Annotated in this window: 42 protein-coding genes and 1 pseudogene; 22 read left to right on the top strand and 21 right to left on the bottom strand. The window is 57.8% G+C overall.

Annotation, left to right across the window (positions count from 1 at the left end):
* Positions 1 to 911, bottom strand: a 911-nt coding sequence (locus VGM48_RS21570; protein WP_331582514.1) for a hydroxypyruvate isomerase family protein, incomplete at its 3' end; no start/stop codon positions are given.
* A 53-nt stretch (positions 912 to 964) separates the two neighbouring features.
* Between VGM48_RS21570 and VGM48_RS21565 the strand changes: the two genes are divergently transcribed.
* Positions 965 to 1,717 (top strand): RNAse Z, encoded by a 753-nt coding sequence (locus VGM48_RS21565; RefSeq protein WP_331582513.1) that lies wholly within the window; start codon positions 965 to 967, stop codon positions 1,715 to 1,717.
* Here the strand turns inward: VGM48_RS21565 and VGM48_RS21560 are convergent.
* Complete coding sequence (locus VGM48_RS21560; protein WP_331582512.1) at positions 1,714 to 2,151, bottom strand: hypothetical protein; 438 nt, start codon at positions 2,149 to 2,151, stop codon at positions 1,714 to 1,716. The two genes, VGM48_RS21565 and VGM48_RS21560, sit on opposite strands and share 4 nt — an antisense overlap.
* Positions 2,152 to 2,227: 76 nt before the next feature.
* Here VGM48_RS21560 and msrB point away from each other — a divergent pair, with 76 nt between their 5' ends.
* The 3 genes from msrB to VGM48_RS21545 all read left to right on the top strand — a co-directional run bounded on the left by msrB (position 2,228) and on the right by VGM48_RS21545 (position 6,668).
* The gene (msrB, locus tag VGM48_RS21555) at positions 2,228 to 2,734 is read left to right on the top strand and encodes a peptide-methionine (R)-S-oxide reductase MsrB (protein WP_331582511.1); all 507 of its coding nucleotides are present in this window, start codon (positions 2,228 to 2,230) and stop codon (positions 2,732 to 2,734) included.
* 156 nt (positions 2,735 to 2,890) lie between these two features.
* Complete coding sequence (locus VGM48_RS21550) at positions 2,891 to 5,281, top strand: ABC transporter permease (RefSeq protein ID WP_331582510.1); 2,391 nt, start codon at positions 2,891 to 2,893, stop codon at positions 5,279 to 5,281.
* A gap of 40 nt (positions 5,282 to 5,321) precedes the next feature.
* Entirely contained in the window at positions 5,322 to 6,668 is a 1,347-nt protein-coding gene (locus VGM48_RS21545; RefSeq protein WP_331582508.1) for a D-arabinono-1,4-lactone oxidase, read from the top strand.
* Positions 6,669 to 6,721: 53 nt separating this feature from the next.
* Here the strand turns inward: VGM48_RS21545 and VGM48_RS21540 are convergent, their stop codons facing one another.
* The 3 genes from VGM48_RS21540 to VGM48_RS21530 form a co-directional block, all read right to left on the bottom strand.
* Complete coding sequence (locus VGM48_RS21540) at positions 6,722 to 7,981, bottom strand: RNA polymerase sigma factor (RefSeq protein ID WP_331582506.1); 1,260 nt, start codon at positions 7,979 to 7,981, stop codon at positions 6,722 to 6,724.
* 10 nt (positions 7,982 to 7,991) lie between these two features.
* Positions 7,992 to 8,327, bottom strand: coding sequence for a YciI family protein (locus tag VGM48_RS21535; protein WP_331582505.1), 336 nt, complete (start codon positions 8,325 to 8,327; stop codon positions 7,992 to 7,994).
* Positions 8,328 to 8,403: 76 nt separating this feature from the next.
* Entirely contained in the window at positions 8,404 to 8,799 is a 396-nt protein-coding gene (locus VGM48_RS21530) for a helix-turn-helix domain-containing protein (RefSeq protein WP_331582504.1), read from the bottom strand.
* 92 nt (positions 8,800 to 8,891) lie between these two features.
* On the opposite strand from VGM48_RS21530, the gene VGM48_RS21525 reads away from it, so the two are divergent.
* On the top strand, positions 8,892 to 9,494 hold the full coding sequence (locus tag VGM48_RS21525; protein ID WP_331582503.1) for an FMN-dependent NADH-azoreductase: 603 nt from the start codon (positions 8,892 to 8,894) through the stop codon (positions 9,492 to 9,494).
* Here VGM48_RS21525 and VGM48_RS21520 read toward each other — a convergent pair.
* Positions 9,491 to 10,855, bottom strand: a complete 1,365-nt coding sequence (locus VGM48_RS21520) for a cobyrinate a,c-diamide synthase (RefSeq protein ID WP_331582502.1) — start codon at positions 10,853 to 10,855, stop codon at positions 9,491 to 9,493. The two genes, VGM48_RS21525 and VGM48_RS21520, sit on opposite strands and share 4 nt — an antisense overlap.
* A 49-nt stretch (positions 10,856 to 10,904) precedes the next feature.
* On the opposite strand from VGM48_RS21520, the gene VGM48_RS21515 reads away from it, so the two are divergent.
* From VGM48_RS21515 to VGM48_RS21490, 6 genes are all read left to right on the top strand, one after another.
* Complete coding sequence (locus tag VGM48_RS21515; protein ID WP_331582501.1) at positions 10,905 to 11,777, top strand: hypothetical protein; 873 nt, start codon at positions 10,905 to 10,907, stop codon at positions 11,775 to 11,777.
* A gap of 9 nt (positions 11,778 to 11,786) precedes the next feature.
* The gene (locus VGM48_RS21510) at positions 11,787 to 13,301 is read left to right on the top strand and encodes a cobyric acid synthase (protein WP_331582499.1); all 1,515 of its coding nucleotides are present in this window, start codon (positions 11,787 to 11,789) and stop codon (positions 13,299 to 13,301) included.
* On the top strand, positions 13,298 to 14,365 hold the full coding sequence (locus VGM48_RS21505) for a pyridoxal phosphate-dependent aminotransferase (protein WP_331582498.1): 1,068 nt from the start codon (positions 13,298 to 13,300) through the stop codon (positions 14,363 to 14,365). Before VGM48_RS21510 ends, VGM48_RS21505 begins: the two co-directional genes overlap by 4 nt.
* Positions 14,344 to 15,267 carry an adenosylcobinamide-phosphate synthase CbiB gene (cbiB, locus tag VGM48_RS21500; protein ID WP_331582496.1) on the top strand — a complete coding sequence of 308 codons (924 nt, stop codon included), beginning with the start codon at positions 14,344 to 14,346 and terminating at the stop codon, positions 15,265 to 15,267. The genes VGM48_RS21505 and cbiB overlap by 22 nt, the downstream gene beginning before the upstream one ends.
* A complete protein-coding gene (locus tag VGM48_RS21495) occupies positions 15,264 to 15,842 on the top strand; it encodes a cob(I)yrinic acid a,c-diamide adenosyltransferase (RefSeq protein ID WP_331582494.1) in 579 nt (192 codons plus the stop codon). Before cbiB ends, VGM48_RS21495 begins: the two co-directional genes overlap by 4 nt.
* 135 nt (positions 15,843 to 15,977) lie before the next feature.
* Positions 15,978 to 16,376 (top strand): hypothetical protein, encoded by a 399-nt coding sequence (locus VGM48_RS21490; RefSeq protein ID WP_331582493.1) that lies wholly within the window; start codon positions 15,978 to 15,980, stop codon positions 16,374 to 16,376.
* A 64-nt stretch (positions 16,377 to 16,440) separates the two neighbouring features.
* On the opposite strand, the gene VGM48_RS21485 is transcribed toward VGM48_RS21490, so the two are convergent.
* From VGM48_RS21485 to VGM48_RS21460, 6 genes are all read right to left on the bottom strand, one after another.
* Positions 16,441 to 17,163: a VIT1/CCC1 transporter family protein gene (locus VGM48_RS21485; RefSeq protein WP_331582492.1), complete on the bottom strand. Its 723-nt coding sequence runs from the start codon at positions 17,161 to 17,163 to the stop codon at positions 16,441 to 16,443.
* Positions 17,164 to 17,198: 35 nt separating this feature from the next.
* The gene (gene rocD / locus VGM48_RS21480; protein WP_331582491.1) at positions 17,199 to 18,440 is read right to left on the bottom strand and encodes an ornithine--oxo-acid transaminase; all 1,242 of its coding nucleotides are present in this window, start codon (positions 18,438 to 18,440) and stop codon (positions 17,199 to 17,201) included.
* 106 nt (positions 18,441 to 18,546) lie between these two features.
* Positions 18,547 to 19,347 (bottom strand): 4-(cytidine 5'-diphospho)-2-C-methyl-D-erythritol kinase, encoded by an 801-nt coding sequence (gene ispE / locus VGM48_RS21475; RefSeq protein WP_331582490.1) that lies wholly within the window; start codon positions 19,345 to 19,347, stop codon positions 18,547 to 18,549.
* Positions 19,348 to 19,962 carry a bifunctional nuclease family protein gene (locus tag VGM48_RS21470; RefSeq protein WP_331582489.1) on the bottom strand — a complete coding sequence of 205 codons (615 nt, stop codon included), beginning with the start codon at positions 19,960 to 19,962 and terminating at the stop codon, positions 19,348 to 19,350.
* Between the two features lie 134 nt (positions 19,963 to 20,096).
* Positions 20,097 to 21,056: an electron transfer flavoprotein subunit alpha/FixB family protein gene (locus VGM48_RS21465; RefSeq protein WP_331582488.1), complete on the bottom strand. Its 960-nt coding sequence runs from the start codon at positions 21,054 to 21,056 to the stop codon at positions 20,097 to 20,099.
* 24 nt (positions 21,057 to 21,080) lie between these two features.
* Positions 21,081 to 21,824 carry an electron transfer flavoprotein subunit beta/FixA family protein gene (locus VGM48_RS21460; RefSeq protein ID WP_331582487.1) on the bottom strand — a complete coding sequence of 248 codons (744 nt, stop codon included), beginning with the start codon at positions 21,822 to 21,824 and terminating at the stop codon, positions 21,081 to 21,083.
* A 34-nt stretch (positions 21,825 to 21,858) separates the two neighbouring features.
* On the opposite strand from VGM48_RS21460, the gene VGM48_RS21455 reads away from it, so the two are divergent.
* Complete coding sequence (locus VGM48_RS21455; RefSeq protein WP_331582486.1) at positions 21,859 to 22,167, top strand: hypothetical protein; 309 nt, start codon at positions 21,859 to 21,861, stop codon at positions 22,165 to 22,167.
* A gap of 10 nt (positions 22,168 to 22,177) precedes the next feature.
* Entirely contained in the window at positions 22,178 to 23,575 is a 1,398-nt protein-coding gene (gene tilS, locus VGM48_RS21450) for a tRNA lysidine(34) synthetase TilS (protein ID WP_331582485.1), read from the top strand.
* Here tilS and VGM48_RS21445 read toward each other — a convergent pair.
* The 3 genes from VGM48_RS21445 to VGM48_RS21435 form a co-directional block, all read right to left on the bottom strand.
* Complete coding sequence (locus VGM48_RS21445; protein ID WP_331582484.1) at positions 23,547 to 24,161, bottom strand: rhomboid family intramembrane serine protease; 615 nt, start codon at positions 24,159 to 24,161, stop codon at positions 23,547 to 23,549. The two genes, tilS and VGM48_RS21445, sit on opposite strands and share 29 nt — an antisense overlap.
* Positions 24,162 to 24,240: 79 nt before the next feature.
* Positions 24,241 to 24,714, bottom strand: coding sequence for a 23S rRNA (pseudouridine(1915)-N(3))-methyltransferase RlmH (locus VGM48_RS21440; RefSeq protein WP_331582483.1), 474 nt, complete (start codon positions 24,712 to 24,714; stop codon positions 24,241 to 24,243).
* A 66-nt stretch (positions 24,715 to 24,780) separates the two neighbouring features.
* A complete protein-coding gene (locus VGM48_RS21435; protein ID WP_331582482.1) occupies positions 24,781 to 26,202 on the bottom strand; it encodes a HAMP domain-containing sensor histidine kinase in 1,422 nt (473 codons plus the stop codon).
* A 224-nt stretch (positions 26,203 to 26,426) separates the two neighbouring features.
* Here VGM48_RS21435 and VGM48_RS21430 point away from each other — a divergent pair, with 224 nt between their 5' ends.
* Positions 26,427 to 27,707: a chloride channel protein gene (locus VGM48_RS21430; RefSeq protein WP_331582481.1), complete on the top strand. Its 1,281-nt coding sequence runs from the start codon at positions 26,427 to 26,429 to the stop codon at positions 27,705 to 27,707.
* On the opposite strand, the gene VGM48_RS21425 is transcribed toward VGM48_RS21430, so the two are convergent.
* Positions 27,697 to 28,464, bottom strand: coding sequence for a phosphosulfolactate synthase (locus VGM48_RS21425; protein WP_331582480.1), 768 nt, complete (start codon positions 28,462 to 28,464; stop codon positions 27,697 to 27,699). The two genes, VGM48_RS21430 and VGM48_RS21425, sit on opposite strands and share 11 nt — an antisense overlap.
* Before the next feature lie 93 nt (positions 28,465 to 28,557).
* Here VGM48_RS21425 and VGM48_RS21420 point away from each other — a divergent pair, with 93 nt between their 5' ends.
* The 4 genes from VGM48_RS21420 to VGM48_RS21405 all read left to right on the top strand — a co-directional run bounded on the left by VGM48_RS21420 (position 28,558) and on the right by VGM48_RS21405 (position 34,230).
* Positions 28,558 to 28,845: a metalloregulator ArsR/SmtB family transcription factor gene (locus VGM48_RS21420; protein ID WP_331582479.1), complete on the top strand. Its 288-nt coding sequence runs from the start codon at positions 28,558 to 28,560 to the stop codon at positions 28,843 to 28,845.
* Positions 28,846 to 28,937: 92 nt separating this feature from the next.
* A complete protein-coding gene (locus VGM48_RS21415; RefSeq protein ID WP_331582478.1) occupies positions 28,938 to 29,078 on the top strand; it encodes a hypothetical protein in 141 nt (46 codons plus the stop codon).
* Between the two features lie 45 nt (positions 29,079 to 29,123).
* Complete coding sequence (locus VGM48_RS21410) at positions 29,124 to 31,643, top strand: phosphocholine-specific phospholipase C (RefSeq protein WP_331582477.1); 2,520 nt, start codon at positions 29,124 to 29,126, stop codon at positions 31,641 to 31,643.
* A gap of 130 nt (positions 31,644 to 31,773) precedes the next feature.
* Positions 31,774 to 34,230 carry an ABC transporter permease gene (locus VGM48_RS21405; protein WP_331582476.1) on the top strand — a complete coding sequence of 819 codons (2,457 nt, stop codon included), beginning with the start codon at positions 31,774 to 31,776 and terminating at the stop codon, positions 34,228 to 34,230.
* A 19-nt stretch (positions 34,231 to 34,249) separates the two neighbouring features.
* Here VGM48_RS21405 and VGM48_RS21400 read toward each other — a convergent pair whose 3' ends face one another.
* The 4 genes from VGM48_RS21400 to VGM48_RS21385 are packed head-to-tail and all read right to left on the bottom strand — an operon-like array spanning position 34,250 to position 37,281.
* Positions 34,250 to 34,816 (bottom strand): hypothetical protein, encoded by a 567-nt coding sequence (locus VGM48_RS21400; protein WP_331582475.1) that lies wholly within the window; start codon positions 34,814 to 34,816, stop codon positions 34,250 to 34,252.
* A gap of 46 nt (positions 34,817 to 34,862) precedes the next feature.
* Positions 34,863 to 35,600, bottom strand: coding sequence for an MlaD family protein (locus VGM48_RS21395; protein WP_331582474.1), 738 nt, complete (start codon positions 35,598 to 35,600; stop codon positions 34,863 to 34,865).
* Between the two features lie 10 nt (positions 35,601 to 35,610).
* Complete coding sequence (locus tag VGM48_RS21390) at positions 35,611 to 36,465, bottom strand: ABC transporter ATP-binding protein (protein WP_331582473.1); 855 nt, start codon at positions 36,463 to 36,465, stop codon at positions 35,611 to 35,613.
* A gap of 9 nt (positions 36,466 to 36,474) precedes the next feature.
* Entirely contained in the window at positions 36,475 to 37,281 is an 807-nt protein-coding gene (locus tag VGM48_RS21385; protein WP_331582472.1) for an ABC transporter permease, read from the bottom strand.
* A 119-nt stretch (positions 37,282 to 37,400) separates the two neighbouring features.
* Between VGM48_RS21385 and VGM48_RS21380 the strand changes: the two genes are divergently transcribed.
* From VGM48_RS21380 to VGM48_RS21365, 4 genes are read left to right on the top strand one after another with little or no spacing between them, the layout of a single operon-like run.
* On the top strand, positions 37,401 to 38,540 hold the full coding sequence (locus VGM48_RS21380) for a hybrid sensor histidine kinase/response regulator (protein ID WP_331582471.1): 1,140 nt from the start codon (positions 37,401 to 37,403) through the stop codon (positions 38,538 to 38,540).
* A gap of 5 nt (positions 38,541 to 38,545) precedes the next feature.
* Entirely contained in the window at positions 38,546 to 42,202 is a 3,657-nt protein-coding gene (locus VGM48_RS21375; protein WP_331582470.1) for a response regulator, read from the top strand.
* Positions 42,203 to 42,205: 3 nt separating this feature from the next.
* A complete protein-coding gene (locus VGM48_RS21370; RefSeq protein WP_331582469.1) occupies positions 42,206 to 43,036 on the top strand; it encodes a protein-glutamate O-methyltransferase CheR in 831 nt (276 codons plus the stop codon).
* Positions 43,023 to 43,589, top strand: a complete 567-nt coding sequence (locus VGM48_RS21365) for a chemotaxis protein CheB (protein WP_331582468.1) — start codon at positions 43,023 to 43,025, stop codon at positions 43,587 to 43,589. The genes VGM48_RS21370 and VGM48_RS21365 overlap by 14 nt, the downstream gene beginning before the upstream one ends.
* Here the strand turns inward: VGM48_RS21365 and VGM48_RS21360 are convergent.
* Positions 43,586 to 44,076: pseudogene (locus VGM48_RS21360) on the bottom strand (hypothetical protein); the annotation flags it as partial. The gene VGM48_RS21365 and the pseudogene VGM48_RS21360 overlap by 4 nt on opposite strands.

The raw sequence follows: 44,076 nt of genomic DNA, 5'->3' as shown, positions 1-44,076 counted from the left end.
GCGAAGCTATCACTTTCCCGATAGGCCTTTATCAACGCGGTCTCTCCCTCCTTACCGGGCAGTGAGAGGCCGTGTTCCATTCCGAGGATGCCCTTGTATCCTTTGTTATAGAGGTGTTTGAAGATGCCCTTATAATCCATCTCGCCGGTAGTGGGTTCGTTGCGGCCCGGGACGTTGCCGATCTGGAAATAGGCGATCTCGTTCCAGGTGAGATCGATATTGTGGATGATATTGCCTTCGTTGCGCTGCATGTGGTACATATCGAACAGGATCTTGCAGACAGGACTGTTGACCGCTTTGCAGATGGCATAGGTCTGATCGGAGTTGCGCAGGAAGAGATCGGGTGTATCGCTCAGCGGTTCGAGCACCATGACGATGCCGTGGGGTTCGAGGATCCCGGCGCCTTTGCGGAGGGCTTCGATGACATGGCCGGTCTGGATACCGATCGGCAGATGCCGCTCGAAATCGCCCGGCACCACGGTCGTGAGTTTTCCATTGCAGCGCTTCGAGACGTCGATCGCCTGGCGGCAGCCTTTCAGAAAGATCTCCAGGAATTCCGGTTTCCCCGTCGCGAGCGAGTTGGCCCCATTACCGCCTTTATCCAGCACGAACACGCCCATCGACATCCCCAGCTTTGCCAGGGCGTCGCCGATCTTCTGTTGTTCTTCGGGCGGGCGTCTCATCATTCCATTGTCTTCGATGGAGCGGAACCCCTGATCGTAGGCAAATTTGATCTGATCAATAAAATCGTTGCCCGCGCTGTTTTTGAACATCCCGTCGTGGATGCCGTAGTTCAGGCGGAACGGCGCACCGGCCATACCCGCAGATGCTACACTCGCGGATGCCGCGCCCGCGGTCAGCAGGGAAGCGCCGGCCAAAACCGAGTGCTGGATAAAGTTCTTTCTTTTCATGGTGTTGTTATTTTGTGCCGTGAAGATAAGGATTCGGGCTTGTATCTTTGCAGATGCAACCGACGATCACGGGCTATTCGACGGCCCTTCATCTCACCGGCTTGCTGCAGCTGAACCAGTTGAATGCGCGGCCGGGGTTTCCCGTCATGCACTATCCAAAGGATTCCGGTTCTTTTCCCGTGCTGCAGGAATTCTCGCGGCGGTTCGACCCGCAGGTGGAACGCACGGTCTGGACACCCGTTACGGAAGGGGATGAGATCGCCATCGCGAAGGACCTGCTCGTGTTGCCGATCCGCAACGGGCATGTGCCGGTGGAGCGGCATATCATCCGCAGCCTGGGCTATCTCGTGGTGCAGACGAGGAAGAAGCTCAAATCCGAATATACCCATCTTTCCGGGGAAGAGCTGCGGCAGCTCGGCGAGCGCATCGGCCGGGAAAATCTGTCGATGGAGTTGCGTGACAACCTCCTGGCTTATTCGGACGATACCCCGGTCGAGGATGGGGCGAAATGGGATCATACGCGGGTGCTGATCCATGAGGCGACGTTCCTGGGGAATGGCGAGGACATCAAGCCGCGCGCCTATGGGAACAAACATAGTACGCTGGAGGAGGTGATGGAGATGGTGAGTTCGCTGCATCTTGGCCAGCTGATACTCGGGCATTTCTCTTCGCGGTATTCGCCCGAAGAGATCGATAAGGCTATTCGCCTGCTCTGCGAGAAATATGCCATCGGCTTCCCGGTATACCGCGTGCTGCCGGGGGAGACGGTGTTTGATATCCTGGGCGGGCAGGCGTTGAATCGCTAGGGTTGCGCCGCGGCTTTCAGCGCCCGGCGGAAGCGATAGAAGGCTCGGATGAGGCAGACTGCATAGGGAAGCATCAGACAGAGGACGGTGATGAGAACATCATAGCCGGTGGAAGCGAAATACCTGGTGAAGAAGGACAACCATGCCGCCGGAAGAAGGAACCAGGTGAGGGCACTGAGGAAGGGCCTGTTCCTGACCGCCGGGAACCTGTTGAAAAAGATCATTGCGGAGAGAAGGGCGAGGATGAGGCTGCTGATGATGGGCGTGAGAATTACCCGGAGATCTTCCGCATAATCGGTAAGTCCCTGGCCTTCGAACTTCGAGCCCGGCCCCCAGAGGCGATCATATACGAGGGCGAAGAGGACGGCCAGCAGGCTGATCCCTGCGGGTAGAAGGGTTATGCGGCGATAATATTTAAGGAGGGGCGGGCGCATGGGGCGGGGTGTACCTGTAAAATAAGGATTTTTCGGAAGAGGTGCGTACCTTTGTGAGACTTTAAAAACACAGATCATGCTTAACTGGAATGATGTACTCAATTTTGCCACGAAGGGCAACCTGGCGCCGGACCGGCGGGTTGAAAAGACAGATGCGGAGTGGAAAGCGTTGCTGACGCCGGAGCAATTTCGCATCATGCGGAGAAAAGGGACAGAGGCCCGTTTTGCGGGCGAGTTGTGCAGCCGTTATGACCCGGGTAAATATATCTGCGGATCTTGCGGCACGGAGCTGTTCGATTCCACCATCAAGTTCGACTCGAAGACGGGCTGGCCGAGCTTTACGCAGCCGATCAAAGACAATGTGATCAGTTATCATAAGGACGTCTCTTTTGGGATGACACGGGTCGAGGTGGATTGCAGCGTTTGCGATGCCCATCTCGGGCATGTCTTTCCGGACGGGCCACCGCCGAGCGGGCTGCGGTTTTGCATCAACTCGGAGTCGCTGAAGCTCGAGATGGCGGGTCAGGCCGAAGGCCAGGCTGCGGGCCGGGCCGGGGGCCATGCGGCGGACAACGAGGGTTAGGTCCGCGGCCAGACCGCCGCAGATGCGGGTGCGGCCTCGCGGAATTTTCGGACAGGCGTTGTATCGAAAACGGACAGGGATAGTGGCTGAATCGCCTTTAACCCATTGACTTCGAATAGACCAGCAAATTGGCGCTTTTTTGGTGGCGGGAGAATCATGATAACCAACTACTTCAAAACTGCCTGGCGTAGCCTGCTGTTCAATAAGGGGATGACGGCCCTGAACATCGTCGGACTGGCGGTAGGGATGACCGCCGCGGTGCTGATCTTTTTGTGGGTGGACAACGAACTGAGTTTCGACCGGTATCAGCCCGGCAGCGACCGGACGTACAGTATGATCACGCGCCTGCCGACCAAGAACTCGGAATGGGAAGGGGCGCCGATGTTGCTGGCGGATGCGGTGAAGAAGGAAGTCCCGGGAGTGGAGAAGGTGACCCGGCTTATCACGGATAACCAGCCGGTCTTCAGGATCGGGGAGGAAATACAGTATCAGAAGAAATGCGCCTATGTCGATCCTAACTGGTTCGACGTTTTTTCCTATTCATTTATCGCCGGGAATGCGGGTTCGTTTGGAAACGATCCCTACAGTCTCGTGCTGACGGCTTCGGCGGCGAAGCGATATTTTGGCAACGCGGAAGCCGTTGGGCAGACGATCCGGGTGGATAGTCTGTTCTATACCGTGAGGGGCATTGTCCCGGATGCCCCCGCCAACTCCAGCTTTCAATATGAGGCGTATATGCCGATCGCGGGTCTGCTGACCAATCCCCAATGGCAGGAGAACGGCGAGAACTGGGGGAATTCCGACTATCGCACCTTTGTATGGCTGGCGCCGGGGATGCGTGCGGATGCGGCAGAACGGCAGCTGTCGGCTGTGCTGCGCCGGTATTCGCATAGCGAGGACGCGAGCTTTTCCATCGGCCTCGAAAGTCTGGCCGATCTTCATTTTGACAATAGTCATTCCGACTCCATTTTTGACCATGGGAACCGCCCGGTAGTGCTGCTTTTCAGCCTGCTCGGCCTGGTGATCCTGGCGGTCGCCTGCATCAACTATGTAAATCTCACCACGGCAAAGGCGAGCCTGCGGTCGAAGGAGGTCAGCATCCGCAAGATCGTGGGCGCCGAACGCCGGCAGCTCTTCTTTCAATTCGTGACGGAGTCGTTTCTCATCAGCGGTTTTTCGCTGGCGGTGACGATGTTGCTGGTTTGGGTGGCCTTACCGGGGTTTGCCGGGCTGACGGGTAAGGACCTCAGCGGCGCATTCGAATCCGCGGCGATGGGGAAGGTGCTTGGCGGCACGCTAGCCGTCGCTTTTGTGCTAAACAGCGTTTACCCGGCCCTGTTGCTCTCCTCTTTCCGGCCGCTGAATGTCTTCCGCGGCATCACGGTGTTGAAGGTGAAGGACAGTTACCTCCGCAAGGGCCTCGTCGTTGTCCAGTTTGGCGTGTCGATACTGTTAATGACCAGTACGGTGGTCATCTACCGGCAGCTGCGGTTTATCCAGAAGACCGGCCCCGGCTATGACCGGGAACAACTGATGATGGTGATGTTACCGCGGAATGTCCAGCCCGATGTCTCGCCGGAGGATGCGCAGAACCATCTCCGGGTGATGAAGCAGCAACTGCTCAGCCATAGCGGGATCGAACAGGTTTCGCTGGTGAGCCAGCCGATCGCGCATATCGGGAGCGTCAACAACGGCGCCGACTGGGAAGGGCGGGATACCAGCGTGACCAAAAAGGTGGCGCAGCTGTCAGCCGATGCCGATCTGCAAAAGACCCTCCACCTGGAACTGACCGCGGGCCGCTGGTTCCGCAGCGGCGACAGGGCCGACGAACAAAACTATATCCTCAACGAAACGGCGGTGCGCGAACTGAATATCCGTCAGCCCGTGATCGGCGCGTATTTCCGGCTGCACGGCAGCCCGGGAAAGGTCGTCGGCGTGGTAAAGGATTTTCATTTTAAGAGCCTTCATGAGAAGACGGGACCGCTCGTCATTTTCAACAACCCGTCCTGGGGACATTTCTTCCTGATCCGCACGGCGCCGCAGGGTGCGGATGCCGCCGTGGCGGCCGTGAAGGCCATCTGGAAACAGGCGGAGCCGGGGCTGCCGCTGGAATATGAGTTTGTGAACCAACAGTTCAACAACCTCTACCGGGGCGACGCCATCGCCTCCGCGCTCATTCTGATCTTTGCGGTAATCGCCGTGTTCATTTCATCGCTTGGACTTTTTGGGCTCGCGGCATTTGCGGCGGAGCGGCGGACACGGGAGATCGGCATCCGGAAGATATTGGGGGCGACGACGGCGAGCATCGGCAGGTTGTTGTCAGGGGAGTTTGTGAAGTTGGTGGTCGTCGCTATTGTCATCGCCACACCGCTGGCCTGGTGGGCGATGAATGGCTGGCTCCAGAATTTTGCATATCGCGTGGGGCTTTCCTGGTGGATGTTCGTCCTGCCGGGCGCGTTTGCGCTGACCCTGGCGATGGGCATCACGGGCTGGCAGGCGGTGCGGGCTTCCTGGAAGAACCCGGTGAAGAGCCTTCGGGTAGAGTAAGCGGAAAATTGGCTAACTTGGTTGCCTAATTGGGCGTCGTATGAAAAAGCGAACCTTCTTAAAACTGTCTTCCGTTATGATGGCCGGATCCGCATTATCTCCGTTGATCGACTGGGCGCAGGGTGACAAGATCACCAACTGGGCCGGAAATCTCACTTATAACACACACGCCCTCCACAAGGCGGCTTCCATCGAGGAGGCCCGGGGGTGGATCAAGAGTCAGTCGCGCTTCAAAGTACTGGGAACGCGGCATTGCTTCAATGATATCGCTGACTCCAAAGATCAGTTCCTGTTGCTGGGCGACCTCAACAAGGTGCTGGCGCTTGACAAGGTCAACCATACGGTGACGGTTGATTCAGGGATCCGGTATGGGGAGCTGGCCGTTTTTCTGAACGACAACGGCTTTGCTTTACACAACCTTGCCTCGCTGCCGCATATCTCCGTGGCCGGCGGGGTGGCCACGGCAACGCATGGATCGGGTGTCCACAACGGCAACTTGTCCAGCGCCGTGACGGGGATGCAACTGCTGACAGCCGCCGGCGAAACAGTGACGCTGTCGCGGCACCAGCATGCGGACCAGTTTGCAGGGGCGGTGGTGCATTTGGGCGGCATCGGCGTGGTGACGAAGGTGACCCTGGCGATCCAGCCGACCTACCAGGTTCGGCAATATGTCTACGAGAACCTGCCGATGGCGCAGCTGGAGCATCATTTCGACGAGATCATGTCGGCCGGCTACAGTGTGAGCCTGTTCACGGACTGGCGTAACCGAAATATCAACGAGGTTTGGATCAAGAGCCGGGTGGGCGAGGGGGAGCTTTTCGGCACAAAGGCGGCGTTCTTTGGCGCCCGGGCGGCCACCCGCGACCTGCATCCCATCCGGGACCTCGCGGCGGAGAACTGTACGCCGCAGATGGGTGTGCCGGGACCCTGGCACGAGCGGTTACCGCATTTTAAAATGGGTTTTACGCCGAGCAGCGGGCGCGAACTGCAGTCGGAGTTCTTTGTTCCCCGCGACCATAGCTATGCCGCGCTGATGGCGGTGGAGAAATTGCACGAGCAGATCTCGCCGCACCTGCTGATCACCGAGGTCCGCTGTATCGCGGCAGATGATCTGTGGATGAGTCCCTGCGGGCACCAGAACAGTACGGCCATCCATTTCACCTGGAAGCCGGATTGGGAGGCGGTGCGCAAGCTGCTGCCGCAGATCGAACAGGCGCTGGCGCCCTTTCATGCCAAGCCGCATTGGGGGAAGCTGTTTATGATGCCGCATGCGCGGCTTGCGGAGCTATATCCGCGGATGCGCGAGTTTCAGCAGTTGCTGCGGCATTACGATCCGGGCGGGAAGTTTCGGAATGCGTTTTTGAACAGGAATATTTTTGGGGTTTAACGGGACATACCCGCGCGGGCACCCGGACAGGCTCCGGCCAGGCATCCGGACCCTCACCGGGACATCTTCCGATCGATGACCTCCCGGATAGCGGCCGACCGGGTCAGCGCCTTTGCCTGGAGGAAGAAGTCGATGGACGCTTCTTTCTGTCCGGCCAGAAAATAGAATTCCCCGAGAGAGGCATAGAGGAGATAATAATTTTCCAACGCTTTATGGGTTTCGAGCTGGTGCAGCAGCGCGATCGCTGCCTGCGGGCCATCCTTTTTGCCGGTGGCGATGGCGAGGTTGAGCTGGATCACCGAGGAGGGCTTTAGCTTTTCCAGCGCGGTGTAGTATTCGTGGATGCGATGCCAGTTGGTGGAGGCGAAGTCGGGAGCCATGCAGTGTTCCGCGGCGATGGCCGCTTCGAGATGATAGGCCGTTGCGGTGGCGCCGGCGGCCGAACGGGAGAGGAAGTGCATGCCCTGCCGGATGAGTTCGGCATCCCAGCGGCTGCGATCCTGTTCTTCGAGGATGACGAGTCCGTCGTTGTCATCGGTGCGGGCATCCAGCCGGGCAGAGTGAAAGCAAAGCAGGGCGATAAGGGCATAGAGCGGCGGGTATTCGTTTGTTGGTGCCCGTTGGGTGAGCAGCATGGCGAGCCGCAGCGCCTCGAGACAAAGGTCCTTTCGGATGGCGGCATTGTCGCCGGCGGAGTTATAGCCCTCGTTGAACAGCAGATAGATCACCAGCAGGACGACATCCAGCCGGGGCCGGAGTTGACTCCCGGCAGGCACGGAGAAATCGATGCCGTCGTTACGGATCTTTTCCTTGGCGCGGTAGAGGCGTTTGTGGATATTGGACTCGGTGGTGAGCAACGCGGCGGCGATCTCGGCGATGCTGAAGCCGCAGAGGGTCTTCAGGGTCAGGGCGACCTGGGCCTCGGCGGGAAGATCGGGATGACAGCAGGTGAAGATCATGCGCAGCTGGCTGTCGGTGATCTCCGCGTCGAGAAAGACCTGATCCATCGTGTAGGCGGCCGTGTACTCGGACTTCAGCAGGGCGTCCATGTCGCCGGCGAAATTGCGGTAGAATTTTTCGCGGCGCACGGTGTTGATGGCTTTTCGTTTGGCGACGGTCATCAGCCAGGCGGCCGGGTTTTCGGGGATCCGGCCGAGTGCCCAGTCTTTCATCGCCTGGTGGAGGGTGTCCTGCATGACGTCTTCGGCGAGTTCGAGATTGTGAAGGCCGAAGAGCCGGGTGAGAATGGCAACCATCCTTCCCGCTTCGTGGCGAAAAAGATGGTCGACCAGTTGATGGATCTTCTTTTCCATGGCGCCGCTATTAGACCATGGGTTTCAGTTTGCGCACTTCGAGCTGGTAGAGATCGAGGAGCGGACATTTCTTTGTGAATTCGGTGGCCTGGGCCAGATCGGCGGCGTTGATGATGATATAGCCGGAGATCATTTCCTTGGACTCCATGAAGGGACCGTCGGTAAGTACCTCGGTCTTGCTTTTCAGCAACCGGCCTTCGGAGCCATCGAGCGGGGCGCCGGCGACGAACCCGCCGTTGAGGACGTGCTGGACCCAGTCGTTGAACAGGGCCAGGCTTTTCTGGGACTCTTCGGGAGATTGGGGCATTTGGTAGCAGCCTTTTACGATGATGAGAAACTGATCCATAAAAATTGTTTTTTGATGAAGAATGTACTCTCGTCAAACGGGCCGAAGAAATCAGGACAGGCGGTGGTGAAATTATTTATTCTGCGTGGGCCGGTTGGCTCTTGGCGGCCTTTAAGGACGCTTTCAGCCGTTGCCGGTGGGCAAACCCCCAGTCCCGGAGTTCGATCAGCACTTTCTGGAGCGAACTGCTATACCCCGTAAGGCTGTACTCCACCGTCACCGGCGTTGTCGGGTGGACGGTACGGCTCACAAATTCATTCAGCTCCAGTTCTTTCAGTTCCTTAGACAGGACCTTCGGGGTAATGTCTTCCAATGCACGTTGCAATTCGCGAAAACGTTGCGGTCCGCTGGCGAGGGTCATCAGGATCGGCAGCTTCCATTTCCCGCCGATGACATAAAGGGCGTCGCGGATCGCGCCGGCCGCGGCTGAACAGGTCTCCTGCGTGTGGACGCCTTCGGTATGAATTTCCATACAATTGATTTTGAAGTAGATATCCTGTAGGATACTAGTATCCTTTGGGATACTGCTATCTTTTCGATAGCAAAGGTAAATAGCTTTGCGGGATGAAAAAAATCTTACACATTGTATCGAGCCCCCGGGGCGGGGCGTCATACAGCATCCAGTTGGGCGAGGCGATCATCGCAAAGTTGCTGGCGGCTCATCCCGGCAGTACGGTAAAGACCGTGAACCTGGTCAACATCCATTGGCCGCATTTGGAGGAAGCGCATCTGGCCTCGTTTTATACCCCGTTGGATAAATATACCGAGCAGGACCGGGCGGCCGTCCGGCATTCCGACGAGGCGATCCGGGACATCCAGGACGCGGATATCCTGGTCATCGGCGCGCCGATGTACAATTTCAATATTCATTCCTCGCTGAAGGCGTGGATCGATCATATCGTGCGCGGCGGGAAGACGTTTAGCGTGACGGACACCGGGGCGGTGGGCCTTGTGAAAGGGAAGAAGGTGTATATCGCGTTCTCTTCGGGCTATGTGTATTCGGAAGGACCGATGAAGCCGATGGACTATATGGAGCCTTATCTGCGGACGATCCTTGGATTCATCGGCCTGAAAGATATTACCGTGTTCCGTGTCGAGGGGACGTCGATCCCCGATCTGAAGGATGGCGCGATGGACAGGGCGGTGGCGAATATCCATCTGAACTAGCGCGCCAGCCAGGCTTCGAGCGGGCCGGCGGATTCCCCCCAATAGAAATGCATATAGCTTGCGAAGAGGTTTGGCCCATGGAAGACCGGTGCGGCGACTTCTTGTCCGCGGGCGTTGCGGACGATGCCGTTTGCGGCGGCGGGTGGTTGGACGATGCCCTTCACGCCGGCGGGAGCCAGGTTGATGCCGTTTGCGGCGGCGGGAGTCTGGACGAATTGCGAGTAGTGGAATTCGTGGCCTTTGAGCGATTGGCCGTCGAGGGTGAGGGTGCGATACCCGAGGGCCAGCTTTTTCTCCTGTATCGTGGTGGCGATATTGAGGATGCCGGCCATCGGCCAGGGCTTGCCGGTTTCATCGGTGATGCTGTGGCCGAGGACCATCATGCCACCGCATTCGGCGAGGATCCGGCCTTTTGAGGCGAACGATCGGATATCCGCCAGTAGCGTTTTGTTGCCGGCGAGTTGTTCGAGGTAGAGTTCGGGATAGCCGCCGGGCAGATAGAGGAGATCGGCGGGTGGGAGATGCGGCTCGCTTAGCGGGCTGAAAAATTGGATCCGGCCATAGGCTTCGAGACGGCGGAGGTTCTCGGGATAGAGGAAGTGAAAGGCGGCGTCGCGGGCGACGAGGATGGTTTTGCTGCGCTGGGGTGCGGTGGCGGGGCGCGGCGCCCGGGAGAATGCAATTCGCGGAGCCCGGGTGGCCGCAAGGATCGCGTCGAGGTCGAGGTGTTTTTCGATATGGCGGGCGGCGGCGGCGATAGCTTCGCCGGCGTCGGCGGTGTCGAGACCCAAATGACGGGACGGGATACGCAGCGCTTTTTCGTTCGGCAGATGGCCGAGGGCCGTTACTCCGACATCTTCGCAGGCCTCCTGCAGCAGCCGGTAATGCGTGGCGGTATCGACGAAATTGAAGATGACCCCCGCGATGGTCAACGCGGGATCAAAGGTTTTCAATCCATGGAGAAGGGCAGCGGCGGAATAAGCCATGGCTTTTGCGTTGAGGACGAGTATCACAGGAAGTTGCAGCAGGACGGCCAGATCGGCGCTGCTGCCTTCTCTTTTTTGGGCCCCGTCGAAAAGTCCCATGACGCCCTCCGTGATGGCGACGTCGGCGTCGGCGGTATAGCGTTGATAGAGGTCCTTTATATGATCCGGACTCATCATATAGGCGTCGAGGTTGATGCTTTGGCGGCGCGCGGCGGTGCTGTGGTGGATGGGGTCGATGAAATCGGGGCCGCATTTGAAGGGCTGGGTTCGCAGTCCGCGGCCCTGCAGGGCGCGTAGGAGGCCCAGGGTGAGGGTGGTTTTTCCCGCGCCGCTGTGCGGCGCGGCGATCAGGAATTGAGAAATGGAGGTTTCCATGACGGAAAGATAGGCATTACTGTAAAACAACTATTTTTACGGTCTGTCAATGAATAACTCCGTCAAAATATACTCCCGGATCGGGGAGCTGATCCAGGGATCTTTGTCCGATGGCCGGGCATTTATGGTAAGCGGGTTCTCTTCCGCGCTGTGGTATTCGGAAGCGTGGGTGGAAGAAGATATCGGGGAAGCGGCAGCGGCGTTGCCGCCGAAGGCCCGCCGGGCGCTGACACTTATGTTAGACCGGGCGGGCGTGGGCTTGCAGGGCAACCGGGTCTGCCTGCGTGGCAATATCCCGCCGGGCAAAGGGCTTTCTTCGAGCAGCACCGATATCCTTAGCGTTCTTGCCGCGGTCAATGCATTTCTGGATGCGGGGCTGCCGGCAGAGGAATTGTATACCATCGCCTCACGCGTGGAACCCACAGATCCCTGTCTCTCGGCCGAGATCGTTCTTTTTTACCAGCGATCCGGCGTCATCGGTCAGCCGATTACCCTTCCCCCCATGTCTCTCCTTTATTTTGATGCCGATCCCGATGGCGGGATCGATACCCAGAGTGTGCAGCGGGACTGGACACCGGGGCTGGGCAAGTACTTCGACTGGCTGCTGGGCAAATTTCTGGCAGCGGCGGAAGCGCGGGACCATGATGCCCTTTTTGATTGCATTACGGCCAGCGCCGAATACAACCAGACGGTAGTGACGCTGCCGCGATTCGAGGAATATGTCCGGCTGGCACGGGAGACGACGTCGGGTCTGATGGTAGCGCATTCCGGGACCATCGCGGGGCTGCTGACACCGCCCGAGCGGGCCGCTTCGATCCACGCGAGACTCGAGGCGATGACGGGCTCACCGGTATGGGTAGAACAGTATCCGCCGGCAATAAAAACAACCGCGGGCAGCGGTCAGACCTTTTTGCGCACTTAATAATAACCTATGCGATCTCCTCTCCGGCCCCTGATGTTTGTCGGTACTGCTTCCGACGTCGGTAAGAGTGTCCTTACGGCCGGCTTCTGTCGCATCCTGGTGCAGGACGGCTGGCGGCCTGCGCCATTCAAGGCGCAGAATATGTCCCTAAACAGTTATGTGACGCCCGAGGGGTTGGAGATCGGGCGGGCCCAGGCGGTCCAGGCCGAGGCCGCGGGTATCCCCTGTCACAGCGAGATGAACCCGGTGCTGCTAAAGCCTACCGGTGACAGCCATGCGCAGCTGGTGCTCCACGGCAGGCCGGCGGGAAACCAGTCGGCCTATGAATATTTTATGGGCCGGGACAGGGAGGCGTTGTGGGCGGAAGTGAAGGGGGCCTATGACCGGCTTTCCCGGCGGTTCAATCCCATCGTGCTGGAAGGGGCGGGGAGCATCTCGGAGCTCAACCTAAGACCGCGGGATATCACCAATATGCGGATGGCGCTCCATGCCGGGGCCGATGTCTATCTGATCGCCGATATCGACCGGGGCGGGGTGTTTGCCAGTGTGTATGGAACGCTGGAATTGTTACCGCCGGAAGAGAAGGCGCTGGTGCGCGGGGTGATCATCAACAAATTCCGCGGCGACGCCCGGTTGTTTGTAGACGGCCGGCGACAGCTGGAAGCGCTGACCGGCGTTCCCATCGTGGGGGTGTTGCCGTATTATCGCGACATCCATATCGAAGAAGAAGATTCGGTGGTGTTGCGGCACAAGCATGCGGCGCACAAACCCGGCTCGGTGAACGTCGCGATCCTGCGGCTCCCGCATCTTTCCAACTTCACCGATTTTGCCTCTTTGGAACGGGCAAGCGGTTTGCATGTTTATTATACGGATGACCCCGAAGAGCTCGCGCACGCCGCTGTCATCGTGTTACCAGGTACGAAAAACACTATCGGCGATCTGCTGGTGATGCGTGAGCTGGGAGCGGACAAGGCGGTAATTGCCGCGGCCGCGGCAGGTGTCACCGTGATCGGCATTTGCGGCGGCTATCAGCTGATGGGATTGACGATCGCCGATCCGTATGGGGTAGAGGGGGAGGCACAAACGGTGAGCGGTCTTGGGCTGCTGCCGGTGCACACGGTGTTGTCGCGCGAGAAGACGACGGTGCGGCGGCGGTTCCGTTTTGGGGAAACGGATGGGCCTCTCTGTGAGGGCTATGAGATCCATATGGGGCAGACCGTGACGGAAGGCGGCGACGCCCAGGGTGCTTCGGGACCGACGGGTGCAGCGGGATTGACGGGTGCGCGGCCGGTGAATTTTCCGGTTCAAGCCGGCGAAGCGCCGGATGGCTACCGCTTATCTGCCCATTGCTGGGGAACGTATATCCACGGCATTCTTGACAACCAGGCCGTCGTCAAACAGCTGCTTGGCGTGGATATCCCGGATTACCGCGCGTTCAAAGAGCGGCAGTACGACCGGCTGGCGGAGCATATCCGGGCGAATCTCGACCTGGAATTTATTTATTCGAATTTGCGACAACTATGATCGACGGACATGGCGATGATGGCTGGAAATATGGTGCGACGATTCGGGCTGACTTCAGTTCGAACGTTGTATATGGCGGACTGGATGCCGGTTTACGGGAACAGCTGCGTGGCGTGATCGATGCGGTGACGCATTATCCCGAGGCCGGGGCGTTGTCTTTGCAGACGGCGGCCGCCGCTGCTTATGGCGTAAGCGTAGATTCCGCGCTGGTGACGAATGGAGCGACGGAGGCGATCTATCTGATCGCGCAGGCATTTCGCGAGCGGCGGGCGACGATTGTCGGGCCGACGTTTGCGGAGTATGGAGATGCGTGTGCATTGCAGGGCATAGAGGTGCGGCAAGCTGGGTGGGAGGAGCTGCGAATTGCTTCGGGACTGGAATTGCGAAGTGCCTTGCGGGTGGAGTCGCCGGTGGCCAGGCCGGGAGGGCTGGTGTTTATCTGCAATCCGAATAACCCGACGGGGCAGGCGCTGGGGGCGGAGGAGTTGTTGGGTGTCGTAGATGCGTGGCCCGGGACGGTGTTTGCCGTTGATGAGTCGTATATCGAATTTTCGTTGGCAGCGGATAGCCTTATAGCCGCCGGCCGGCCGAATGTGCTGGTGTTGCGATCGCTGACCAAGAGCTGCCGGATACCGGGGTTGCGGGTCGGCTTCGTGACCGGTCCGCCGGAACTGGTGGCGCGGGTTGCGGCTTGCAAGATGCCCTGGTCGGTGAATCGGCTGGCCATCGAGGCGGGATTATATATCTTCCGGCATCGCGAAGAATTTGCCGTTCCGGTAGAGTCGCTGCTGGCGGCGACGGCGCGGTGGCGGCGGGAGCTGGCCGAAGTGACGGGCTGGCGGGTATGGGCCACCGATACCCATTATTTTTTGATGGAAACGCCTTCCGCGTTTTCGGCGGCAAAATTAAAAGCCCATCTTGTTACGCGATATGGATTGCTGATCCGCGACGCGGTCAATTTCAAGGGGCTCGGGCCACAGCATTTTCGCTTGGCCTGTCAGGCGCCGGAGCAAAATGAATTACTCACCGAAGCTTTACGGGAATGCAGCCGCGCTGGGATATGATCATTCCGCTGGCGGCGGGGTATGTGGCAGATCTGCTGCTGGGCGATCCTCGGGGGTGGCCGCATCCGGTGCGGTGGTTTGGGTGGTTGATCGCTGCGGGGGAGCGGCTGCTGAATCGGGGTCGGTGGAGATTTTGGAAAGGATTGCTGCTGACGTTGGGGTTGTGCGTGCCGGTGTATTTTTCGGCGGCGTGGCTGCTTTCGGCAGCGAAAGGCGGCTGGCTATATTATTTGCTGAGTGGCATCATCGTCTTCTTTTGCCTGGCGAACCGGAGCCTGTTGCAGGAAGGGCAGGCCGTATTCGATGTGTTGAAGAACGAGGGATTGGAGGCGGGGCGGCGCCGGCTCGCGTGGATCGTGGGCCGGGATACCGGGGAACTGTCGGCGCAGCAGGTACGGATCGCCGTGCTGGAGTCGATGTCGGAGAACCTTAGCGATGGGGTGGTGGCGCCATTGTTGTTCTTTCTCGTGGGCGGGGCGCCGGCGATGCTGACGTATAAAATGATCAATACGCTGGATTCGATGATCGGCTATAAGCGTGAGCCCTACAGGTTCTTTGGGCGGACGGCGGCGCGGCTGGATGATGTCGCGAATTTTATCCCGGCGCGCGTGACGGCGTTGTTGATGGCGTTAATGACGTTTAGCGGTCACGCGCTGCGGTTTGCCTTTCGTTACGGGCGGGCGCATGCGAGTCCCAACTCGGGATGGCCGGAGGCGGCGCTGGCGGGCATCCTCGATTGCCGCTTCGGCGGACCGAACAGATACAAGGGCGCGCTGGTGGAGAAGCCGTATATCGGCGAGTGTGAAAGGGTTATAACGCATGTTGAGTTTGGGCGCGTGAAATATGTCAATCATGCGGTGACTTTATTCGTGGTGGTAGCGGAAATAATTTACTTTTTATGAAAATATACACAAAAAAAGGCGACCAGGGCATGACCGGCCTCTTTGGCGGAAAGCGAGTATACAAAGACGATACCCGGGTGAATTGCTATGGAACGCTGGACGAAGTCAACTCCACCATCGGCCTCCTGCGCGTGAAGCTGGGCGCCGACCACCCCTGGCAAGCCAACCTGCACCGCATCCAGAAGGACATGATGGATATGATGTCGCATCTGGCGCGGCCCTCGGATTGCAAGAAAGAGAACAGCAATCCCCGGCCGACGGAGGGCGCGGCCTTTTGCGAGCAGTGGATCGATGAGCTGGAAGGGGCGATGAAGACGGCTTCGGACTATTTTCTGCTGCCCGGTGGCAACGAGGTCTCGGCCCTCTGTCATGTCGTGCGGACCCAGATGCGCCGCGGCGAACGGCTGCTCGTGACGCTGATGAAAGAGGATACAGTGGAAGATTATATCCCGGCCTATATCAACCGTCTGTCCGATCTCTTCTTCACCTTGTCCCGCGCAGAGATGGATCAGGCAGGGGTCGCCGAAGAGAAGTGGCAGCTTTTTCTCTACAAGCGGATAAAGCGCCCGGACTAAGCCCGTCGTAAATCGGAGGGGCCCTGGTCGGGCCAGCCGGTGAATTATTTTACCGGCGGGGATTTTTGGCATTTGACGGGTTAGTTTTGGTCTCATAAGATAAGCGATATTGGCTAGATTGGCGATATTCGCATCATGAAAAATTCGCAATGGTTCGGGATCGCAGCGGTGCTGCTGGTAGTGGCGGCCTGTTTTATGCCCTGGGCCTACTTCCCCGATCTGCAAAAGGAGTTTACGGGATTCTTCTCGGAGCTGAACCGGTATGGACGGCCGGGGGAGCTATTCGTGGCCTTCGGTGTAGTGGAGATCGTCTTTTTCCTCATTCCCAGGCTCTGGGCCAAACGCGCCAATATCTTCGTTTCGGCGGTGAGTTTTGCCTGGGGGATAAAATCCTATATTTTGTATACCGCGTGCTATCGGGGCACCTGTCCCGATCGCCGGATCGGCATCTACCTGATCCTGGTCGGAACCCTGCTCGTACTGGTGGCGAGCCTCCTGCCCAACCTCCCGGTAAAGGAAGAGGTCAGCGAATAAGGAAGAGGTAGGCGAATAATGAATCGGTCAGTGAAAAAGGAATCGGCCGGCGAATAGCAAGCGGTCAGCTCTGAATAAGCCGGGCAACCGCGAAAGCGCATCCTGCCGCCAATGCGCCGATGATCATGACGCGCAGCGCACCCGCGATGGGGTTGACGTCGGTGAACTTGCTTTTGAAATAGCCAAAGATAAACAGGCAGCAGAGCGTGATGGCCGCCGAGATACGCAGGCCGGTGATGCCGTCGCGGACGAAGAAATAGGGGCTTAGCGGGATAAGCCCGCCGACGATATAAGAGAAGCCGATGTTAAAAGCGCTTTTGCGGGCCCGTTGGGGATCAGGTTTGTCGAGGCCGAGTTCGTATTTCATCATAAAGTCCACCCATTTGTCCCGGTCCCGGGTCATCTCTTCCACGGCCTGCTCCTGGACGTCGCGGCTGAGGCCGAGACCCGAGAAGAACTCGCGGACCTCTTCCTTTTCGCGTTCGGGCAGTCGTTCGACCTCGTCATATTCTCTTTTCAGTTCGGAATTGTAATGGTCGATCTCCGTCTTCCCGGCGAGATACCCGCCAAGACCCATGGCGATGGAACCCGCGGCGATCTCGGCGATCCCCGCGATCCAGATGAGGCTGAGGTGGTTGTTGCCGACGGCGCCGCTGAGCCCCGCCGCGAGGGCGAAGGGAACGGTGAGACCGTCCGACATGCCGATGACGATATCCGTGAGGATCGCGCTGCTGCGCATATGTTGTTCGATATGACCGGATGGGATGGGCGTGTCGATCTGATGCATGGGATAAAGATAGCAATTTCGCGGAAGCCCGGGGATCAGTGATTTTCAAGCACCGCCATACTCGTCTTCACGATGTCGACGCATTCCAGCAGCTGTTCGCGGGTGATCACCAGCGGCGGCGCGAGCCGGATCTTGTCGCCATGTGTGGGCTTGGCCAGCAATCCATTCTCTTTTAACGCGAGACAGAGCTCCCAGGCCGCGTCGGCATGCGGGTGGTTGATGACGATGGCATTCAGCAGTCCCTTGCCGCGCACCGCGGCGATATAGGGCGAGCGAAGGGCGGTGACCTCCTTGCGGAACAGTTCACCGAGAACGCCGGCGTTTGCCGCGAGACCCTCTTCCTCCAGGACCTCCAGGGCGACGATCGCCACCTTACAGGCCAGCGGGTTGCCGCCATACGTGGAGCCGTGTTCGCCGGGGCGGATGGTGAGCATGATGGGGTCGTCGGCGAGAACGGCGGATACCGGAAGCATGCCGCCGCTAAGCGCCTTGCCCAGGATCAGGATATCGGGCCGGACCGACTCATGATCGCAGGCCAGCAGCCGGCCCGTACGACCGAGACCGGTCTGGATCTCGTCGGCGAGGAACAGCACGCCGGCCGCGGCGCATAGTTCTTTGGCCTGACGCAAATAGCCTTCGTCGGGGACGATGACGCCGGCTTCGCCCTGTATCGGCTCAACCAGAAAGCCCGCGACATTGGGGTCCTTCAGCGCCCTGGCCAGGGCCGCGGTATCATTATAGGGGATGATGGTGAATCCGGGGGTATAAGGACCGAAGTCCCGGTTGGACTCGGGGTCCGTGCTGAAAGAGATGACGGTCGTCGTGCGGCCGTGGAAGTTGCCCGAACAGACGAGGATGACGGCCTTGTTCTCCGGGACGCCCTTCACCTCGTAGGCCCAGCGGCGGCAGAGCTTCAGCGCCGTCTCCACGGCCTCCACGCCGGTGTTCATGGGGAGCACTTTGTCGTACCCAAAATAGTTCGTGACAAACCGCGTGTATTCGCCGAGGAGATCGCTGTGAAACGCGCGGGAGGTGAGGGTAAGCCGGGCGGCCTGCTGCTGGAGGGCGGCAACGATGCGGGGATGACAATGCCCCTGGTTCACCGCGGAATAACCGCTGAGACAGTCGTAATACCGGCGGCCATCCACGTCCCAGACAAAAACGCCCTGCCCCCTGTCGAGCACGACGGGGATGGGGTGATAGTTGTGGGCGCCATAACGTTCTTCCAGTTCCAAATAATGGAGAGACCGGGCCGAAAGGGTGGTCGTCGCTTGCATAAAATAAGAGATAGAGGTGATGAAAAGATGGGGATCAGTCGATTATGGGGACCATATCGTCAGCGGTGGTGATCGAGTAAGTCGAGATTTTGACTTAAGAATTGCATCACCGCAAGATACGATAATTCCAGGAAAGCGGCAAGGTTTCGGGGGTGTGGGCTTTTGGGAACAGGCCATAGAAGGCGGAGCCGCTGCCGGTGAGCGAAGCATAGACGGCGCCGTGGGTGTAGAGGATCTCCTTTATTTCATGGAGGGGAGGGTGGAGTTGGAAGACGGGTTCTTCGAAGTCGTTGACGAGCTGGTCGCGCCAGGTGTCGATGGGTTGGCGGATGATGTCTGCAAGCGGTTTTTCACCTTCCCGGGGTATACAGCGGGCGAAGGCCTGTGCGGTGCTGATATGGAGATCGGGGATGACCAGGACAAAGCGATAGGCGCTGAGGTCGAGGGGAATGGGTTCGAGCTTTTCACCACGGCCGCCGCCGATACAGGGGGTGTTGAGGATGAAGAAGGGGCAGTCGCTGCCGAGCCGGGCGGCATAGTCGATGAGACGCGGGGTATCGAGACCGAGATGGAACTGCTTGTTCAGCGCCAGCAGGGTAAAGGCGCCGTCGGCAGAACCGCCGCCGAGGCCGGCGCCGATCGGGATATTCTTGTAGAGATGGATCTGAATGTCGGGGAGGGTAGGGAAGTCGGCTTTTAGCAGCTTGTAGGCTTTTTCGCAGAGATTGCCGGTGCCGGGGATGGGGAGGCCATAGGCCGTAAAAGCGGGGCTGGGGGAGTGAATGATCTCGAGAACGTCTTTGAGAGGGAGGGGGTGGAAGACCGTTGAAAGGTCGTGATAGCCGTCTGCGCGTTTACGCAGGATGCGTAGTCCCAGATTGATCTTGCAGTTTGGGAAGGAGACCATTTACCGCGTTTTTCGCCGGCTGTTGATCTCGTCGCGGATGGCGATGGCGCGAATATAATCTTCCTGTTCCAGGACCTCATTCAGCAGGGTGGTGAGGTCATCCATGGAGAGTACTTTCAGATCTTCGCGGGTGCCGCTGCTATCCGTGGTGGTGGTGGTGGACACGGTACCGGTGGGGCCTGATTTCTTCTTTTTGGAAGAGCTGTCTTCCATCAGGATGCCGGCGCTGTCGAGGATGTGTTCATACGTGAAGATGGGGCAGCCGAAGCGGACGGCGAGTGCCAGGGCGTCGCTGGTGCGGGAGTCGATCTCCACGGTGTCGTGTTCGCTGACGCAGACCAGTTTCGAATAGAAGATGCCTTCTTGCAGATCGCAGATGATGATCTCCTGCAGGTCGATGGTGAAGGCGCTCATAAAATTCTTCATCAGGTCATGGGTCAGGGGACGGCTGGGGTGCATCTTTTCCAGCGCTACGGCAATTGCCTGAGCCTCAAACCCCCCGATGACTATCGGAAGACGGCGCAGACCATTTACTTCCCCGAGCACGACTGCATAGGAATGTGTTTGCGTAATGCTATGTGACAAAGCCACGATTTCCAGTTCGATCTTCTTCATATGAATAATACGCGAAAGTAGCCCTTTTTTCTAAAAAAAAAGCCCCGCCTTGAAGCGAAAAATTAGGCGAGGCTTTTTTCGTAATGTCCGGCAACTTTTTGTTGCCGGGTGCCCCTTGCGAGGCGGGGTTTTTACTATTTTCCTTTGAGTTTTTTGACCGCCGCTATCATCCTGGGCACCACCTCAAATGCATCACCGACAATCCCATAGTCGGCGGCTTTGAAGAAAGGTGCTTCGGGGTCTTTGTTGATAACAACGATGACCTTGCTTCGGTTCACCCCGGCCAGGTGCTGGATGGCGCCGGAGATGCCGATAGCGATATAGAGGTTGGGTGCAATGGCGATGCCGGTCTGGCCGACGTGCTCATTATGCGGCCGCCAGTGGGCATCTGCGACAGGCCGGCTGCAGGCCGTGGCGGCGCCCAGCAGGGACGCGAGTTCTTCGACCATACCCCAGTTCTCGGGCCCTTTCAGTCCCCGGCCGCCGCTGACCACCAGTTCGGCCTCGGTCAGGGGAACATGGCCGCTGGCAGCGGTAACCGAGACCCGTTTGACCCTCGACGTGGGGGCCGATGCATTCAGCGAAGCGACCTCCGCCTTGCCTTCGCCTTCCTTTACGGCATAGGCGTTGGGGTTGAGGGCAATGACTTTTATAGGGGTATTCAGGGAGACGTTGGCGAAGGCCTTCCCGGAAAAAACCGTCTTTTTGACGACAAATCCGCCGCTGGTATTGGGCAGGGCGATGGCGCCCGTGACGAGGCCGGCCTTGAGCCGGGCGGCTACCCGCGGGGCTACGGCTTTACCCGTAGCATTATGCGAGAATACAAGTACTCCCTCGGCGGCGCCGGCGAGATCGGCGATGATCTTTGCATAGACCTGTGCGTCGAGCGCGTTGAGGCTTTCCTGGGCGGCGTGGTGGATCTTTTTGATCCCGTATTTCCCCAGTTCGGCGGGGTCGCTGGAAAGGGTGCCGAGGAGGATGCCTTCGGCGGTGGTGTTGAGTTGCGCGGCCACTGCGGCGCCGTAGCTAAGGGCTTCGAGCGAGGCTTTTTTAACATGACCCTCGGAGTGGTCTATAAAGATGAATACAGACATGGCAATAATGAGTTGGATGAATGATTAGAATACCCGGGCTTCTTCGTGGAGGAGGCGGATGAGTTCTTCGGGGTCATCGGGTGACACCAGCTTGACACCGGCCTTTGCCGGGGGCAGCTCGAAGGAGACGATGCTCGTCAGCGGCTGTGTCGCGACGGGTTCCACGACCTTCAGGGGTTTTGTCCGGGCGCTCATGATGCCCTTCATATTGGGGATGCGTTGTTCGGCTACCCCTTTCTGGCAGCTGACGACGAGGGGCAGGGCCGCTTCGTCCACCTCTTCACCGCCTTCGATCTCGCGGGTGACGGTAGCCGTTGTGCCGGCCAGCTCGAACTTCGTGGCCAATGAGATATAGGGCAGGTCGAGCAGCTCCGCCACCATGCCGCCGATGGCCGAGCCATTGTAATCGATTGTTTCCTTGCCGGTGAAGACGAGATCATACCCCCCCTGTTTTGCCACCTCCGCGATCTGCACCGCGATAGTATAGGGGTCCTGGCTCTCGAGGTTGACGCGGATAGCCTCATCCCCGCCGATGGCAAGGGCCTTGCGGATGATCGGATCGGTGTCGGCGGCGCCGACGGTTATCAGGTGGATAACGGTAGACGGGTCTTTCTCCTTTAACTCGAGGGCCCTGACGAGGGAGTACCATTCGTCGTAGGGGTTGATGATCCATTGGACCCCGTCGCCGGAAAAGATTGTATTATTGTTGGTGAAAGCGATCTTTGCGGTTGTATCCGGTGTTTTAACGATACATACTAATATCTTCATTATTCGTATGGATTTGGCAGCAAAGTAAGTAAAAATGAGCAGGATAGAAAAATTGAAGGAATTCCTGGCGGCGGAGCCCAACGACTCCTTTGTGCGGCATGCGTTGGCGTTGGAATACCAGAAGCTGGGGGAACTGGGCGAGGCCCGGAGCTTATGGGAGCAGCTGCTGGCGCATGATCCGGCGGCCGTGGGCAGCTATTATCATCTGGGGAAGCTCCTGGAAGGCATCGGGGAGCAGGCGTTGGCGCTGGAGTGGTATGAGAAGGGAATGACGGCCGCCAGGGCAGCCGGGGAGAAGCGGGCCTACAACGAATTGCAGTCGGCTTATGACGAATTGATTTAGATTTGCCGGGATGGAATTGCTGGAAAAATTCAAAGAATATATTGCGAAAGAGAACCTGTTCACGGCAGGGGACAAGTTGTTGCTGGCCGTCAGCGGGGGGCTGGATTCCGTCGTGCTGGCGGATCTTTGCCACCGGTGCGGGTTTGATTTTTTGATCGTGCATTGCAATTTTCAGTTGCGGGGAGAGGAGAGTGAAAGAGACGAACGATTGGTAAGCGGGTTTGCCGTAAAATATGGCAGGAAGGTCCAGGCCGGGCGATTCGATACCGCGGACTATGCCGCGGCGAACAAAATTTCCATCCAGGTGGCGGCGAGGGAATTGCGGTACCGCTGGTTCGAGGGTTTTGTGCGCGAGGGGCAGGCGCGGTGGATCGTGACGGCGCATCACCTGGATGATAATATCGAAACGATGCTGATGCATTTCTTCAAGGGGACCGGGATCGCCGGGATGCGGGGGATGTTGCCGAAGCAGGGGAATATCGTGCGGCCGCTGCTGTTTGCGCGGAAGGAGGAATTGCGGGCCTTTGCCGTCGAGGCAGGACTGGAGTGGGTGGAAGACAGTTCGAACGAATCCGACAAGTATACGCGAAATTTTTTCCGGCACCAGCTGCTCCCGCTGGTGGAGCAGGCCTATCCCGCCGCAGCGTCGAATCTGGCGGATAACCTTGACCGTTTCCGCGAGGTGGAGGCGGTATACCGGCGCGCGATCGGCGAGCGGCTGAAGAAATTGCGGGAATACCGGGGAAACGAGGTGCATGTGCCGGTGGAGAAACTGCGGAAGGAACAGCCGCTGGCCACCATTGTGTACCACCTGATCGAGCCGTTCGGCTTTTCACCCAAACAAGTCGGGGAGGTGATCGCCTTGCTGGACAGCGCCACCGGAAAATATGTGCGGTCGGCCATGCATCGCATCATCCGGAACCGCAACTGGCTGATCATCGTGCCCCTGATGGAGAATGAGGCGGAACATATCCTTGTCGAGGAGCAGCGGACGGTGGTGGGCTATGCGGGGGGTGAGTTGCGGTTCGAACGGCTCGACGCCGCGCAATTGCGAACCCTGGACCAGGGACCGGCTGTGGCCTTGCTGGATGCGGATAAGATCGGGTATCCCTTGTTGTTACGCCGGTGCAAGGCGGGGGATTATTTCTATCCGCTGGGGTTACGCAAGAAAAAGAAGGTGGCCCGGTTTCTTACCGATAACAAACTGTCGCTCGCCGCGAAGCAGCGGGTGTGGATTCTCGAGATGGACCAGAAATTGATCTGGGTCATCGGACAGCGGATCGACGACCGCTGGAAGGTAGGGCCCGGCACGAAGCGGGTGCTGAAGATCGCGTTTGCGGAAAGCGCGGGGGACGCAACCAGGAGGCCGGGTGGTGCAACTAAAAGTTCGGGTGGCGCAGCGCGTTGATGAAATTTCCAAACACTTCATGGTCCACGATGATGGTAAAGACGATCCCGAACACGGCGCCCCAGATATGTGCGTCGTGGTTGACATTGTCTCCGCCGCGTTTGCTCATATAGATGGAATAGACCATGAACAGAACGGCATAGATAAGGGCGGGCATCCGGATGCCATAGAGCCAGATCTCGGCCCAGGGCCGGATAATGATGGCGGCGAAGACCACCGCACAGACGGCGCCGGAGGCCCCCAGGGACCGGTAATTATAATCATCCTTGCGTTTGAGATAAGTGGGAATATTGGCGAAGATGAGGCCAAGGATATACAGGATCAGAAAATAATAATGTTGCAGCCCCAGCTCGCCCATATATAGGTTCTCCAGCGCCTTGCCGAAGAAATACAGGGTAAACATATTGAACGCCAGGTGCATGAAGTCGGCATGAATAAGGCCGCAGGTAACAAAACGCCAGTATTGATGACGCATACTCACGGCCGGCGGCCAGAAAATGAGGGCATCCATTACTTTAAGATTGCTAAACGCGATGAAGGAGATAAGACAGGTTATAATAACAATGATCACCGTGTAGCTTGTCATCTGGTTCCGATTTTGCAGGTCTGTTTTAAAGGCGACCCAAAGGTACAGAATTAAACGTCTCCGGACAGGGGGTTAGTGCCTATGGATGATGATATTTTTCATTGCGTAAGATCGTGCAGGCGCGGTAGACCTGCTCGGTGAGCACCAGTCGCACGAGTTGGTGCGGGAGGGTGAGCGCGGAGAGCGACCAGCGGTGGTCGGCGCGGGTCAGGACCGACTCGTCGAGGCCGTAAACGCCGCCGATGAGGAAGACGAGATTCTTGCCGCCGCTGTTGGCGCGGGTCTGGATAAATTGCGCGAGGCCTTCGCTGCTGAATTGTTTTGCTTTTTCATCAAGGGCGACGAGGAAATCGTCTTTTGTGAGCTGGCCGAGGATCGATTCGGCCTCTTTTTTTTTGAGATCGGCCTGGGAGAGGTTTGCTGCGTTTTTGGGGGGTGCGATGAGGTTCCATTCGACCGGGAAGTAACGGGTTATCCGCCGCGTGAAATCGTCGACGCCTGTTTTGATATAGGGATCACTGTCCTTGCCGACGGACCAGAGGAGAATTTTCATGGCGCAAAAATAGGACTATTCCGCGGGGGGCGGGGAGGGCTTATTCGGTGGGGGGATGGTGGTGCGTCATTCCGTCGCGACGGGAAGCGTAAACGTGAAGATGCTGCCCTTGCCGGGAAGGCTGGCGATCTGGAGGTCTCCGCCGTTGCGGGCGACGAATTCCTTGCAAAGCATCAGCCCCAGGCCGGTGCCGGCTTCGCCCGCCGTGCCTTTTGTCGTATAGAAATTGCTTTGCTGGATCTTTTGCAGCGCGTCGGCCGGGATGCCCATGCCCGTGTCTTTTACAAAGATGGCGACACCGGTATCGGTGCGGTGGGCGCCGACCTGGATGCAGCCGTTCTCCGGGGTATACTTGATCGCGTTGGACAGCAGATTGCGGAGGATCAGGTTGACCATGTCCTTATCGGCAAAGGCTACGATGGACGGGTCTTCGTCATAGGTGACGTGGATCCGTTTGGCCTCGGCCTGGAGGCGCAGCAGCCGGACCACTTCGGTCATCAGCCCCGAGACATCGATCATCTGCGGTTTGACGGTATCGGCCTGCATTTGGCTCCGGGCCCAGTGCAGGAGGTTTTCCATCAGGCTGGTGGTATAGGTGAGTTCGCTCACCACCTCGGGCACCATCCCCTTTATCTCTTCGGCGGGCAGATCGTATTGCTGCATGTTGCGGAAGAGATTGCGCAGGGCATAGATGGGTGACTTGAGGTCGTGGGCGATGATGGAGAAGAGGCGGTTCTTAAAGGCGTTGATCTGGGTCAGTTCAATGGTTTGCTGCTGGAGCAGGCGGCCATTGACGGTGATCTCTTCTTTTTGCGCGAGGATGCTTTGCTGGTAGCCGGCGTTCTCTTTTTTGATCAGGAAGAGTCCGTAGAAGATGAAGGCGATGGCCAGCAGCTGGTTAAAGAGATAGAAGAAGAGATTGGCGGTCGCCAGCTGGTAGGTATAGTTCGTGCACACAACCGCCAGGACGAAGTAGCTGACCATCGAGAGGCCCAGGGCAAACAGCATCTGGCTGATGTCCTGGATAAAGAACACCGAGAGGATGCCATAGAGGATAAAGGACAGCTCGACGCCCATATTGATCCCCCAGATATAGACGATGCTGGTGGCGATAGGATAGCAAACGAAATAAGTGATTTGTGCAAGATCGTGTTTGCGCCGCGCGTTCAGCACCAGCACGAAGATGCTGATGAGGGCGGGCAGGGAAGCGACGATCCAGGAAATGAGGGGAAAGCGGCGGTTGGTGATGGCGCCGGCGATGGGGATGATGATCCCGGTGATCAGCTGAAAGAAGTTGAGTTGATTGAAGATGCCGAGCTTTCGTTTCTCGTAGTCGTCCATCGAGAGGGTGTAACCGATGGCCTTTATGCGTTCGAGGGAGGGTATGGCAATTTCACCGGTGGTTTGTCGTAGCTGCTGCCAGTCGGCGACCAGGTTGGGTTTGACCCGGCCGTGGAAGAACATGGGTTTTTGCCGTAGGATCTTCATTCAGGTTGAATGTGTTAGGTCGGTAAGCGAGGACCTAAAATAACTATTTAAATTGACAATGGCAATAGGAAGATCAAATGCGAACCGAATACCCGATGGTATTGTTGACTATCTTTGCAACGCTATATCAGCATTATTATTATATGAGGATCATCGGAAGGGCTCGAATATTCGGAAAAAAGGCATTTGATCGCATTCGGAACGAAAAACTGAAACACAATCTGTTGCAGGCGATTCCCTTTTGGGTGGCCAGCTTATTGACGGGGCTGGCGGCCGTTTTGTATTCGAATCTTTTTGCGTTGATGGAGAATGGAACGGCCTGGATCATCCGGCATGGCATCGCCTGGCTGTTCCTGGTCACGCCGGTTTGCTTTTTTGTCGCCTGGTGGCTGGTACAGCGGTATGCGCCCTATGCCCGCGGAAGCGGTATCCCGCAGGTGATGGCGTCGATCGAACTGGCGACACCCCGGTACAATGCGATGGTCAACCGGTTACTGAGCCTGCGGATCATTGTTGTCAAGGTCCTGTCGAGCCTGGTGATGGCGCTGGGCGGCGGCGTGATCGGGCGGGAGGGGCCGACGATCCAGGTCGCGGGGGCTATCTTCCGGAAGGTGAACGAATGGCTGCCGGCCTGGTGGCCGAAGGTGAGCAAGCGGAACATGATCATGACCGGAGCGGCCGCCGGGCTTGCCGCCGCCTTTAATACGCCCCTCGGCGGGATCGTTTTCGCGGTGGAGGAACTAACGCGAACGCATATCAGCTATTTCAAGACGGCGCTTTTTACCGCGGTGATCATCGCGGGTCTGACGGCGCAGGGGTTCCTCGGACCCTACCTCTACCTGGGATATCCCGATATGAACGGGCTTTCGGGGTCAATTTTTTTCGGGGTGGCGCTAGTGGCGGCCGTTGCCGGGCTGGCCGGGGCGGCGATGTCGAAGGGGATCCTCAAGATCTTTGCCTGGAAGGCGCGGTTCCGGTTCGCGCGGCACCAGGTGTTCTTCGTGGTAGGTTGCGCCCTGCTGCTGGCGGGGGCGGCTTTTTTTATCGATGAGCGGGTGCTCGGTTCGGGTAAAGGGCTGATGACCACTGCGCTGTTCACCACCGGGAAATACAATAGCTGGTATCTGTCACTGCTGCGCATTGGCGGGCCGCTTGTATCTTTTACTACCGGGGCCTCCGGCGGGGTCTTTGCGCCGGCGCTTAGTGCGGGCGCCAGCATCGGGGCTACCTTCTCCGGCTGGCTGCATCTGACGGCGGCCAATACCAACCTGCTGGTGCTGGCGGGGATGGTCGCCTTTTTAACCGGGGTTACGCGGACGCCCTTCACTTCGGCGATCCTGGTGCTGGAGATGACGGACCGGCATAATGTGATCTTCCACCTGATGCTGGCCGGGATGATAGCGAGCCTGGTCGCGATGGTGGTGGACAAACATTCGTTTTACGACCATCTCAAGGTCCAGTATATGCGCGATATCATAAAGCAGGACGAAAAAGCTACGGTTTGAGATAAAGATCGAAAGTGTCGCCGCGCAGGCCGATCCGCATGGCTTCGAGAGCGATGACCTCGGCCGGGTTGATATTACCCAGGTTGGCGTTGGCGCCGATCAGGGTGAGGAAATAGAGTTGCTGGTCCTTCTGCGGGGCTTCCCAGAGGATCTTTTCGGCGGGGACCCGGGTAAGGATCTCCTGGACGAGACCCTCGCGGACCTCACCGGAGTTGCGATAGAGGCCGACCGTACCGGTTTCGCGGGCTTCGGCGACGATATAGGAGGCGCCGGCTTCGAGCTCGGCCTTCATGAGTTTTATCCATTGATAGGGTGGGGTGATGTGCTCCCGATCTTTATCCTTGGAGCCCACTTCACTGAAAACAGTGCCGTATTTGGCCAGTTTCTCGATGTAGCCGCATTTTTCGACATGGGGGATATCGATGGAGCCATCGGATACTTCGATGGTGGTGATGCCGTATTCCTTCAGCAGGGCGAGATAGTCGTCGAACTGGTTTCGGATAACAAAGGCTTCGAAGAGCAGGCCGCCGAAGTAGACGGGAACGCCGGCGTCCTGGAAGATGCGGATCTTTTCCGCGAGGCCCGAGGTGACGAGGGGAGTGCCGAAGGCCAGCTTCACCAGATCGACATACGGTCCGGCGCCGGAGATCAGGTTGCGGGCGTCGGCGACGCTGAGTCCTTTGTCGTTGACCATGGTCAATCCGTGGGTGCGGGGTCTTACTGTACGTTCGGGGATCTGCGTCAGATGAAAATTCATGGGTGCAAGGTAGGGAAATTAGCGAATTGCCAAAGGGCGGGGAACATCCGGGTAAATGATTTTTACGTACCTTACGAGTAAATCGATTGCCTTATGCCGCAGATGGACGCGAAACAGGCGGAAAAGATCTCGAAGGCCCTCTCCGATCCAACGAGACTGAAAATTCTCAGCGAGATCCAGAAAAAGCATGACGACTGGTTGTACTGCGTCGACCTGTATGAGAACATCAATCTTGCGCAGCCTTCCATCTGTCATCATCTCAAACAGCTTACCGAGACTTCGATCATCCTGCCTGAAAAGGAAGGGCGGAATATCAAATACACGATGAACAACGCCGTCATCGACGATTATATCGGGTTTCTCCAGGGCCTGAAGAAATAGGAAAAAAAATCCCGAAAAAAAGATCGAAATATTTAAATGTGTTGTATATTCGCGTTGGAATTGATAAATTGAAACATTTAAATGTATTGAAGATGAACCAGTTTTGCCTTAATTGTAAAGAAGTCTTCACTTCCCCCCTGCTGGAAGAAAGAAGCAAGAGTCTTGGCCGCAATTTGCTGTACACGGTGCTCGCCTTCACGGTACTCTGTATGGCTTCCTATCTGTTTTTTTAATGGTATGGTAATCTGAGCATGGCGCATTCTTGGTAGATTCGCGGTATGTCGGATTCCAGAAGAGAGTTTCTCAAAAAGTCCGCCCTTTTAACGGGCGCCCTGGGGATGGCCCAGCTATTACCCGAGTCCATCCAGCGTGCGCTGGCGATCACTCCCGAAGCGGGGAGTACCTGGCTCGATGCCCAACACATTGTTATTTTAATGCAGGAGAACCGGTCGTTTGACCACGCGCTCGGCATGCTTCGCGGGGTGCGTGGTTACAACGATCCCCGCGCGATCGATCTCCCCACCGGAAACCCCGTCTGGTTACAGGCAAATGCCGAAGGACAGACCTTTGCACCCTTTCGCCTCGATATCCACCATACCCGGGCGACCTGGATGAATTCGCTGCCGCACAGCTGGGCCAACCAGGTCGGGGCCCGGAACGACGGCAAATTCGACAAATGGCTGGACTGGAAAAAGAACAGCACCCCCGAATATTCGGCCATGCCGCTGACCATGGGTTATCATACCCGCGAGGACCTTCCTTTTTATTACGCGCTGGCCGACGCCTTCACGGTATGCGACCAGAGCTTTTGTTCTTCGCTGACCGGCACCAACCCCAACCGCCTGCATTTCTGGACGGGCACCATCCGGGAGGCGCAACACGAGGACTCGCGTGCCCTGGTATGGAACGACGACATGGACTACGGCACCCTGAAATGGACCACCTTTCCCGAACGCCTGGAAGACCTCGGCGTCACCTGGAAATGTTACCAGAACGAGATCAGCATCGACACCGGGCTTCGCGGTGAACAGGACCCCTGGCTGTCGAACTTCCAGGACAACCCCCTCGAATTCTTTGCGCAGTATAACATCCATCTGCACCCGCCGCATATCGAGGCGCTGAAAAAGCAGCATGGGCAGCTCAGCCAGGACATCGCGGATCTCGAAAAGCAGATCGCGGCCTTGCCGGCGGGCGACGCGCATCTCGATCACCTCCGGAAAAATCTCAACCAACAAAAGCAGGACCTGCAGAAACTGACCGGGCAGAAGGGTTTTACCGATACCCGGCGGCTGCAGGATCTACCGATGCGGGATCAGGCGCTGCACCGCAAGGCCTTCGATACGAATACGGGCGACCCACATTATCATGCGCTGGAGGACCTGGAATATAAGGACGGCGAGGTGACCCGGACGATGAAGGCGCCGAAGGGGGATGTGTTGCATCAGTTTCGCCGCGATGTCCATTCGGGGAACTTGCCGACGGTGTCCTGGCTGTCGGCGCCGGAGAATTTTTCCGATCACCCCAGCGCGCCCTGGTATGGGGCCTGGTATGTTTCGGAGGTGATGGATATCCTGACGCAAAATCCCGAGGTCTGGAAGAAGACGATCTTTATCCTCGCCTATGACGAGAACGACGGGTATTTCGATCATGTGCCGCCGTTTACCGCGGCTCATCCGCATAAGGCGGGGACCGGCAAAGTGTCCGCCGGTATCGATACGCGCGTGGACTATGTCACCCTCGAGCAGGAACAGGCGCGCAACGGCTTCCCGGAGAAATGCGAACAGGAATGTTCGATCGGCCTGGGGTTCCGGGTGCCGCTGATCGTGGCTTCGCCCTGGAGCCGCGGAGGCTATGTCAACTCGCAGGTATTCGATCATACGTCGACGTTACAGCTGCTCGAGCGGTTCCTTTCCCATAAGTTGGGAAAGCCCGTGGTGGAGCCGAATATCTCGGCCTGGCGGCGGACGGTCTGCGGCGACCTGAGTTCGGTGTTCCGGCCCTACAACGGCGAGCCGATTGCCCAGCCTGAATTCCTCGCCAAGGATGCATTTCTCGAGAGCATCCATAAGGCGAAATTCCGGCCGTTGCCGGATGATTTCAAGGCGATGACGGCCTACGAGATCGCGGCGTATCACCGGGACCCGAAGACCTCTCCTTATCGTACAAAGCAGGAAGCGGGGACCCGCCCATCCTGTGCGTTGCCGCATTCTTTTAATGCGGTGGGGCGGCTGAGTGCGGACCGAGAACAATTCGACATCGTTTTTTCCAACCCCGATAAACTCTTTGGCGACCGGACGGCCGGCGGCGTGTTCAATGTTTATGCCCCCGGGGAAGGCGCCCGCAACTGGGCGTACACCGTGAAGGCTGGAGACTGTTTGTCCGATACGTGGCCGCTGGCGGATTTTACCGATAGGAGGTATCATCTGCGGGTCTATGGGCCGAACGGGTTTTACCGCGAGTTCCGGGGCAGCGCCGGCGATCCCGATGTGGAGCTGGAATTTGGCTATGAGGAGGCAAAGGGAAGCGGGTATGCGCTGACCGGGAATGGGGAGTTGACGATCAATAACCGGCATTTGAAGAATTGCGACCTGGAGATCGTCGATAACGCCTATGGGGCGGCCGTCATCCGGATGAGCGTGGGAGCGGGTGGTGCGGCGAGGATGAGTGTGCCTTGTCAGCCCGGGCGCGGGTGGTATGACATTACCCTGCGGGTAAAGGGCGCGGAAGGCTTTGAGCATCGGTACGCCGGCAGGGTGGAAACGGGGCGGGAGGGCATCAGCGATCCGCAGATGGCCTGATTATCCGAACAACGAGTGTATCGAAAAAGAACAGGTTGCGGCCTTTTTAGCCGGGTATAAGCGATTGTTTTTGAGTTGATTATCGATTTGGCATGGGGTTCGCAGAATCGTGTTCAACAAATCACGTTCTATGGTGCTGAATTTCCTTAAGATCGCCTGGCGCAACGGGATGAAGAGTAAGATCTTCTCCTTTATCAATATTTTCGGTCTGGCCGCGGGGCTCACCTGCTGCATGCTTATTTCCATTTACTTAATTCATGAGGTCAGCTATGACAAATACCAGAAGGATGCCGACCGGCTCTTCCAGATGGAGACGGCTTTTTCCTTCGAACATGGTAAAGAACAGGTGATGCCGGCCACCCCCTGGCCCATGGCGCCGGCCATGCAGCGGGACTTTCCGGAGATCGAACAGTCGACCCGGGTGCTGGCGCTGGCGCTTTTCGAGGACAAGACGATGCTGCAATACCGCGAGGGCACGGCCATCCCCGTTTCCTTTTATGAGGACCGGGGATTTATGGTCGACTCCAATTTCTTCCACATGCTGACCTTTCCCTTTATCGAGGGGGATCCCAATACGGCCCTGCAACAGCCATCCTGTATCGTACTCTCCGAGGAGACCGCACACAAACTGTTCGGCACGGGGCCGGCGTTGGGGAAACTGATCCATGTCAGCAGCGCCACGTACGGCGATCACAACCTGACGGTCAAGGGGGTCTTCCGGCCGGTGAATGCGCCTTCGCATTTCGAGGCCAATTTCTTCCTGAGCATGCGGGGCGGGGATATGGAGGAGATGATCCGGCGGGCGGAGAATGATTATGCGACGAACAATATGTACGTGACGTACCTGAAACTGCGGCCGGGGACGGACCCGGCCAGACTGGAAGCCAAGTTCCCGGCCTTTATCGACAAATATGCCGGCAAGGACCTCAAGGCCTATGGCTATGCGCGCCGCCAGTTCCTGGTGCCGGTGCGCGACCTGCACCTGCGTGCCGATCTCAACAACAGCATCACGCCGACGACGAGCAAGACCTATCTCTATATTCTCGGGTCGATCGCGGTCTTCACCCTGTTGATTGCCTGTATCAATTTTATGAACCTCGCCACCGCCCGCAGCGCCAAGCGTTCGTCGGAGGTGGGGATCCGCAAGGTATTGGGCGCTGTGAGAGGCGGGCTGATCGGCCAGTTCCTGGGGGAATCGGTGTTGATGAGCGTCATCTCTTTCAGCCTGGCCTGGGCGATTACCGTTTTGCTCCTGCCGGCCTTCAGCATGATGACCAACCGCCACCTGGTGTTCAACGTGACCGAACAAATACCCCTGTTGGCGGCCTTCCTGGGACTGGCCATCTTTGCCGGCCTGGTCGCGGGCGTCTATCCGGCCTTTTATTTGTCTTCTTTCCAGCCCGCAAAGGTGCTGAAGGGCAAGTTCTCGAATTCGCTGGCGGCGGTGTCGCTGCGGAAGGGACTGGTCGTGTTTCAATTTATGATCTCGGTGACGCTGATCGTCTCGACCGTGGTCATCAACAGCCAGATGAAATACCTGCGTAACCAGGATCTGGGATTCAACAAGACGGCGCAGATCGTCATTCCGCTGCGGGGGGCGGTGGCCAAGCAGCAGACGGTTGCGCTGGAGACGGAGTTCCGGCGCAACAGCCAGGTCCTGAATGCGGGCGCCGCTTCCTACTATCCGGGGATCATGAACCCGTCCGATAACATCATGTACCGCGAAGGCGATAATCCGCAGACGGGAAAGCGGGTGCAAATGAATTTTGTGGATTATGACTATTCACCCACCCTCGAACTGAGGCCGGTGGCGGGCCGGCTCTTCAGCCGCGAGTTTACCGCAGACACGAGCGGCCGCATCGTCCTGAATGAGGCGGCGGTGAAGAATTTTGGTTATCCCAGTGTGCAAGCCGCCATCGGCAAACGGATCAAGACCGATTTCCAGGGCAGGACCGAGACTTATGAGATCATCGGGGTGGTTAAGGATTTCCACTTTAAAGACCTTCATGTGGCGGTGGAGCCCTATGCCCTGCGCTTGCAGCAGATGCAGAACGGCTACCTTATCGTGCATAGCGGGCCGGGCGACCCGGCGCCGGTGCTTGCTTCCCTGCAGGCGGCCTGGCATAAGCTGGACCCCAACGAACCGTTTGAATATTCCTTCCTTGACGAAGACTTCCAGAAGAACTATGCGGCCGAAGAGCGGCTGTCGGCGATGATCGGCTATTTTACGGTGATGGCCATCCTCATCTCCTGTCTTGGGCTCTTCGGGCTGGCCAGCTTCAGTGCGGAGCAGCGGGTCCGGGAGATCGGTATCCGCAAGGTGCTGGGTGCGAGCGTGAGCGGGATCGTCCTGCTCCTGTCGAAGGATTTCATGAAGCTGGTAGGACTGGCGATGCTTATCGCCTCGCCGGTGGCCTGGATGATCATGCACCGGTGGCTGCAGGATTTTGCCTATAAGGTGCCCATCGATTGGATGGTGTTTGCCGTGACCTTTGTCTGTACGCTGCTGATCACGCTGGTGACCATCGGGGTGCAGGCGGTGCGGGCCGGACTGGCCAATCCTGTCGAATCTTTGCGTAGCAATTAAGCCCCTCAGGGGCTTTTGGTTAAAGTCCGAGTGACGCGTAGAAATATTCTTTGCGGGTGTATTGCAGGGGGAAATCGACGGCCGGCGCATACACCGTCTTGCAATAATTAAAATCGACAAAACCCTGGTTGTGGTCGTTGGCCCAGATCTTCGTCTCGGGCTGCAGCTCGTATCGTTGGGCGACCACGCGATCGCCGGCACAGGTGAATTGAAGCCGGACCCGGAGATAGTCGGGCAGGTCGATGCGTATCTGGATACTCGTGGAGTCCCCGGCACCGTGGAGGGTATCGATCTCCATCCGCCCTTCGCGAAGGTTGTTGATCCCTGCCAAAAGCCCGCTCCGGGTCAGCGTGTCGGTGTAGAGACTGTTCAGCGTGCGCAGGACCTTCGTCACCTGGTCGGTACGCCGGCGACTGTATTTGGCGGGGAAATCCAGTTGTCCGCGGCACCAGATGGCGATGACTTCCATTTGCAGGGAGTCCATCATCCGCGCGTTGCGTTGTTGAACGGCGGTGAGTTGGGCCCGGGCCGGAATGGTGAGGCAAGCGAGCGCCAGAATACAGCAAGCGATGGTTATGCGTTTCATAACCGAAAAGATTGTCTACGGAATTTACCGCTTTTTTCCGATTTGATCAATTTTTTTGTCCCCCTTCTTCGACATCCTGCTTTTTCTTCGCCTCTTCCTCCGCCTTCTTTTTCTTTTCGCGCTCTTTTTTCTTGAAGAATCCGCGGAGCAGGAAGTTGTGCTGCGCCGCTTCCATGTTCTCGTCCAGCTTTTTGCTGCTGGTCTTCAGGTTTTTCATCGTCGAGCTGATATTCGCGGAGAGCGTGGTGTCGCGGAGGAGCCTGCCGATGGCGCCCTTGCCGTTGGTGATCCGGTTGGAGATCTCGGCCAGGTTGCTGGTGATAATGGCTGCGTTGTCGGCGGAAGTTTTCAGACTGGCCATAATGGCGTCGGTCTCTATCGGCTTAAAAGAACCCAGCGAGTCGCCGTCGTTGACGCGCGCAGAGGCCGGGGTGCCGGCGGCGATGACGATCACCTTGTCACCCATGAGCCCGTCGGAGCTGATACTGGCTTTGGCGTCCTTGCGGATAAAGCGCTGGACCTTTTTCTGGATGACCATCTCCACCTGGACGGTGGTGTCGGTGGTCAGCTGGATCGCATCCACGGTACCCACGTCGATCCCCCCGAGCCGGACATTGCTGCCGACCTTGAGCCCGCTGACGGAGCTGAACTGCGAGGTGATATGCAGGACGGAACCGAATTTATTCTTTTGTTTACCGACATAATAGATGCCGCCTACCGCGATCACCAGCGCGGCGATGGCGAAGAACCCCAGTTTCCATTTATAACTTTTTTCTTTTGGCATAATTCGTTTTTTAAAAGTTGAAGAACGATCGGATCCATTCATCCCCGGACTTTTCCAGGTCTTCATAACTGCCTTCCGCATAGACGATCCCGTCCTTGAGCAGGATGATCCGGTCGGCGGTCATCTTCGCGCAGGACATATCGTGGGTGATGGTGATGGAAGAGATGTTGTATTTCTTTTTCATCTTGCTGATGAGCTCGATGATCTCTTTGCCCGTGCCGGTGTCGAGACCCGTCGTGGGCTCATCATACAGCATGATCTCGGGCCGCAGGATCAGCGTCCGGGCCAGGCCGATACGCTTGCTCTGACCGCCGGAGAGCTTTGACGGCAGCTGATCGATGGAATCGACGAGCCCCACGTTGTCGAGCATTTCGAGGATGAGGGCATCTTTTTTTTCTTTTGTCATGTTCTTTTTATGCTGCCGCAGCGGGAAGGCGAGGTTCTCGCGGACCGTCATCGAATCATAGAGGGCGGCATTCTGGAACAGGAAGCCGACGCGGAGCCGCAGGGCGTTCATCTCCGCGTAGTTGAGCGCGTCAAGGTCCTGGCCTAAGATGCTGATCGTGCCGCTGTCGGGCCATTCCAGGCGGACGAGGCATTTGATGAGCACGGATTTACCCGTACCGGATTTTCCGAGGATGACCAGGTTCTCGCCTTTGTTGACGTAGAGATCGACCCCGCGGAGCACGTCATGATCGTGAAAAGACTTTGTCAGCCCGCGGATGACGATGACGGGTTGTTCGTCTTTCGGGGACAGGGGCTGTTCCTGGGGCTGAACGTTGAGATCGGCCGTGGGCACGGGGTCCGGGAGAGAAGGTATTTCCTCCTCTGCCACGTTACTGTCTTCTATGATCTCTTTTTCCATACAATTGTTTTACAATAGGTCGGTTATCTGGGCCGCGATCATGTCGATGATGAATACCGCCAGCGATGAGGCCACCACGGCGCTGTTGGCGGCGAGCCCAACGCTTTCCGTTCCCCGGCGGGCATGGTAGCCTTTATAGCAGCCGATGATGCCGATGACATAACCGAAGAAGAAGGTTTTTATCACCGCGGGGAAGATATCGATGAATTCGAGGTGGGCCATGGCCGCCACGAAAAAATGCCGGAGGCTGCTGCTGTCATGGATGTTCATGGCCAGGTAGCCGCCGTAGAGTGCGATGCAGTCGGCGATGATGGCCAGCAGGGGTACCATCAGGGTCGTCGCAAGCGTTCGCGGAATGACCAGGAAATGGAAGGGGTTGATCGCGGAGACCTCCATGGCGTCTATCTGTTCGGTCACGCGCATCGACCCGAGTTCGGCCCCCATTCTCGAGCCCACTTTTCCGCAGCAGATGAGGGCGGTGATCACCGGGCCTATCTCGCGGACGACGGAAACCGAGACCATGCCGGGGATGAGGGAGATCGCGCCAAAGGCGGCCATCGAGGGCCGGCTCTGGATGGTGAGTACGGCGCCCATGATAAAGGCGGTGAGGCCGATGAGAAAGGTGGATTTATATCCGACGAGATAGCATTGATAGAAGATCTCCCGCCATTCATAGGGCGGTTTGAGGACCCCCCGGAAGAAACGCAGCATAAAGGCGGTGAGGTCGCCGGCGCGATAGAGGAAGGACTTCCACTGGCTCCTTTTCTCCTGTACGCGCAGCCGGGTTCGTTGATATCGGTTAAGGATGGATTGCATATACCGGATAGGATTCAATAATCAATCCAAAATCTGGCACGCTATTTTATTCCAAAATTGTAGAAATAGTTCCACAGGTACTTACTTTAGAGCAAACCGGATTAGACTTATTTTTGGTTATGATCCTCATCGTTGACGACAAGCCTGAAAACATCTTTTCTCTCAAGACCATCCTGGAATTACATTCCTTTCCCACGGATACGGCGTCAAGCGGCGAGGAGGCTCTCAAAAAGATACTTCGTCAACCCTATGCCCTCATCATCCTCGACGTGCAGATGCCGGGCATGGACGGCTTCGAGGTGGCGGAGGCGATCAGCGGTTACAGCAAGGCGCGGGACATCCCCATCATCTTTCTTTCCGCCGTCAACACCGACAAGAAATTTATTACAAAGGGCTATTCTTCGGGTGGGATGGATTATATCACAAAACCCATCGACCCGGATATTCTGCTGCTGAAGGTGAAGACCTTCTACCGGTTGTATGAACAAAACCGGGAGCTCAACCGGATACAGGCCAGTCTGCGCAGTGAGATCGAGTTCCGCAAAAAGGTGGAAGGGGAGTTGCAAGAGGCCGTGCGGAAGCGGGATGAGTTTATCAGCATCGCCAGCCACGAGCTGAAGACGCCGCTGACGACCATCAAGGCTTATGTACAGCTGCTCGAACGGAGTATCGACGCCGGTGAGCCCACCCGGCTGTATGTCGACCGTGCACTGGTGCAGATTCGCAAACTGGACAACCTGATCGTCGACCTGCTCGATCTGTCCAAGATCGAAAGCGGGAAACTGAAGTTCAATAAAAAACCCTTTGATTTCGGCAATACGCTCACCACCGCGATCGAGATGATCCGGCAGACCTATCCCGACTACCGGATAACCCGGAAGGGCGCGGCCGATGTCGAGGTATATGGGGATGAGATGCGGATAGAGCAGGTGATCATCAATTACCTGACCAATGCCGTAAAATATTCGCCCGACCGCAAGGAGGTGGATGTCGATGCCGGGGTCCGCGCCGACGGGCGGCTTTTTGTGCAGGTGCGGGACTATGGGATCGGCATCCCGAAGGATCACCAGGAGAATATCTTCAGCAAGTTCTACCGGGTGGAGGAATCGGCCAACCGGTTCCAGGGCCTGGGCATCGGGCTTTACATCTGTGCCGAGATCATCCGGCGCCATGAAGGCGAATATGGCGTAGAGAGCGAGCCGGGGCGGGGATCGGCCTTTTATTTTTCGGTTCCGCTGAAGACTGAACAAACCTTGTAGCGCAAATGAATAGAATCACACAACCCGGACTGCTTCGAAATCTACAGATCGGCTTTGGGCTTTCCCTGTTCTTTCTCGTCATCACCGCGGTGGCGTCCTACAGCAGCATCCATAACCTGCTGATCGGCGCGCGGTGGGTGGATCACACCGACTCGGTGATCATCAAGATCGACCGGGTGGCCAATGCCTTGCGGGAGGCGGAGTCGGGTCAGCGGGGCTATCTGCTCACCGGCGACGAGAGTTTTCTGGAGACCTATAATGGGGCCGAGGACCGGATGCGGATCATCGTCGACAGCGTCGAGCAGATGACCGGCGACAATCCCCGGCAGGCGAAGAACCTCGAGGACCTGCGGCGGGTGGTCTATCTGCCGTTGGAGACCCTGAAGACCATGATCGACCAGAAGAGGGACGACAACATCTACAATACGACGGCGCTGCAGCTGGCGCGAAAGCAGATGCTGGACGCACGGGGGCTGCTCATGCGCATAGAGTCCGAGGAACGGTCGCTGATGGGCCGCCGGGTGGAACAGGTGCGGCAGTATTCGGCGTATACTCCGATCCTGATCGTGATCGCGGCGCTGCTTTCGATCGGGATCACGATCTTTTTTTACCGGCGGGTGCACCGCGACTTTCTCGAGCGTGCGTCGCTGTATGGCGAATTGCAGCAAAAGGACGCCGATGTGGCCAGCCGGATCGATATCATCGGGGATATCGCCGACGAGATCAGCGCGGGCCGCTACCAGGTGCGGGTAAGGGACGATCAGAAGGACAGCCTTGGCGAACTGGCGGCAGCGCTCAACAAGATGGCCGAGTCGCTGGAATATAGCTTTGGGCTGCTGTCGGACAAGGAATGGCTGCAGACGGGGATCGCCCGGCTCAACGATGAGATGGTGGGCGAGACGGATATGCGGGCCCTGGTGACGCATGTCATCGCGGGTGTTGCGCAATACAGCCGGAGCCGGGTGGGGGCGCTTTATGTGCTGGATTCCATCACGGGCGTGCTTACGCTGAGCGGCGGCTTTGCACTGGCGCCGAGCGAAGACCGCACCCGGATACCGGTCGGCGAGGGGCTTGTCGGGCAGGTGGCGCGGGATGGGAAGCGGGTTGTGCTCAACGACATCCGTCTTGGGGAATGGATGATCCGGCTGGCGAGCGGGGATATCACACCGCGGACCGTGGTGGCCTTCCCGTTCTTCCATGATAAAAAGATCAAGGGCGTGATCGAGCTGGGCTCGCTGGAAGGATATTCCGACCGGGACCTGGAATTCTTCGACAGCATCGGGGACAGTGTCGGCACGGCGATCCACGGCATCGAGAGCCGCGTGCGGCTGCAGGAACTGCTGGAAGAGACCCAGGCGCAGACCGAAGAGCTGCAGTCGCAGCACAGCGAGATGGAGCACCTCAACCTCGAGCTGGAGGTGCAGGCGGAGAAACTGCAGGTCTCGGAAGAAGAGCTGAAGGTCCAGCAGGAAGAACTCATGCAGACCAACCAGGAATTGGAAGAGCGAAGCCGGACGCTGGAAGAGAAGAACCAGCTGATCCTCATCCGGAACCTCGACATCCAGAAGAAGGCGGAGGAGCTGGCGCTGACCACGAAATACAAATCCGAGTTCATGGCGAATATGTCGCACGAGTTGCGGACGCCGTTGAACTCGATCCTGCTGCTGTCGCGGCTGCTGGCGGAGAACACGGGCAAAAACCTCTCGGACGAGCAGACGGAGTACGCCCGCGTGATCCAGAACTCGGGGCAGGGCCTGCTGCAGCTGATCGACGAGATCCTCGACCTGTCGCGGATCGAATCCGGCAAGCTGCCCCTGGAACATGCGCTGGTCCCCGTGACGGATATCATGGAGGACATGCGAAGCCTGTTCGGGCCGATCGCAAAAGACAAGAACCTCGATCTGCAGATCGTCGTCGAAGAAGGGACGCCGGCGCAGCTGGAAACGGATAAACTGCGGCTGGAGCAGATCTTGAAAAACCTGTTGTCGAATGCGTTTAAATTTACGCATAAGGGCGTCGTTAGCTTCCGGGCGCGGGTCCCGGCGACGCAGAAGAACTTTGTCGAATTCGTGGTGAAGGATTCGGGCATCGGGATCTCCGAGGACAAGCACCAGCTGATCTTCGAGGCGTTTCAGCAGGCCGATGGATCGACGCGGCGCAAGTATGGCGGCACGGGGCTGGGCTTGTCCATCAGCCGGGAGCTGTCGCGGCTGCTGGGCGGGGATATCCGGGTGACGAGCAAGCCGGAGGAAGGGGCGGAGTTTACGGTGAACATTCCGCAGTTCAAGATGGAGCCTGTCGCCGAAGCCGGCGGGGCCGGCGGATCGCTGGGCGGGTTTCCCGAATCGCCCTTTGGGGTTGGGGGATCGGCTTTTGGGCAGGCCGGAGTTGCCACCGGGGTTGCCGGAGTACATGGGGTTGCCGCTGCGACGTTTACTCTGTCGGAGGCGCCGGCGGAGATCCCGGATGACCGGGAGAACCTGGGGCCGGACGACCGGACCCTGCTGATCGTGGAAGACGACACTCATTTCGCGCGGACCCTGCTGGAGTTTACCCGGCGAAAAGGCTATAAGGGGATCGTGGCGGTGAGCGGCGATGCGGCGATCCGCATGGCGCGGCAGTACCGGCCGATGGGTATCCTGCTGGATATTCAGCTGCCGGTGAAGAATGGCTGGGAGGTGTTGGATGAACTGAAGAAAGACCCGAAGACGAGGGGTATACCCGTTCACATCATGTCGTCCTTCGAGGTGAAGAGTGAGAGCCTGAGAAGGGGAGCGGTGGATTTCCTGCCGAAGTCTTCGCTGGCGTTTGATAATATGGACACCGCTTTTGAGAAGATCGGGCAACTCCTGAGCCGGAGCGCGCGGAAGGTGATCATCGTGGAAGATAATATCCGTCATGCGCAGGCGCTGGCCTTTTTCCTGGGCTCGCATAATCTGCGCCTGGAGATCGCACCTACCATTGCGCAGAGCAGCGGGTTCCTGGAGAAGGAGGGGGTGCATGGTGTGATCCTCAGCCGGGAGACGGGGAAGGAAGAGGCCGACACGCTGGAGATGATGCGCAAGACCCCGGCCTTCGAGAATATTCCGATCATCGTCTTCACGGGGATGAATATCTCCAAGATGGAGGAGGCGCGGCTGCGGCAGTTTGCGGACTCCATCGTGGTCAAGACGGCGCATTCCTACCAGCGGGTGCTGGATGAGGTGTCGCTTTTCCTGCATATCGTCAACGAGAGCAAGGAAGCGCCCGGCAACGGGTATAGCCGGCTTGGCGCGCTGGATGAGGTGCTCCGGGGGCGGTCGGTGCTGGTGGCCGATGACGATGTGCGCAATATCTTTTCACTGACCAAGGCGCTGGAGCAGCATAAGATGAAGGTGGTGACGGCGATGGATGGAAAGGAGGCGTTGGTGGCGGCGGAGGCCGGCGGGGTGGACATCGTGCTGATGGATATGATGATGCCGGAGATGGATGGGTTCGAGGCGATCTCGCAGATCCGCCGCAATCCGCGGCTGCGGAATCTGCCGATCATCGCGGTCACGGCCAAGGCGATGGCCGGGGACCGGGAACGGTGTATCCAGGCGGGGGCTTCGGATTATATCTCCAAACCTGTCGATATCGATCAGCTCCTGTCTTTACTGCGTATCTGGCTTTACGAGAAATAATCCATGGAAGGCTACCAACTACAAAAAGAGGAAATGCAGCAGCTGTTGAATGATATCCATACGAAGTATGGGTATGATTTTACGGAGTATTCCAAGGCTTCGTTACAACGGCGGGTGCAGCGGCTTTTTGCGCTGGACAGATTTCCGTCTTTTGCGGAGTTTAGATACCGGTTGCAGAACGATGGACCCTATTTCCGGCGGTTTGTCGAGGAGATAACCGTGAATGTGACGGAGATGTTGCGGGACCCTTCGTTCTACCGGACGTTGCGGCTGACGATCCTGCCGGTGCTGGCGACCTATCCCTTTATCCGCATCTGGCATGCGGGCTGTTCGACGGGGGAGGAGGTGTATTCGATGGCGATCTTATTAAAAGAGGCGGGGTTGCTGCACAAGTCGCTCCTGTATGGGACGGATATCAACCCGCAGGTGATCGAGAAGGCGCGCAAGGGCATCTTCCCGGTGAGTCAGATGCAGAAATATTCGGAAAACTATATCCAGGCCGGCGGGATGAAGGATTTTTCTTCCTACTATACCGCCAACTATCATCTGGCAAAATTCGATTCCTCGCTGACGGGGAAGATGATCTTTTCGACGCATAACCTGGTGTCGGATTTTTCCTTTAATGAATTTCAGCTGATCCTGTGCCGGAATGTGCTGATCTATTTCGAGCGGGAGTTGCAGACGAAGGTGTTCAAGCTGTTTGACTATAGTCTGGAGAACTTCGGGTATCTCGCGCTTGGGTCGAAGGAATCGCTGCGGTTTTCGCCGATTGCCAACCGATACCGGCAGGTGGGCCGGGAGAAGATATGGAGGAAGATACATGAATCCGAATAGACTTTTGTTGGTGGGGGGGTCTGCGGGGAGTCTGCAGGTGATCGTCTCGGTGCTGGCGGCATTGGGGAAGGATTACCCCATGCCGGTGCTGGTGGTGTTGCATCGGAATGGGGTTTTCGAGTCGAGTCTGGAGGAGTTGTTATCCGTTCGCACCGGTCGGGTGATCAGGGAGGTGGAAGAGAAGGATTTTCTGCGGTCGGGGGTCGTGTATCTCTGTCCGGCGGACTATCATGTGTTGCTGGAGCAGGACCGGAGTTTTTCCCTCGACTATTCCGAACGCGTGAATTTCTCCCGGCCCAGCATCGACGTCACTTTCCGGTCGGCGGCGGACGTCTATGGCGCCGGGGTCGTTGCGTTGCTGTTATCCGGCGGCAATGCGGATGGGGCAGTGGGGATGGAGTATGTGAAGACCTGCGGCGGGTTTACGATCGTGCAGGACCCGCATACGGCCGAGGTGCCCTATATGCCGCAGCAGGTCTTGCTGCGGATGAGGGTGGATGTGGTGGCGGGGACGGAGGACTTGCCGGGGATCATAAAGGCCCTTGGCCGTTAAAGATAACTCAGCCATTTTTTTTGTGCCTGGTTGGCGCGTTTGTAGGCGTCGAAGCGCTTGCAAAGGGGATACAGTGCCAGGACGACGGCGATCCAGACGGCGTAGACGACCCAGAGATCGAAACCATAGCCTTTTAATTGCGGGTTGCCGGTGACCCAATTGGTGAAGTTGGTCATATCCGAGGCGGGGTGGCCCTGGATCATCGCGGCTACGACGGCGATGGCGTGGAAGAGATAGATATGCAGGATATAATAGAAGAAGGGGACGCGGCCGAAGATAGCGATCTTTTTAGTGAAGGCGTTCAGCGGCTTTTCGGCAACGGAGAGGAAGAGGAAGCCCGGCCCGAGGGTCATCAGGACATAGAGCAGGGAGGGCGGGTATTTGGTGACGTTGAGAAAAGACAGGAAGGTATAGCCGGCGTTGTGTTGGGTCGACCAGGGAACGGGGTCGCCATAGAGATTGATCGCGCGGATGAGGATAAAGGCGG

It is taken from the genome of Puia sp. (assembly GCF_036500295.1).
In the GTDB taxonomy this organism is placed as follows: Bacteria; Bacteroidota; Bacteroidia; order Chitinophagales; family Chitinophagaceae; genus Puia.
This window is presented reverse-complemented; position numbering and strand designations above follow the sequence as displayed.

What these genes read in the sequence shown, in the direction of transcription:
- VGM48_RS21445 (WP_331582484.1), bottom strand. Translation starts at nt 24,161, where the DNA reads ATGACAAGCTACACGGTGATCATTGTTATTATAACCTGTCTTATCTCC.
- VGM48_RS21365 (WP_331582468.1), top strand. Translation starts at nt 43,023, where the DNA reads ATGAATCCGAATAGACTTTTGTTGGTGGGGGGGTCTGCGGGGAGTCTG.
- VGM48_RS21470 (WP_331582489.1), bottom strand. Translation starts at nt 19,962, where the DNA reads ATGAAGAAGATCGAACTGGAAATCGTGGCTTTGTCACATAGCATTACG.
- VGM48_RS21465 (WP_331582488.1), bottom strand. Translation starts at nt 21,056, where the DNA reads ATGTCTGTATTCATCTTTATAGACCACTCCGAGGGTCATGTTAAAAAA.
- VGM48_RS21385 (WP_331582472.1), bottom strand. Translation starts at nt 37,281, where the DNA reads ATGCAATCCATCCTTAACCGATATCAACGAACCCGGCTGCGCGTACAG.
- VGM48_RS21530 (WP_331582504.1), bottom strand. Translation starts at nt 8,799, where the DNA reads ATGGAAATTCATACCGAAGGCGTCCACACGCAGGAGACCTGTTCAGCC.
- ispE (WP_331582490.1), bottom strand. Translation starts at nt 19,347, where the DNA reads ATGGTCTCCTTCCCAAACTGCAAGATCAATCTGGGACTACGCATCCTG.
- VGM48_RS21440 (WP_331582483.1), bottom strand. Translation starts at nt 24,714, where the DNA reads ATGAAAATTCTCCTCTGGTCCGTCGGCAAGGACAGTGATCCCTATATC.
- VGM48_RS21565 (WP_331582513.1), top strand. Translation starts at nt 965, where the DNA reads ATGCAACCGACGATCACGGGCTATTCGACGGCCCTTCATCTCACCGGC.
- VGM48_RS21495 (WP_331582494.1), top strand. Translation starts at nt 15,264, where the DNA reads ATGAAAATATACACAAAAAAAGGCGACCAGGGCATGACCGGCCTCTTT.
- VGM48_RS21560 (WP_331582512.1), bottom strand. Translation starts at nt 2,151, where the DNA reads ATGCGCCCGCCCCTCCTTAAATATTATCGCCGCATAACCCTTCTACCC.
- VGM48_RS21550 (WP_331582510.1), top strand. Translation starts at nt 2,891, where the DNA reads ATGATAACCAACTACTTCAAAACTGCCTGGCGTAGCCTGCTGTTCAAT.
- rocD (WP_331582491.1), bottom strand. Translation starts at nt 18,440, where the DNA reads ATGCAAGCGACGACCACCCTTTCGGCCCGGTCTCTCCATTATTTGGAA.
- VGM48_RS21505 (WP_331582498.1), top strand. Translation starts at nt 13,298, where the DNA reads ATGATCGACGGACATGGCGATGATGGCTGGAAATATGGTGCGACGATT.
- VGM48_RS21510 (WP_331582499.1), top strand. Translation starts at nt 11,787, where the DNA reads ATGCGATCTCCTCTCCGGCCCCTGATGTTTGTCGGTACTGCTTCCGAC.
- VGM48_RS21370 (WP_331582469.1), top strand. Translation starts at nt 42,206, where the DNA reads ATGGAAGGCTACCAACTACAAAAAGAGGAAATGCAGCAGCTGTTGAAT.
- msrB (WP_331582511.1), top strand. Translation starts at nt 2,228, where the DNA reads ATGCTTAACTGGAATGATGTACTCAATTTTGCCACGAAGGGCAACCTG.
- VGM48_RS21525 (WP_331582503.1), top strand. Translation starts at nt 8,892, where the DNA reads ATGAAAAAAATCTTACACATTGTATCGAGCCCCCGGGGCGGGGCGTCA.
- VGM48_RS21415 (WP_331582478.1), top strand. Translation starts at nt 28,938, where the DNA reads ATGAACCAGTTTTGCCTTAATTGTAAAGAAGTCTTCACTTCCCCCCTG.
- VGM48_RS21425 (WP_331582480.1), bottom strand. Translation starts at nt 28,464, where the DNA reads ATGAATTTTCATCTGACGCAGATCCCCGAACGTACAGTAAGACCCCGC.
- VGM48_RS21490 (WP_331582493.1), top strand. Translation starts at nt 15,978, where the DNA reads ATGAAAAATTCGCAATGGTTCGGGATCGCAGCGGTGCTGCTGGTAGTG.
- VGM48_RS21515 (WP_331582501.1), top strand. Translation starts at nt 10,905, where the DNA reads ATGAATAACTCCGTCAAAATATACTCCCGGATCGGGGAGCTGATCCAG.
- VGM48_RS21545 (WP_331582508.1), top strand. Translation starts at nt 5,322, where the DNA reads ATGAAAAAGCGAACCTTCTTAAAACTGTCTTCCGTTATGATGGCCGGA.
- VGM48_RS21380 (WP_331582471.1), top strand. Translation starts at nt 37,401, where the DNA reads ATGATCCTCATCGTTGACGACAAGCCTGAAAACATCTTTTCTCTCAAG.
- VGM48_RS21435 (WP_331582482.1), bottom strand. Translation starts at nt 26,202, where the DNA reads ATGAAGATCCTACGGCAAAAACCCATGTTCTTCCACGGCCGGGTCAAA.
- VGM48_RS21400 (WP_331582475.1), bottom strand. Translation starts at nt 34,816, where the DNA reads ATGAAACGCATAACCATCGCTTGCTGTATTCTGGCGCTCGCTTGCCTC.
- VGM48_RS21485 (WP_331582492.1), bottom strand. Translation starts at nt 17,163, where the DNA reads ATGCATCAGATCGACACGCCCATCCCATCCGGTCATATCGAACAACAT.
- VGM48_RS21460 (WP_331582487.1), bottom strand. Translation starts at nt 21,824, where the DNA reads ATGAAGATATTAGTATGTATCGTTAAAACACCGGATACAACCGCAAAG.
- VGM48_RS21540 (WP_331582506.1), bottom strand. Translation starts at nt 7,981, where the DNA reads ATGGAAAAGAAGATCCATCAACTGGTCGACCATCTTTTTCGCCACGAA.
- VGM48_RS21535 (WP_331582505.1), bottom strand. Translation starts at nt 8,327, where the DNA reads ATGGATCAGTTTCTCATCATCGTAAAAGGCTGCTACCAAATGCCCCAA.
- VGM48_RS21420 (WP_331582479.1), top strand. Translation starts at nt 28,558, where the DNA reads ATGCCGCAGATGGACGCGAAACAGGCGGAAAAGATCTCGAAGGCCCTC.
- VGM48_RS21375 (WP_331582470.1), top strand. Translation starts at nt 38,546, where the DNA reads ATGAATAGAATCACACAACCCGGACTGCTTCGAAATCTACAGATCGGC.
- tilS (WP_331582485.1), top strand. Translation starts at nt 22,178, where the DNA reads ATGGAATTGCTGGAAAAATTCAAAGAATATATTGCGAAAGAGAACCTG.
- VGM48_RS21520 (WP_331582502.1), bottom strand. Translation starts at nt 10,855, where the DNA reads ATGGAAACCTCCATTTCTCAATTCCTGATCGCCGCGCCGCACAGCGGC.
- VGM48_RS21410 (WP_331582477.1), top strand. Translation starts at nt 29,124, where the DNA reads ATGTCGGATTCCAGAAGAGAGTTTCTCAAAAAGTCCGCCCTTTTAACG.
- VGM48_RS21405 (WP_331582476.1), top strand. Translation starts at nt 31,774, where the DNA reads ATGGTGCTGAATTTCCTTAAGATCGCCTGGCGCAACGGGATGAAGAGT.
- VGM48_RS21390 (WP_331582473.1), bottom strand. Translation starts at nt 36,465, where the DNA reads ATGGAAAAAGAGATCATAGAAGACAGTAACGTGGCAGAGGAGGAAATA.
- cbiB (WP_331582496.1), top strand. Translation starts at nt 14,344, where the DNA reads ATGCAGCCGCGCTGGGATATGATCATTCCGCTGGCGGCGGGGTATGTG.
- VGM48_RS21395 (WP_331582474.1), bottom strand. Translation starts at nt 35,600, where the DNA reads ATGCCAAAAGAAAAAAGTTATAAATGGAAACTGGGGTTCTTCGCCATC.
- VGM48_RS21455 (WP_331582486.1), top strand. Translation starts at nt 21,859, where the DNA reads ATGAGCAGGATAGAAAAATTGAAGGAATTCCTGGCGGCGGAGCCCAAC.